Annotated in this window: 51 protein-coding genes (1 of these 51 running past the window's edge); 18 read left to right on the top strand and 33 right to left on the bottom strand. The window is 68.0% G+C overall.

Annotation, left to right across the window (positions count from 1 at the left end):
• The 4 genes from purF to folC form a co-directional block, all read right to left on the bottom strand.
• Window positions 1-862, bottom strand: partial view of an amidophosphoribosyltransferase gene (gene purF / locus L3V18_RS14550; RefSeq protein ID WP_237053645.1) — the 5' portion only. The gene continues 608 nt to the left of window position 1, outside the view; the window shows 862 of its 1,470 coding nt (coding positions 1-862); it begins with the start codon at window positions 860-862; its stop codon lies beyond the left edge, outside the window.
• 300 nt (window positions 863-1,162) lie between these two features.
• On the bottom strand, window positions 1,163-2,050 hold the full coding sequence (locus tag L3V18_RS14545; RefSeq protein WP_237053646.1) for a CvpA family protein: 888 nt from the start codon (window positions 2,048-2,050) through the stop codon (window positions 1,163-1,165).
• Window positions 2,051-2,084: 34 nt separating this feature from the next.
• On the bottom strand, window positions 2,085-3,065 hold the full coding sequence (locus L3V18_RS14540; protein WP_237053647.1) for an SPOR domain-containing protein: 981 nt from the start codon (window positions 3,063-3,065) through the stop codon (window positions 2,085-2,087).
• 140 nt (window positions 3,066-3,205) lie between these two features.
• Complete coding sequence (folC, locus tag L3V18_RS14535; RefSeq protein ID WP_343226306.1) at window positions 3,206-4,477, bottom strand: bifunctional tetrahydrofolate synthase/dihydrofolate synthase; 1,272 nt, start codon at window positions 4,475-4,477, stop codon at window positions 3,206-3,208.
• A 223-nt stretch (window positions 4,478-4,700) separates the two neighbouring features.
• Here folC and L3V18_RS14530 point away from each other — a divergent pair, with 223 nt between their 5' ends.
• Entirely contained in the window at window positions 4,701-4,925 is a 225-nt protein-coding gene (locus tag L3V18_RS14530; protein ID WP_237053648.1) for a DUF6289 family protein, read from the top strand.
• A 75-nt stretch (window positions 4,926-5,000) separates the two neighbouring features.
• Here the strand turns inward: L3V18_RS14530 and L3V18_RS14525 are convergent, their stop codons facing one another.
• Both L3V18_RS14525 and serA read right to left on the bottom strand, forming a co-directional pair.
• Complete coding sequence (locus L3V18_RS14525; RefSeq protein WP_237053649.1) at window positions 5,001-5,648, bottom strand: histidine phosphatase family protein; 648 nt, start codon at window positions 5,646-5,648, stop codon at window positions 5,001-5,003.
• 16 nt (window positions 5,649-5,664) lie between these two features.
• Window positions 5,665-7,230, bottom strand: a complete 1,566-nt coding sequence (serA, locus tag L3V18_RS14520) for a phosphoglycerate dehydrogenase (RefSeq protein ID WP_237053650.1) — start codon at window positions 7,228-7,230, stop codon at window positions 5,665-5,667.
• 297 nt (window positions 7,231-7,527) lie between these two features.
• Here serA and L3V18_RS14515 point away from each other — a divergent pair, with 297 nt between their 5' ends.
• Together L3V18_RS14515 and L3V18_RS19510 are read left to right on the top strand one after the other, a co-directional pair.
• A complete protein-coding gene (locus L3V18_RS14515) occupies window positions 7,528-7,941 on the top strand; it encodes a DUF3224 domain-containing protein (protein WP_237053651.1) in 414 nt (137 codons plus the stop codon).
• 233 nt (window positions 7,942-8,174) lie between these two features.
• Window positions 8,175-8,735 (top strand): DUF6289 family protein, encoded by a 561-nt coding sequence (locus L3V18_RS19510; protein ID WP_425493464.1) that lies wholly within the window; start codon window positions 8,175-8,177, stop codon window positions 8,733-8,735.
• Here the strand turns inward: L3V18_RS19510 and L3V18_RS14510 are convergent.
• From L3V18_RS14510 to L3V18_RS14500, 3 genes are all read right to left on the bottom strand, one after another.
• Window positions 8,657-10,747, bottom strand: coding sequence for a S46 family peptidase (locus tag L3V18_RS14510; RefSeq protein ID WP_237053718.1), 2,091 nt, complete (start codon window positions 10,745-10,747; stop codon window positions 8,657-8,659). The two genes, L3V18_RS19510 and L3V18_RS14510, sit on opposite strands and share 79 nt — an antisense overlap.
• A 156-nt stretch (window positions 10,748-10,903) precedes the next feature.
• The gene (locus L3V18_RS14505) at window positions 10,904-11,296 is read right to left on the bottom strand and encodes a MerC domain-containing protein (RefSeq protein WP_237053652.1); all 393 of its coding nucleotides are present in this window, start codon (window positions 11,294-11,296) and stop codon (window positions 10,904-10,906) included.
• Window positions 11,297-11,430: 134 nt separating this feature from the next.
• Complete coding sequence (locus L3V18_RS14500) at window positions 11,431-13,596, bottom strand: S46 family peptidase (RefSeq protein WP_425493472.1); 2,166 nt, start codon at window positions 13,594-13,596, stop codon at window positions 11,431-11,433.
• 195 nt (window positions 13,597-13,791) lie between these two features.
• Between L3V18_RS14500 and tdh the strand changes: the two genes are divergently transcribed.
• The gene (gene tdh / locus L3V18_RS14495; RefSeq protein WP_237053654.1) at window positions 13,792-14,829 is read left to right on the top strand and encodes an L-threonine 3-dehydrogenase; all 1,038 of its coding nucleotides are present in this window, start codon (window positions 13,792-13,794) and stop codon (window positions 14,827-14,829) included.
• A gap of 156 nt (window positions 14,830-14,985) precedes the next feature.
• Here tdh and L3V18_RS14490 read toward each other — a convergent pair whose 3' ends face one another.
• A complete protein-coding gene (locus L3V18_RS14490) occupies window positions 14,986-15,669 on the bottom strand; it encodes a hypothetical protein (RefSeq protein WP_237053719.1) in 684 nt (227 codons plus the stop codon).
• A gap of 189 nt (window positions 15,670-15,858) precedes the next feature.
• Between L3V18_RS14490 and kbl the strand changes: the two genes are divergently transcribed.
• On the top strand, window positions 15,859-17,076 hold the full coding sequence (gene kbl / locus L3V18_RS14485; RefSeq protein WP_237053720.1) for a glycine C-acetyltransferase: 1,218 nt from the start codon (window positions 15,859-15,861) through the stop codon (window positions 17,074-17,076).
• A gap of 191 nt (window positions 17,077-17,267) precedes the next feature.
• Here kbl and L3V18_RS14480 read toward each other — a convergent pair whose 3' ends face one another.
• The 4 genes from L3V18_RS14480 to L3V18_RS14465 all read right to left on the bottom strand — a co-directional run bounded on the left by L3V18_RS14480 (window position 17,268) and on the right by L3V18_RS14465 (window position 21,434).
• Entirely contained in the window at window positions 17,268-18,011 is a 744-nt protein-coding gene (locus tag L3V18_RS14480) for a pseudouridine synthase (protein ID WP_237053723.1), read from the bottom strand.
• Between the two features lie 56 nt (window positions 18,012-18,067).
• Window positions 18,068-18,583 carry a hypothetical protein gene (locus tag L3V18_RS14475; protein ID WP_237053721.1) on the bottom strand — a complete coding sequence of 172 codons (516 nt, stop codon included), beginning with the start codon at window positions 18,581-18,583 and terminating at the stop codon, window positions 18,068-18,070.
• A gap of 271 nt (window positions 18,584-18,854) precedes the next feature.
• Entirely contained in the window at window positions 18,855-19,943 is a 1,089-nt protein-coding gene (locus tag L3V18_RS14470) for an OmpA family protein (RefSeq protein WP_237053722.1), read from the bottom strand.
• 375 nt (window positions 19,944-20,318) lie between these two features.
• Window positions 20,319-21,434 (bottom strand): OmpA family protein, encoded by a 1,116-nt coding sequence (locus tag L3V18_RS14465; RefSeq protein ID WP_425493541.1) that lies wholly within the window; start codon window positions 21,432-21,434, stop codon window positions 20,319-20,321.
• Window positions 21,435-21,835: 401 nt separating this feature from the next.
• Here L3V18_RS14465 and L3V18_RS14460 point away from each other — a divergent pair, with 401 nt between their 5' ends.
• Window positions 21,836-22,651: a DODA-type extradiol aromatic ring-opening family dioxygenase gene (locus L3V18_RS14460; protein WP_237054245.1), complete on the top strand. Its 816-nt coding sequence runs from the start codon at window positions 21,836-21,838 to the stop codon at window positions 22,649-22,651.
• Between the two features lie 15 nt (window positions 22,652-22,666).
• On the opposite strand, the gene L3V18_RS14455 is transcribed toward L3V18_RS14460, so the two are convergent.
• Window positions 22,667-23,593 carry a LysR family transcriptional regulator gene (locus tag L3V18_RS14455; protein ID WP_237054246.1) on the bottom strand — a complete coding sequence of 309 codons (927 nt, stop codon included), beginning with the start codon at window positions 23,591-23,593 and terminating at the stop codon, window positions 22,667-22,669.
• Between the two features lie 95 nt (window positions 23,594-23,688).
• Between L3V18_RS14455 and L3V18_RS14450 the strand changes: the two genes are divergently transcribed.
• From L3V18_RS14450 to L3V18_RS14410, 9 genes are all read left to right on the top strand, one after another.
• Window positions 23,689-24,912: an MFS transporter gene (locus tag L3V18_RS14450; protein WP_237054247.1), complete on the top strand. Its 1,224-nt coding sequence runs from the start codon at window positions 23,689-23,691 to the stop codon at window positions 24,910-24,912.
• A gap of 69 nt (window positions 24,913-24,981) precedes the next feature.
• On the top strand, window positions 24,982-26,250 hold the full coding sequence (locus L3V18_RS14445) for an SGNH/GDSL hydrolase family protein (RefSeq protein ID WP_237054248.1): 1,269 nt from the start codon (window positions 24,982-24,984) through the stop codon (window positions 26,248-26,250).
• 47 nt (window positions 26,251-26,297) lie between these two features.
• Window positions 26,298-27,323, top strand: coding sequence for an aldo/keto reductase (locus tag L3V18_RS14440; RefSeq protein WP_237054249.1), 1,026 nt, complete (start codon window positions 26,298-26,300; stop codon window positions 27,321-27,323).
• A gap of 64 nt (window positions 27,324-27,387) precedes the next feature.
• Complete coding sequence (locus tag L3V18_RS14435) at window positions 27,388-28,407, top strand: zinc-binding alcohol dehydrogenase family protein (RefSeq protein ID WP_237054250.1); 1,020 nt, start codon at window positions 27,388-27,390, stop codon at window positions 28,405-28,407.
• Window positions 28,408-28,488: 81 nt separating this feature from the next.
• Window positions 28,489-28,863, top strand: coding sequence for a MerR family transcriptional regulator (locus tag L3V18_RS14430; protein ID WP_237054251.1), 375 nt, complete (start codon window positions 28,489-28,491; stop codon window positions 28,861-28,863).
• 186 nt (window positions 28,864-29,049) lie between these two features.
• Window positions 29,050-29,445, top strand: coding sequence for a carboxymuconolactone decarboxylase family protein (locus tag L3V18_RS14425; RefSeq protein ID WP_237054252.1), 396 nt, complete (start codon window positions 29,050-29,052; stop codon window positions 29,443-29,445).
• A 318-nt stretch (window positions 29,446-29,763) separates the two neighbouring features.
• Window positions 29,764-31,809, top strand: coding sequence for an NADPH-dependent 2,4-dienoyl-CoA reductase (locus tag L3V18_RS14420; protein ID WP_237054253.1), 2,046 nt, complete (start codon window positions 29,764-29,766; stop codon window positions 31,807-31,809).
• Window positions 31,810-32,513: 704 nt separating this feature from the next.
• A complete protein-coding gene (locus L3V18_RS14415) occupies window positions 32,514-32,978 on the top strand; it encodes a cell wall hydrolase (protein ID WP_237054254.1) in 465 nt (154 codons plus the stop codon).
• A gap of 120 nt (window positions 32,979-33,098) precedes the next feature.
• Window positions 33,099-33,710 carry a glutathione S-transferase N-terminal domain-containing protein gene (locus L3V18_RS14410; protein WP_237054255.1) on the top strand — a complete coding sequence of 204 codons (612 nt, stop codon included), beginning with the start codon at window positions 33,099-33,101 and terminating at the stop codon, window positions 33,708-33,710.
• A 98-nt stretch (window positions 33,711-33,808) separates the two neighbouring features.
• On the opposite strand, the gene L3V18_RS14405 is transcribed toward L3V18_RS14410, so the two are convergent.
• From L3V18_RS14405 to L3V18_RS14385, 5 genes are all read right to left on the bottom strand, one after another.
• Window positions 33,809-34,264, bottom strand: coding sequence for a potassium channel family protein (locus L3V18_RS14405; protein WP_237054256.1), 456 nt, complete (start codon window positions 34,262-34,264; stop codon window positions 33,809-33,811).
• A gap of 67 nt (window positions 34,265-34,331) precedes the next feature.
• On the bottom strand, window positions 34,332-35,501 hold the full coding sequence (gene prpC, locus L3V18_RS14400) for a bifunctional 2-methylcitrate synthase/citrate synthase (protein WP_237054257.1): 1,170 nt from the start codon (window positions 35,499-35,501) through the stop codon (window positions 34,332-34,334).
• A 291-nt stretch (window positions 35,502-35,792) separates the two neighbouring features.
• Window positions 35,793-36,680, bottom strand: coding sequence for a methylisocitrate lyase (prpB, locus tag L3V18_RS14395; RefSeq protein ID WP_237054258.1), 888 nt, complete (start codon window positions 36,678-36,680; stop codon window positions 35,793-35,795).
• A gap of 89 nt (window positions 36,681-36,769) precedes the next feature.
• The gene (gene prpE, locus L3V18_RS14390) at window positions 36,770-38,662 is read right to left on the bottom strand and encodes a propionate--CoA ligase (protein ID WP_237054259.1); all 1,893 of its coding nucleotides are present in this window, start codon (window positions 38,660-38,662) and stop codon (window positions 36,770-36,772) included.
• A gap of 101 nt (window positions 38,663-38,763) precedes the next feature.
• Window positions 38,764-39,402, bottom strand: a complete 639-nt coding sequence (locus L3V18_RS14385) for an RluA family pseudouridine synthase (RefSeq protein WP_237054260.1) — start codon at window positions 39,400-39,402, stop codon at window positions 38,764-38,766.
• A 120-nt stretch (window positions 39,403-39,522) separates the two neighbouring features.
• On the opposite strand from L3V18_RS14385, the gene L3V18_RS14380 reads away from it, so the two are divergent.
• Window positions 39,523-40,980, top strand: coding sequence for a glycosyltransferase family 39 protein (locus tag L3V18_RS14380; protein WP_237054261.1), 1,458 nt, complete (start codon window positions 39,523-39,525; stop codon window positions 40,978-40,980).
• Here the strand turns inward: L3V18_RS14380 and L3V18_RS14375 are convergent.
• From L3V18_RS14375 to L3V18_RS14355, 5 genes are all read right to left on the bottom strand, one after another.
• A complete protein-coding gene (locus L3V18_RS14375; protein ID WP_237054262.1) occupies window positions 40,875-41,879 on the bottom strand; it encodes a glycosyltransferase in 1,005 nt (334 codons plus the stop codon). The genes L3V18_RS14380 and L3V18_RS14375 overlap by 106 nt on opposite strands.
• A gap of 97 nt (window positions 41,880-41,976) precedes the next feature.
• Window positions 41,977-42,960 carry a malate dehydrogenase gene (locus tag L3V18_RS14370; RefSeq protein WP_237054263.1) on the bottom strand — a complete coding sequence of 328 codons (984 nt, stop codon included), beginning with the start codon at window positions 42,958-42,960 and terminating at the stop codon, window positions 41,977-41,979.
• A 72-nt stretch (window positions 42,961-43,032) separates the two neighbouring features.
• Window positions 43,033-43,392, bottom strand: coding sequence for a glutaredoxin family protein (locus L3V18_RS14365; RefSeq protein ID WP_237054264.1), 360 nt, complete (start codon window positions 43,390-43,392; stop codon window positions 43,033-43,035).
• 7 nt (window positions 43,393-43,399) lie between these two features.
• Window positions 43,400-44,605, bottom strand: coding sequence for a pyridoxal phosphate-dependent aminotransferase (locus tag L3V18_RS14360; protein ID WP_237054265.1), 1,206 nt, complete (start codon window positions 44,603-44,605; stop codon window positions 43,400-43,402).
• Window positions 44,606-44,843: 238 nt separating this feature from the next.
• Entirely contained in the window at window positions 44,844-45,350 is a 507-nt protein-coding gene (locus L3V18_RS14355) for a peptidylprolyl isomerase (RefSeq protein ID WP_237054266.1), read from the bottom strand.
• Between the two features lie 245 nt (window positions 45,351-45,595).
• Here L3V18_RS14355 and typA point away from each other — a divergent pair, with 245 nt between their 5' ends.
• Complete coding sequence (typA, locus tag L3V18_RS14350; protein WP_237054267.1) at window positions 45,596-47,437, top strand: translational GTPase TypA; 1,842 nt, start codon at window positions 45,596-45,598, stop codon at window positions 47,435-47,437.
• A 314-nt stretch (window positions 47,438-47,751) separates the two neighbouring features.
• Entirely contained in the window at window positions 47,752-49,434 is a 1,683-nt protein-coding gene (locus L3V18_RS14345; protein ID WP_237054268.1) for an amidase, read from the top strand.
• Between the two features lie 66 nt (window positions 49,435-49,500).
• On the opposite strand, the gene L3V18_RS14340 is transcribed toward L3V18_RS14345, so the two are convergent.
• The 8 genes from L3V18_RS14340 to secY form a co-directional block, all read right to left on the bottom strand.
• Window positions 49,501-50,895: a class II 3-deoxy-7-phosphoheptulonate synthase gene (locus L3V18_RS14340; RefSeq protein ID WP_237054269.1), complete on the bottom strand. Its 1,395-nt coding sequence runs from the start codon at window positions 50,893-50,895 to the stop codon at window positions 49,501-49,503.
• 127 nt (window positions 50,896-51,022) lie between these two features.
• Window positions 51,023-51,541: a disulfide bond formation protein B gene (locus tag L3V18_RS14335; RefSeq protein ID WP_237054270.1), complete on the bottom strand. Its 519-nt coding sequence runs from the start codon at window positions 51,539-51,541 to the stop codon at window positions 51,023-51,025.
• Between the two features lie 180 nt (window positions 51,542-51,721).
• The gene (gene rplQ, locus L3V18_RS14330) at window positions 51,722-52,102 is read right to left on the bottom strand and encodes a 50S ribosomal protein L17 (RefSeq protein ID WP_237054271.1); all 381 of its coding nucleotides are present in this window, start codon (window positions 52,100-52,102) and stop codon (window positions 51,722-51,724) included.
• A gap of 292 nt (window positions 52,103-52,394) precedes the next feature.
• Window positions 52,395-53,393: a DNA-directed RNA polymerase subunit alpha gene (locus L3V18_RS14325; RefSeq protein ID WP_237054272.1), complete on the bottom strand. Its 999-nt coding sequence runs from the start codon at window positions 53,391-53,393 to the stop codon at window positions 52,395-52,397.
• A 52-nt stretch (window positions 53,394-53,445) separates the two neighbouring features.
• Window positions 53,446-54,075: a 30S ribosomal protein S4 gene (rpsD, locus tag L3V18_RS14320; RefSeq protein WP_237054273.1), complete on the bottom strand. Its 630-nt coding sequence runs from the start codon at window positions 54,073-54,075 to the stop codon at window positions 53,446-53,448.
• 14 nt (window positions 54,076-54,089) lie between these two features.
• On the bottom strand, window positions 54,090-54,482 hold the full coding sequence (gene rpsK, locus L3V18_RS14315; protein ID WP_036212595.1) for a 30S ribosomal protein S11: 393 nt from the start codon (window positions 54,480-54,482) through the stop codon (window positions 54,090-54,092).
• 12 nt (window positions 54,483-54,494) lie between these two features.
• Window positions 54,495-54,851 (bottom strand): 30S ribosomal protein S13, encoded by a 357-nt coding sequence (rpsM, locus tag L3V18_RS14310; protein WP_237054274.1) that lies wholly within the window; start codon window positions 54,849-54,851, stop codon window positions 54,495-54,497.
• Between the two features lie 429 nt (window positions 54,852-55,280).
• Window positions 55,281-56,621, bottom strand: coding sequence for a preprotein translocase subunit SecY (gene secY, locus L3V18_RS14305; RefSeq protein ID WP_425493504.1), 1,341 nt, complete (start codon window positions 56,619-56,621; stop codon window positions 55,281-55,283).
• Window positions 56,622-56,804: the final 183 nt, after the last annotated feature.

Below are 56,804 nucleotides of genomic sequence, written 5' to 3'. Positions count from 1 at the left end.
GACGCAGGCGCAGGATCTTCTCGCCCAGGGTCTGGCCCATGCGCATGCGCGCCTTGTGCACCGAGACGTCGTCCATCATCGAATCCGGCCGCGCGAAGTAGACGTACTCGAACAGGCACGGCGTATGCGGCAGTTCCTCGGAACAGGCCTGGGCGAACAGCTGGCCGTCCTCGGTCACGACCACGCCCTCGCCCGGACGCACGTCGCGCACGCGCTCGAAACCGGTCAGGTCGAGCGCGACCGACTCGCTGGCGACCGCGTACTCGTCGCGGCCGTCCTTGCTGCGCCGGCCGAGCACCAGCGGGCGGATGCCGTGCGGATCGCGGAACGCGACCAGGCCGAGCCCGAGCACCGCCGCGACCACCGCGTAGCCGCCGACGCAGCGCCGGTGCACGCCCTCGATCGCCTTGAACACCGCCGCCGGGCTGAGCGCCTTCTGCATGTCCAGCTCGTGCGCGAACACGTTCAGCAGCACTTCCGAGTCCGACTCGGTATTGACGTTGCGGCGGTCCTGGGCGAACACCTCGTCGCGCAGCGCCTCGGTGTTGATCAGGTTGCCGTTGTGCGCGAGCACGATGCCGAACGGCGAGTTCACGTAGAACGGCTGCGCCTCGTCGGAACCCTCGCTGCCGGCGGTGGGATAGCGGCAGTGCCCGATGCCGATGCGCCCACGCAGCAACTGCATCGAGGCCTGGTCGAACACGTCTCGGACCAGGCCATTGCCCTTGTGCACGCGCAGCCGCGTGCCTTCGGCGGTGGCGATGCCGGCCGCATCCTGGCCGCGGTGCTGCAGCACCGTGAGTCCGTCGTACAACTGGGCCGCGACGTCGTTCTGGCCGACGATACCGATAATGCCGCACATGGCGCGTATGTCCTGCTGGGTGATGAAGGAGGGCCTGGGCGGATCCATCCCGGATTCGCCCGGACGTCGCAAGACGGGCCGGAACCCGAGCTTGCCCGGCAGGATCGGCACTCGCGTGTCCGATCCGCACGCGCCGATCCGCTCCGCGGATCGGTCCGGCCTGCCGCCGTGCGACCGGCATCCGCACCGGCGATGCGGAACGCCGTGCGGGCGACCGGTGCCCATCCATGATGCGCGCAATCCCCAGGGCGCCCCGGGGTCGCGCCACCCGCGATGATCGCGCCGGCCGCGGCCGCTAGTTTACCTGGAGCGTTGCGGTGATGGCCCCGACGATGGACCATCCACCGCCGCCGGATCGTAGGCCTGTCCGCCCAGGCCGTTGCCGGCGTCGACGTTGGCCGGATCCACCGCGGGTGCCGGCGCGTTGCCGGCCCGCGGTGGCGACCCGTCAGGACGCGGCATCAGATCCTCCAGGCTCTGCAGGCCATCCAGGCCCTGCAGGTCCGGCAGGTTCTGCAGGTCCGGCAACGGCAGCGGCAGCGCCTGTCCGGCAGGAGCAGCGCCATGGTCCGCCGACCGACCGCCCAGCGAGCGCAACAGTTCGTTCGGATCCTGGCCGAGCATGCCGCCGCCATCGACCAGCGGCCCCAGCGCGCGGCTCTGCTGACGCAGCCTGTCGCCGGACAACGGACCTGCGCTGTCGAAGCTGACCTGCTGTGCGATCGCCGCCGGCAGCAGGTCACGCAGCCAGCGCGCGCCCGGCTCGAACAACGGGATGGTCTGCGACCGGTGCCACTGGGCATCGCCCGGCAACGAAGTGAAGCCCATCAGCAGCACCAGCGCGCATGCGAACAGCGCGCCGCGCAGCACGCCGAACGCCAGTCCGAGGCCACGGTCCAGGCTCGACAGGCCGACCGATTCGAGCAGCCGCCGGATGAACCAGCTCAGCAGTTTCACCGACACCAGCACGGTGCCGAAGCACAGCACGTAGCCGCCGACGACGTAGCCCATGCTCGGGTTCGCGGTCTCGGCCAGCATCACCGCGGCATCGTCGCCGAAGCCATAGGCGACCGCGCCGGCCAGCACCCACGACACCAGCGACAGCATCACGCCGACGAAACCGCGCATCAGCCCGAGCAGGGCCGATATCGCCACGATCGCCAGCAGTACCCAATCGATCGCCGTCATTGTCCAGCTCCTTCTGACGTCGGGAGAATCCTTCTCACGGATGCGGCCGCACGATCCCGGCAATGCCCAGCCGGGCGGCGACCTGTGCCTTCAACTGTTCCGCCTCACCACGACTGGCAACCGGTCCGACCCGCACGCGGCTGAGCGTGCCCTTGTCGGTGTTGACCTGTTCGATGAACGCGGTGAAGCCGGCCGCGCGCGCGCGATCGCGCAGCTTGCCGGCCTCTTCCGCATGGCTGAACGCACCCAGTTGCACCGCGAAGCCCACCGCGGCGGCAACCGGCGCAGCGGGCCGAGTTGCGGGCGCCGCCGCCGGAGCCTGCTGCCCGGGTCGTTCTTCCCGGGCTGTCGCGGTCCCGCGCGGGGCAGCCGGTTCGGCTGCGGGAGCGGGAGCCGGTTCGGGAGGCGGCTCGGGCGCCGCCGGTCCGGCGGCCAGCGGCGACCCGGCCGGAGTGGCGGCATCGGCATTCAGTGCGATCACCCGCGGCACGACTCCGCCGTGGACACCGCCAGCGCGCACCCGTGCGGCCTCGGCATCGGCCTGGGTCGCGAACGGCCCGATCCGCACGCGGTACAGGGCGCGACCATCATCGCCGGCCACCGTTTCCTGGTAGCCGGGCAGACGCGCGCCTTTCAGCGCGACGATGACCATCTCGGCGTCGCGCGAACTGGAATAGGTACCGAAGCTCACCGCGTAGTCGCCGCCGGCGGTGGTGGCGGGCATCATCGCGTCGCCACCGGCCTCGGTCGAATCGCCGGCCTCGACGGTCGGCAGTCGCCCGTCGCCGCTCTCCGGGTCCATGCCGACGACGCCGCCAGCCGGCGCGTCGCCAGGCGCGACCAGCGGCAGCTCGCGGGTTTCGAATTCGCCCTGCGGCGCTTCGGGCGCATCGAGCGGGATGTCGGCCACTCCGCTTTCGGGAGCCGGGCCCTTGATCAGCATCGGCAGGAAGATCACGGCGAGCGCGACCAGGACGATCGCGCCGATCATGCGCTGTTTCAGGGCAGGTTCCACTAGGCAGGTCCAGGAGGCTGTTCGGAGTCCCGCAGGCCAGGACGATTCGCGACGCGATTATACCCCTGCCCGCCTGGACGCCTGTTCCCGGGGTGGGTCACGGTTCAGTCGCGGCTGTCGCGGACATCCTGCTGAGGACTTCAGCGCAACACCTGCAACGCCGCCGCCACGGTGTGGAAAGAGCCGAACACCAGGATCCGGTCGCCGGCCTGCGCCCCGGCCAGGGCCGCGGCCAGCGCAGTGGCAACGTCGGCATTGCGCCGGCCGGCCGCCGCCGCGGTGCCGGCCAGGCGCACCGCCAGCGCATCGACACCGCTGCCGCGCGCCCCGGCATCCTCCAGCCCTGCCAGGAACCAGTCGTGGATCTCCTCGGCCAGGGCGGTGACCACCCCGGCCGCATCCTTGTCGTCCAGCGCCGCGTACACCGCGCGGGTCCGTCCAGCCGCCGGTTGCGCGCGCAGCCATTCCGCCAGCGCCCGCGCCGCCTGCGGGTTGTGGCCGACGTCGACCAGCACGCTCACGCCATCCCGCTCGAAGCGCTGCAGCCGTCCGGCCACCACCGCAGTGGCCATGCCGGTGGCGATCGCCGACGCCGGCAGCGGCTTCGGTGGCGCCGGCAGTGCCCGCAACGCGGCGATCGCGACCGCGGCATTGCGCAACTGCACCGGTGCGGCCAGCGCCGGCATCGGCAGTTCCAGTTCGTAGCCGACCTCGCGCCAGCGCCAGTGCCCGCCCTCGGGCGGCGGCGGCTCGAAAAAGAAGTCGCAGCCGATCCGCAGCGCCGAAGCGCCGATCGCATAGGCATGGCGCAGCACGCTCGACGGCGGGTCGTCGTCGCCGAGCACCAGCGGTCGCCAGCCACGCGCGACGCCCGCCTTCTCGCGCCCGATCGCCTCGCGGTCCTCGCCGAGCCAGTCCTGGTGGTCGACATCGACGGTGGTGATCACCGCCACGTCCGGGTCGACGACGTTGGTCGCGTCCAGGCGCCCGCCGAGGCCGACCTCGAGGATCGCGAGGTCGAGGCCGGCGCGCTCGAACAACCACAGCGCGGCCAGTGTCCCGTGTTCGAAATAGGTCAGCGGGGTCGCACCGCGCGCCGCCTCGACCGCCTCGAAGGCTTCGACGAGCGCGTCATCGACGGCATCGCTGCCGTCGATCCGCACGCGCTCGTTGTAGGCAAGCAGATGCGGGGAGGTGTAGGCGCCGCTTCGCCAGCCGGCACTGCGTGCGATCGCCTCGATGAAGGCCACCGTCGAGCCCTTGCCGTTGGTGCCGGCGACGGTGATCACCTGCTTGGCGGGCCGTCCCAGGCCCATCCTCGCTGCAACCTCGCGCACGCGCTCCAGCCCCATGTCGATGGCCCTGGGGTGCTGCTTCTCGATGCGGGCAAGCCAGTCGGCGAGCGTGGCCACGCGGGACTCCTGCGCAGACGCCGCGGACGCGCGGCGAACGGGTGGATGACGATCACGGCCCGGATGCGCGTGACCGCACGATTCGGGCATGTGGAGCACCAATTATCGCGGAACTCACCTCGTCTTTACGCATGTCCCGGCCTCCGCGCCAAGAATCGGCCGGTCGGTTCGCCGACATCCCAACGAAGACCGCATACAGACACCAAGGAGAAGCAGGATGCGCATGCAACCGCGTAGCAAGTGGATCATCGGCCTGGGCCTGGCCGCCGCCATCGTCGCAGGCGTCGCCATCGCCAAGCCGCGCAATGGCGAGCTGGGCGTCTATCTGGACGACAACGGCAACGTCGTCGGCACCTACCAGGTCAGCTGCGACGGCGTCTTCAGCTACACCGGCACCCGCACCTCCCACCCGGTCGCCAACGGCCAGCTGTTCTGCAATTTGCCCTGAGCCGGACCGCCGTGAACCGGACGGCCGCCATGGGCTTCATGGCGGCCGTTTCGCATCGGGAACGGTGAACCGCTCTTACAGCGCCCGGTGCACCGCTTCGCCGAACAGCGCGGTGTGGTGGCCGCAGTCGTTGAGGCGGACCACGTCGAGGGTCTCGACCCGGTCGCCCTCGAGCAGGTTCAGCGTGGTCGGCGCCTGCCGGAACGTCCACAGCCGGCGGAACGGAATCCCGAGCAGATGACAGAGAATCACCCGGTTGACCGCGTCGTGGGCGACCACCAGCAGGGTCTCGTCGCTGGCGAGTCCCTCGCCGGCGCGCTGCAGCGCCGGCCAGGCACGGTCGAACACCTGCTGCAGCGATTCGCCGCCCTCGCCCGGCATCAGCACGGTCTCCGGCGCCTCGCGCCAGGCGCGCAGGCGCTCGGGATCCCGCTCGCGGATCTCGCTGGCGAGCAGGCCCTCCCATTCGCCGTGGCCGATCTCCATCAATCCCGCATCGGTGGCCAGCAGGCCGGCGCGATCACCGAGCGCGAGTTCGGCGGTGGTGCGGGCGCGCGACAACGGCGACGCCACCGCGCGGGCGATCGGCACCGCGTGCAGGCGTTCGCCCAGCGCACGCGCCTGTGCTTCACCGATCGGCGACAGCGGAATGTCTTCCTGGCCCTGGTAGCGGCCCTCGGCGTTCCACGGCGTCTCGCCGTGGCGGGCTAACAGTACTCGCATCGATCGGCTCCCGTGCTCAGACCTGGTGGAGGGACAGGACGCCGGGAACCGCGCGCAACTCCGCCAGCTCGGCGTCGGTGACCGCGCGGTCGACGGTGATCGCCGCACGCGCCTGGCCGTCGCCGGCCGCACCGAGCGCGAAGTTGACGATGTTGACGCCGGCCGCGCCCAGCTTCGAGCCGACCGTGCCGATCATGCCGGGACGGTCCTCGTTGCGCATCAGCAGAACCGGCGCGAGCGGGTCGAATTCGATCTCGACCCCGTCCAGGCGCACGACCCGGGGCCCCCGGTGCAGGGTCGCCTCGACCTCGCGGGCGCGCTCGCCGTTCTCGATCCGCACCCGCAGCAGGCGGTCGAAGCCGTCGCCGTCGCCGCCGACAGTCTCGGCCACCGTCAGGCCACGCGCCGCGGCTTCGTGCAGTGCGTTGACCGGGGTGACCCTGCCCGACGCGGTGCCCATCAGCGCCGCCACCAGCAAACGGGTCAGCGGTCGCGTATCCAGGCCTTCGGTGCGACCGGCGTAGGTCACGTGCAGCCGGGTCGGTGCCGGCACCAGGCGTGCGGCGAGACGGCCCAGCGCGGACATCAGCGGCATCCACGGCCCGACCTCGCGCGCGGCCTCGGCGGTCAGCGGCGGCAGGTTGACGCAGCCGGCGACCGCGCCGGTGGCGGTGAAGTCGATGATCTGGCGCGCCAGGATCGTGCTGACCGCCTGTTGCGCCTCGCTGGTCGACGCGCCCAGGTGCGGTGTCAGGATCAGCCGCGGGTGGCCGCGCAACGGCGAATCGGCCTGCAGCGGTTCGGTGGCGAAGGTGTCCAGCGCGGCGCCGGCCAGATGGCCCTCGTCGAGCAACCGGATCAGCGCGGCCTCGTCGACCAGGCCGCCGCGGGCGGCATTGATCAGGTAGGCGCCCCTCTTCATCGCACGCATCCGCGCTTCCGACAGCAGGTTGGTGGTCTCCTTGGTGCGCGGGATGTGCAGGGTGACGATGTCGGCCCACGCCAGCAGCTCGTCCAGCCCCTTCAACGGCACGCTGCCCTTGGCGGCGGCACCGGCGGGCAGGAACGGGTCGTGCGCGGCGACCTCCATGCCGATGCCGGCGGCCTTGCGCGCGACGGTTCCGCCGATCCGGCCCAGGCCGATCACGCCCAGCTTCTTGCCCTCCAGCTCAAAGCCGGTGAGGCCGGCCTTCGGCCACTCGCCAGCCTTCATTCCGGCGTCGGCGCGCGGAATGTGGCGGGCCAGCGCGAACAGCAGCGAGATCGCATGCTCGGCGGCCGCCAGGGTGTTGCCGTCGGGCGCGTTCATCACCGCGATGCCACGTGCGGTGGCGGCGTCGACGTCGATGGTGTCGACACCGGCGCCGGCGCGGCCGATCACCTTCAGCTTCTCCGCCTTCGCCAGTGCCGCGACCGGAATCTTGGTCGCCGAGCGGACCAGTACCGCATCGAAACCGGCCAGTTTGTCGGCCAGGGCTTCGGGATCCTTGATCGGTTCGGGGGCGATTTCGACCTCCCATCCCGCATCGCGGAACAGGTTGAGGCCGTCTTCGTGGATGCCATCGCAGGCCAGGACTTTCATTGCATGCTCCAGTGGGTGGAAGGACCCGCGGAACGCATGCAGCCGGCACGCTCGATGGAAGAGACCGCCCGGTCGGGGAGCGGCTGGACCTGTGGCAGGGCCTGCAGGTCGGTCGATACGGCCGAGGCTCGGAGCCTGGACGTACCTTCGGTCGGGAAACGGGGCCGGCTGGCATGGGAATCCGCGATGCCGACGAGGCTAGCAGATTGGTGCTGCGACGCAACAGTTGCGTTGGAAACCGCCGCCGGCCGGGCGAAGATGCCATCCCCAACTGGACAACCGATCGGAGCGCATGGCGTGAACAGGCAGATCAAGGGCGAATTCGAGGTCAGCGCGACACCGCAGGGCATGCTCGAACTCGGCGGCGACATCGCGGTGCGCCATGTGCGCTTCGACAAGCGTTTCCATGGCCCGCTGGACGCGACCGGCGTGGTCCAGATGCTCGCCGTCGGCACTGCGGTCGAAGGTTCGGCCGCCTATGTCGCGATCGAGCGGATCGAAGGCTCGCTCGAAGGCCGCCCGGGCAGCTTCGTAACCCAGCACAGCGGCACGATGGACCGCGGCGCGCCAACCCTGACGCTGACCGTGGTACCCGATTCCGGCGACGGCCAACTGGCCGGCCTGCGCGGCCGCATCGCGATCGACATCGTCGACGGCAGGCATTTCTACACGTTCGACTACTCGCTGCCGGCGTCCTCGGACGCTTCGTGAATGCGGTAGTGCCGCCACGCCAGCGACATGACCCGGGCCATCGCACGGCTCCTTCGCCCTGAAGCCACGATCAAAGGCTTCCGCCTTCGGCGGGTTCCTTTTGTCTCGGCAAAAGGAACCAAAACCGTCCGCTCCTGACGCCCGCCGGGACGGCTGCGTCGCTCCGACAGCCTGTGTCGACTGTAGACCCGGAGGGCGGCGCGCATGGATACGCGCCGTTTTTCGACCGAGCCATGGATGGCGAATCGAAAAATCCCGGAGCTTTATCCGTTTGCGATGGAGGTGTGTCGGGGAAGGCCCTTGATTCTTGCCTTGAGGCGACGTCCAACACCGATGGTTGGCGGTCGAACACTTCCGCTTCCAGCGCATGGCGCCTTTCTTGGCGAGAATCACCGGGGAGCATCCGCGCCCCTTTCCAAGCGCCCGGCCACACGCCCGCTACCGAACGCACGGTTCGAACGAACGGTATTGGCAACGGTCACAGAACCGGGCCCGGGCAGTTCTACTATTACTTCGACGACGCAGGGCAGTTGGTCGGCTACAGCACGATCCGCTGCGACGGCAACCGCGAGAGCTGGGGCAAGGCCACGCGCAACTACTCCGACGGATACTTCATCTGCGACCCCGGGGTCCGATCCCGGGGCGAACGGATTTCCGCTGCCGCGAACGGGCCGGCAGTGCCGGCCCGTTCGCGTATCCGGCGACATGAGGAGCTTCAGTCCTTCTCCGGCACGCCCAGCTCAGCCAGCACCTGCGGTGCCGGGAACACCTCCTGCATGATCCAGCGCATGTAACGCTGATCGACGCCGATCACCCGCGTCATCGCCGGATCGAACACCCAGTTCGAGCTGACGCTTTCCCAGTTCATGTCGAACACCAGTCCGACCAAGCGGCCATGCGCGTCCATCGCCGGCGAACCGGAATTGCCGCCGGTGATGTCGAGATCGGCCATGAAGTTGACCGGCACGGTGCCCAGCTCCCGGTCGGTCAGGCCGCCGTAATTCTTGGCCGCGACCGCATCGAGCAGCGCCTGCGGCGCGTCGAACGGCGCCTCGCCGGTGGCCTTGGCAGCGACCTCCTCCAGCCGGGTGAACGGCGCCTGCACGCTGCCGTCGGCCTTGGTATAGCTCATCACGTTGCCGAAGGTGATCCGCAGCGAGGAATTGGCGTCCGGATAGACGAATCCACCCTTGCTCTTCCTGTAGTCGGCAACCGCCTGCAGGTACAGCGGGCGTGCCAGCAGCGCGTCACCGGCTCGTGCCTTGCCCTCCTCCTCCAGCGCGAGCAGGGTCGGCATGATCGCGACCGCGAACCGGATCGCCGGATCGCGGCTCTTCTCGAACGCGGCACGGTCGGACTTCATCAGGTTGAGGCGGATCTCGGTGACGCCCAGGTCGGTCCTGGCCAGCGTGTCGAGTGCCTTGTCGATGGCCGCCTGATCGTTGCCGCCGAGCCACTCGTCGACCACCGCCACGCGTTGCGTCTGCGGCAGCTTCAGGTACTCGCGCAGCCAGTAGGCCTGCAGCTCGCGGTCCATCTTCGGGTCGTAGCGGCGCTCCATCTGCTGCAAACCGCCCTCGAACGCCGGCAGGTCGCGCTCCTGGTAGCCAGGCTCGCGCTCGGCATCGGGCTTCGCGCGCTCGATCGACAGACGGTAGAGCTGGACCGCGGCGCCGATCGCGCCGGTATGGCGCAGCTGGCCGAACACCAGGTCGCGCTCGCGATGGGCACGCGCCTGCTCGTCGAGCTCCACCAGTCGCGCGTGGGCCTCCAGTGCCGCCCTGCCCGCCTCGCCCCGTCCGCGCAGCCACTCCAGCACCGCCGTTTCCTCGGCATGCTTGGTCGCGGTGGCATCGATGCGGCGGAAGCCTTCAAGCTGGCCATCGTAGTTCTTCATCGCGTTCTGCCAGCCGCGCACGGTGCTGGCGTACTTCACCGCGATTTCCGGGTCCTGCTTGCCGGCGGCCTCGACCAGCGCGACCAGGTTCCGGTAGTGCCGGCCGACGGTCGGATAGGTCCAGTTTGCGGTTTCGTCGAACTCCTCGGCGAGCGCATAACGTGCGGTACGCCCCGGGTAACCGGCCACCATCACGAAGTCGCCGGCCTCGAGCGGGCGATCGGCGATCTTCAGCCAGTGCTTCGGCTGGTATGGAACATTGTCCTCGGCGTAGGCGGCGGGCTTGCCGTCCTTGCCGACGTAGGCGCGGTAGAACGAAAAGTCGCCGGTGTGGCGCGGCCACATCCAGTTGTCGACCTCGCCCCCATAGTTGCCGACACTGCCCGGCGGCGCGTAGACCAGGCGCACGTCGCGGATCTCGAGGTTGCGGAACAGGCGATACGTGTTGCCGCCGGCGAAGCTGTAGAGACGGCAGCGGTAGCCGTCCTCGGCCTCGCAGTCGGCGACCAGCTGCTTCTCGACGGTTTCCAGCGCGCGGGTACGGCCGAGCGCGTCCGGAGCGGCTTCGATCGCGGTTTTCACCTGCGCGGTGACATCACGGATCGAATCCAGCGCATAGATCCGCGCGTTCGGCCCGGCGGAGACTTCCTCGCCGCGCGTCGCCGCATTGAAACCGTCCTGCATCAGGTTGCTTTCCGGCGTCGAGTTGAGCTGGATCGCCCCATACGCGCAGTGATGGTTGGTCACCACCAGGCCCTGCGGGGACACGAAACTCGCGGTGCAGCCACCCAGCGACACCACCGCGCCCATCGGGTCGCCGGTCAGGTCGGCCAGCTGCTCGGGGTCGAGCTTCAGTCCTGCCTTGCGCAGCGGCTTGGCGATCTCCGGCAACTGCTGCGGCACCCACATGCCTTCGCCCGCACGGGCCTCTCCGGCGGCTGCGCAGGCAACGAACAGTGTCGCGGCCATCGCTAGAGTCGAATAACGCATCTGATGCATCTCCCTACGAAGTCGATCGGCGAGTCTAGCTCGGTGATGGTCGATCCGGGCGCGGGCCCGGCTCTTTCAGGCGCCGGCATCGATGTCGATCCGATGACGCCGGCACCAGTTCCAGAGGTGCGCGCTTGCCAGCGACATGCTGCCGGCCACGGTGAAGGACGTCTCCCGGTTCTCGTCGGTCCAGCCGAGTGCGCCGGCCAGCAATGCGGCCAGCCCGGCCATCGCCAATCCCCACAACGCCCATGGCAACGGCCGCAACCGGTGCGACCGCCAGAATCCGGCGGCGGCAAGCGGGGCCGCGAGCACGACGAGCAGCAGATGCACCCACGCCGCCTTGGACCAGATCGCGAGCATCGGCAAAAAGGCCGCCAGCACCGGCAACGCGATGCAATGCAGCAGGCACAGCCCCGACAGGCCGATCGCCGAAGCATCGAGCAGGTAGAGCCCGGCAGACTTCATCGCGCACCATCCGCTTTGGAATTGTTACATTATAACAATTCGGAAACGGACCCGACGTGCCGATGCTGGCGCGTTTCCCGCCCGCACCACCGGGCGCTGGCCATCGCCCGGCAGGCCGGGAGATGGCCGCGCGCCTATTCGGCCGGCAGCCGCATCTCCTCCAGCAGGTGGGGGGCCGGATAGACCTTGGACATCAGCCAGCGCAGGTAGCGCATGTCGACGTGGATCGCGCGCTTGTAGCGCGGGTCGTACATCCAGCTTGCGCTGACGGCCTCCCAGTTGCTGTCGAAGTTCAGGCCGATCAGCCTTCCCTCGGCGTCCAGCACCGGCGAACCGGAGTTGCCGCCGGTGGTGTCCAGGTTGGTCATGAAGTTGACGGTCTGGGTGTCCAGGCTCGGCTCGGCGGTGCTGCCGAAATCGCCCCGGGCGATCGCCTCGAGCAGCGGCCGCGGCGCGTCGAACGGCTCCTCGCCGGTGTGTTTCTCGACGATGCCCTGCACCGTGGTCAACGGCCGATAGCGAACGCCGTCGCGTGGATCGAGCGTGCTGATCCGGCCGTAGCTGACCCGCAGCGTCGAATTCGCATCCGGGTACACCGCCTGGCCATTGGCTTCGCGGAAGCCGGTCAAGGCACGCATGTAGGCCGGACGCAGGCGCAGCAGCTCGCCCTCGTGGGTCTTGAACGCGTCCTCCAGGCGCAGCAGTGCCGGCATCAGCCGCGCGGCGGCCCGCAGCAATGGATCCTGCGATGCGGCCAGTGCATCGCGATCGGCCTGCATCGCCGCGACACGGACCTCCTCGTCGCCCAACGCGGTGCCGGCATACAGCGCGCCGACCGATGCACGCACCTGCTCCGGGGAGGTGCCGAACACCGCGTCGAACTCGGGCAGGTGCTGGTCGGCCGGCAACGTCAGATACTGCAGGACGAGATCGGTCAGCAGCGCCTGCTCGACCGACGGCGCGTACCGGCGCTGCACCTGGCGCAACTGGCCCTCGATCAACGCCTCATCGCGCTGCTGATAGCCGGACTCGCGTTCGGCGCCGGGCTTGTCCCGCTCGAGCGCGAGCCGTTGCACCGTCACCGCCGCACGCAGCAGCTGCGTCTGGCGCAGGATCTGCGCCACCAGCTGATCGCGGTCGCGGGTCGCGGCGACCTCGTCGAGCACCGCCTGTGCCGCGGCGATGTCGGCGCGGATGGCATCGGCGTCCGCCCGGCCGTCGAGCCAGGCCAGCATCGCCGTCTCGTCGGCACGGCGGACGGAGACCGCATCGCTGCGCCGCAGGCCGTCGAGCTCGCCTTGCGCGCGCTTGAGGCCGTTGAGCAGACCGCGCAGCTGCGAGGCGTAGCGCACCCGCGCCTCGGCGTCGCTGGCGCCCGCGCGTTCGATCACCTCGATCATCCGCCGGTACAGCGCGATGCGCGACGGCAGCTGCCATTCGACCTGACCTGCGAATTCCGACGCCATCCTGTGCCGGAAGGTGATCCCCGGGTAGCCGGCCAGCATCGCGTAGTCGCCCTGCTTCACGTTGCGGGTCGACATCTGCAGATGCGCCGGCGGCTTGAACGGCACGTTGCCGGGCGAATGATCGGCCGGGCGGCCGTCCGGGCCGACGTAGGCGCGCAACAGGGTGAAGTCGCCGCTGTGGCGCGGCCACATGAAATTGTCGACCTCCCCGCCATAGTTGCCGATGCTGCCCGGCGGCGCGTAGACCAGACGGATGTCGCGCAGTTCGAGCTGTCGGACGAGGTAGAAATCGCTGCCGTAGTACATGTTGGCGATGCTGCAGCGCTGCGCCGGCGCCTGCTCGCACTCGGCCACCGCCGTCTTGCCGGCGGCGTCGACGGCATCGAAGTAGGCGCGCCCGCGCTTGCCGCCAGCGGCAGCGAGGACCCTGTCGGTGATGCGCTCGAAACCGGTCGTCACCAGCACCCGGTAGTCGGGATTGGCGGGCAGCTCGGCAGCGCGATCGGCGGCGACGAAGCCGTCCGCGATCAGATCGCGCCCGGACGTGCTGTTGTATTGAATGACTCCGAATGCGACATGATGATTGGTCAGCACCAGACCGTCCGCGGACACGAACGCGCCGCTGCCGCCTCCAACCTTGACTACGGCGTTCATCGGCGGCTGCGCCAGCTCGCTCAGCGCTTCGGGCCGGCCTTCGAAGCCGGCCGCTTTCATCTGCCCGGCGATATCGGGCAGCTGCGACGGCATCCACATGCCCTCGTCCGCGCAAGCGGGCGTCGCGCCGGCGGCGATCAGGGCATATGCGAGGGCGGGCAGCAGCAGACGGTGGCGCATGGTCGGTCCGTTCATCCGGCGGGAAGTCCGGGACGATAGGCGAACTCCGCAACCGGCGGCAAACCGGTACTTCCCAATGGCCACGAACGGCAAGACGCCCGCCACGGCGCGGCTGCATGGCCGGCACTCCCCCGCAGGAGCGGCGCGGGGCCGGGCGTATAATTGCCGCCCTCTCCCACCGCCCCGGCGACACCCATGACGCAAACGATGAAGGCACTGGTCAAACGCGAAGCCGGCAAAGGCATCTGGCTGGAAGAGGTGCCGGTACCGTCGCCGGGCCCGAACGAGGTCCTGGTCAAACTGGAGAAGACCGCGATCTGCGGCACCGACCTGCACATCTACCTGTGGGACGAGTGGAGCCAGCGCACGATCAAGCCGGGACTGGTGATCGGCCACGAGTTCGTCGGCCGCGTCGTCGAGATCGGACCGGGCGTGACCGGCTACCGGATCGGCCAGCGTGTCTCCGCCGAGGGCCACATCGTCTGCGGCCACTGCCGCAACTGCCGCGCCGGCCGCCAGCACCTGTGCCCGAACACGATCGGCATCGGCGTGAACCGCAATGGCGCGTTCGCCGAGTACATCGTGATGCCGGCCAGCAACCTGTGGCCGATCCCGGACCAGATCCCCAGCGAACTGGCCGCGTTCTTCGATCCGTACGGCAACGCCGCCCATTGCGCGCTGGAATTCGACGTCGTCGGCGAGGACGTGCTGATCACCGGCGCAGGGCCGATCGGCATCATCGCCGCCGGCATCTGCAAGTACATCGGCGCACGCAACGTGGTGGTCACCGACGTCAACGACTACCGGCTCAAGCTCGCCGCCGACATGGGGGCGACCCGCGTCGTCAACGTCGCCAACACCTCGCTGAAGGAGGTGATGGCCGACCTGCACATGGAGGGCTTCGACGTCGGCCTGGAGATGAGCGGCAACCCGCGCGCGTTCAACGACATGCTCGACTGCATGTACCACGGCGGCAAGATCGCGATGCTTGGCATCATGCCCAAGGGCGCCGGCGCCGACTGGGACAAGATCATCTTCAAGGGCCTCACCATCCACGGCATCTACGGCCGCAAGATGTACGAGACCTGGTACAAGATGACGCAGCTCGTGCTGTCGGGCTTCCCGCTCGGCAAGGTGCTGACCCACCAGTTGCCGATCGACGAGTTCCAGCAAGGCTTCGACCTGATGGAATCGGGCAAGGCCGGCAAGGTGGTGCTGAGCTGGGTGAGCTGACGCGCCAGCGGATTGCCCGGCAACCGCCGCATCGGCCGGCGGCCCAATCCTGCCTGCAAGCCCCCCGTAGGAGCGGCGTGAGCCGCGATGACGCTTTCCCGTGAAAGTCCGATCGCGGCTCACGCCGCTCCTACGGCCCCATCTGCCCGAGCACGATCACTTGAGCACGATACGCAGCCGTTCGCGCCACCAATGCCAGGCGAGCACCGCGAACATCGCGGTCAGCCACAACCCCAAGGCCCATTCCAGCCGGTTCTCCCATCGGTCGCGGGCCAGCTGATCGGCCACCGACGCGGTGACCGTCACGCTCGCGAGCCCCACCGCCAGCATGCCCAGCGCGACAATCCGCAGCGGTGCGAACGCGGGCGCATCCTGCCACTGCCGCGACATCCTTCGCAGCACCGACATCAGCGCGAGAAAGCTCGCGCCGAAATAGACCGTGATCCCGTAGCGGCGCAACAGACCATAGGTCTCGCCTTCGCTGCCCAGGAACGCCGCGTACAAGCCCAGGAACGCTCCTGCGGTCAGCCCCAGCCATGGCAAGGCCCGCGCGGGCACGCCGGTGCCACGTTGCAGCCACTGTGCCGCGCACCACCAGACCGCGACCTGCACGGTCGCGCACGGCAGCATCGCCAGGCGGAACAGCAGATTGCCCAGCCCATGGCGCGCCGCACGACTGATCGACACGCAGCCATCGAGATAGGGATTGCAAGCCGCGACCAGTTCGCCCTGGACCGACAGCCACCACGCAAGATGGGCCGCCAACAGCGGCAGCAGTGCGCAGAGCAGCGGCAGCGGCCATGCCGGCAGGCCGGTCGGAGCGGACGTCGGCTTGGGCACCTCCATACCGCCCGATGTTAGAACCCTCCGGTGCCGGGACACCAGCGCGCGGTCACCCTCACCTTGAGGCCGCGACCGCCACGCGATCCCGTCGGCGGCCGGCGATAGAATGGTCCGCTGACGATCCACGCCCGATCCGCGCCGCCGCTGGCCGCGCGCCGCACTCTCCCAGCCACGCCGGAGCCGAACATGCCCAACGACGCCGTCCACGACTCGCCGACCGCCCGCTACGCCGAGGAACTCGACTCGATCCGCGAGCAGGGCCTGTTCAAGGCCGAGCGGATCATCACCAGTCCGCAGTCGGCCGAGATCACCCTCGCCGACGGACGCACGGTGCTGAATTTCTGCGCGAACAATTATCTCGGCCTGGCCGACCATCCGGACATCATCCAGGTGGCGAAGGATGCGCTCGACAGCCACGGCTTCGGGATGGCCTCGGTCCGCTTCATCTGCGGCACCCAGGATCTGCACAAGCAGCTGGAGCAGACCATCGCCGACTTCTTCGGCACCGAGGACACGATCCTTTATGCCGCATGCTTCGACGCCAACGGCGGCCTGTTCGAACCGTTGCTGGGGCCCGAGGACGCGATCATCTCCGACGCCCTCAACCATGCTTCAATCATCGACGGCGTGCGTTTGTGCAAGGCGCAACGCTTCCGCTACGCGAACTGCGACATGGCCGACCTGGAGGCACAGCTGCAGGCTGCCGACGCAGCCGGCTGCAGGACCCGGCTGATCACCACCGACGGCGTGTTCTCGATGGACGGCTTCATCGCTCCGCTCGACGAGATCACGGCGCTGGCGGAGAAGTACGGCGCGCTGGTCCACATCGACGAATGCCACGCGACAGGCTTCCTGGGTGCGCACGGCAAGGGCTCGGCCGAGGTCAAGGGCGTGCTGGAGAAGATCGACATCATCACCGGTACGCTCGGCAAGGCGATGGGCGGCGCGCTCGGCGGCTTCACCACGGCCAGGCGCGAGGTGATCGAGATGCTGCGCCAGCGCTCGCGTCCGTACCTGTTCTCCAACTCGCTGCCGCCGCACGTGGTCGCCGCCGGCATCAAGGCGTTCGAGATGCTCTCCAGCGCCGGCGAACTGCGCGAGCGGCTGCAGGAAAACACCGCCTACTTCCGCGAACGGATGGCGGCTGCCGGCTTCGACCTGAAGCCGGGCGTGCACCCGATCGTGCCGGTGATGCTCTACGACGCCCCCCTGGCGCAGAAGTTCGCCGAGCGGCTGCTGGAGGAAGGGATCTACGCGATCGGCTTCTTCTACCCGGTGGTACCGAAGGGCCAGGCGCGCATCCGCACCCAGATGAGCGCCGCGCACACCCGCGAACATCTGGACCGGGCGATCGATGCGTTCACCCGCATCGGCCACGAGCTGGGTGTGCTCGAAGCCGGCTGAGACATGCAGCCACCAGGGCCGCGGATCGCGCGGCTCGGTCAAAGGTCTGCACAGATCCATCCCGGACTTGCTCGGACGCCGCAAGGTCGAGCCAAGCTCGACCTTGCTTCCGCTGGATCAAGCACTTGCATGCTCGATCCGCGGGACGCGCCATCCCTGGCGCGCGGAACCTCTGAATGAACAAGAGGCCCTTAACGGGTGGGCCGCGCCAGCGCCTCGGTTTCCTCGCGGCTCAGCTCGCGCCATCCTCCCTTGCCGAGGTCGCCGATCGCCAGCTCGCCTATCGCGACCCGGACCAGGCGCAGCACCGGCAGCTGGAACGCCGCGAGCAGGCGGCGGATCTGCCGGTTGCGGCCTTCGTCGAGCACGACCTCGAGCCAGGCATTGCGGCTGCCCAACCGCAATACCCGCACGGAGCGCGCAGCCAGGTGCTCGCCGCTGTCGTCGATGCCCGCGACCAGCGCCTCCAGCACGGCGGCATCGGGCTGGCCGCCGACCTGGACGTGGTAGGTCTTGTCCGGGCCACTGGCCGGATCGGTGATCCGCGACGCCCAACCGGTGTCGTTGCTGAACAGCAGCAGACCTTCGCTGGCCTTGTCCAACCGCCCTACCGGCGCGACCCACGGCAGCTGCGCGCCATCGAAGCAGCGATAGACCGTGTCGCGGCCCTGCTCGTCGCGCACCGTGGTGACCTGGCCGCGCGGCTTGTTGAGCATCAGGTAGACCGGGGCTGGCGACTGCAGGTCATGCCCGTCCACGCAGATCCGGTGGCGATCGCGCACGACCGGGAATTCCGGATCGCGAACGACGCGGCCGTCCACGCTGATCCGCCCGGCCAGCACCCAGCGCGCCGCCTCGGTACGCGAACAGACGCCTTGCTTGGACAGGATGCGGGCCAGTCCGTGGCGGACCGGCGGGCCGCTCACCCGGCCCATCGCGACAGCGGCCGCTTTCGCGGCCGCCCTCGGGTCAACACGCATGCGGACATGGACTACTCGCCGCTGCCCTCGGTCTGCGGACCGTCCGCCTGGACCGCCGGCGCCGGTGCGGCGGCCGCCGGCGCGCCCTTGGCAACGCGCACGCCGCGCGACTTCATCCAGGCGTCGAATTCCTCGGCGGTCATCCGCTTGCCGTTCTGGTTCATGTCGAAACGCCACGGGCCGTTGTCGAACTCGGTCCGCGGTACGTATGCGGCCGGCGCCTGCGCATCGATCGCGGCAGGTTCCGTCGCCGGCATCGCCTTGGCGAGGCTCTGGCAGTTCTCGAGCTTGAGCCGGAACACGACCTGATCGATCGACTGCGCCTCGTTGAAGGCGTGCGCGAGCACACCGGTCGGCGCGCCCAGCTGATGACTGGGAACGGTCAGCTCGCCGGACACCGGCGCCACGATCGTCGGCCGGATCGGCATCGGCCTGGGCACGGCCATTGCGCTGCAGTCGCCGGCCTGCTGGGCCTGGACCACCCCGGCCAGAAGCATGAGTGGGAGGGCAAGGACGGCGCGCTGCATGGAGATCTCCTGGTATCGATGCGCCCGTCGCTGTGGATACGCGCGGGCGTGCTCGGAGTGTAGGCGCGTGCCGCGACGGCGACAACCGCGGAATGCGGGTTTGCGACCTGCGGCAGCGGCGCACATGACCGCCCGCACACACCAGCCGCATGCTCGGCCGCACGTATCGGCCACACGCGTCGGTGAGCGGGCCGCCACCAAAAAGAAACCCGGCGCGAGGCCGGGCTTCCTTCGAGTCCGGGGACGGGTTTCACAACCCGTCCGGCGGTGCTCAGTTCTGCACGTTCAGCTCGGTGCGACGGTTGACCTCCGACTTGCAGCCCGGCAGGGTCTGCGCAGTCGCTTCCAGCGGACGGCTCTCGCCGTAGCCGATCGGGCCGGTCAGGCGCGAAGCGTCGATGCCGTTGCTGGTCAGGTAGTCGTACACCGCGGTCGCGCGACGCTCCGACAGCTTCTGGTTGTACGCATCCGAACCGCACAGGTCGGTGTGACCGGCCACTTCGACGCGCAGCTCCGGATAGCGCTTCAGGATCTCGGTCGCCTCCGACAGGATCGCCACCGCGTCCGGACGCAGCGTCGACTTGTCGAAGTCGAAGTTCACGCCCTTCAGGTCGATCGTCACCGGCACCGGGCAGCCGTCCGGACCGATGGTCTGGCCGGCCTGCGAACCCGGGCACTTGTCGTCGCAGTTGTTGACGCCGTCGCCGTCGTCGTCCAGGTCCGCACAGCTCGGCTGCGGCGCCGGCGCCGGGGCCGGAGCTGCGACAGCGCGCTCGCCCAGCGGGATCACCACGCCGACCGAGGCCAGCACGTCGCCGAACCAGTCGGCGTCGATGTCGCCATTGACGCTCTGGTCGTCGAAGTCGGCGCGATAGGCCAGCTCCGCACGCATCTTGGCACGGCTGCCGACGTCGCCCTGGATGCCCAGGCCGAGCTTGGCGGCGAGGTTGCCGTCTTCGCGCTCACCCGGCGAGTTCGGGTTCGGGAACGCGTCGAACTCTTCCTCGGCGCGCTGGTAGCCCATGCCCAGCAATGCATACGGGTTCCAGTTGCGGCCTTCCTGGATGAAGTGGCGGCGCAGGTCGAACGAGATGCCGTACTGGCTCCAGTTCAGGTTCTGGTTCGCGTCGACGTTCGGGTTCTGGTAGTTCAGCTCGCCATCCAGCGACCAGTTCGGGCTGAGGAACTTGCCCAGGCCGACAGCGACGAACGGCGCATCGCGGGTGCCGCGCTCGTTGTCCTGCAGGTTGAAGCCGGTGGAACCGGTCAGGTACCAGCGGTCGTCGTAATCCTGCGCGCCAGCAGCCTGCGAGAACGCCAGGCCGGCGAGCAGAGCGGTGCTCAACAAGCGGATCTTCATACACTCACTCCTTAGGGTAGATCGGTCTTGGACAGGGTCTAGGGATTGGATCGGCTCAGGATCGGATCAATCCGATCAGTATTCCGCACGGCACGTTGCAACTCAGGGACACGCTCGCCGAGCTCCTGCCCGCACCGCGGTCACTGCGACCGGATCATACACTGTCAACGAGTTTGTTAAAACATCTTAACGACGCGTTGCAGACACCGTGGCCAAGCGTTTGATCTGCTTGCCGTCTGTCGGCCACGCGGCGGCCGGCGATGACGGGGACCACGCCGCCGGGAGGATTTCCCCGGCCGAAGAAAAAGGAAACCCGGCGCGAGGCCGGGCTTCCTTCGAGTCCGTAGCCGGGTCCTGCGACCCGGCCGGTACGGCTCAGTTCTGCACGTTCAGCTCGGTGCGACGGTTGACCTCCGACTTGCAGCCCGGCAGGGTCTGCGGGGTCGACTCCAGCGGACGGCTCTCGCCGAAACCGATCGGGCCGGTCAGGCGCGAGGCGTCGATGCCGTTGCTGGTCAGGTAGTCGTACACCGCGGTCGCGCGACGCTCCGACAGCTTCTGGTTGTACGCATCCGAACCGCACAGGTCGGTGTGACCGGCCACTTCGACGCGCAGCTCCGGATAGCGCCTCAGGATCTCGGTCGCCTCCGACAGGATCGCCACCGCGTCCGGACGCAGCGTCGACTTGTCGAAGTCGAAGTTCACGCCCTTCAGGTCGATCGTCACCGGCACCGGACAGCCGTCCGGACCGATGGTCTGGCCGGCCTGCGAACCCGGGCACTTGTCGTCGCAGTTGTTGACGCCGTCGCCGTCGTCGTCCAGGTCCGCACAGCTCGGCTGCGGCGCCGGCGCCGGAGCCACCGGGGCGGTGGGCTCCGGACCCAGCGGGATCACCACGCCGACCGAAGCCAGCACGTCGCCGAACCAGTCTTCGCCGTCGTTCCTCTCCGGCGGCGGATCATCGTTCAGCAGCTGGGCGCGGGTGTCGTCGATCGCGACCGCGCGATAGGCCAGCTCGGCGCGCATCTTCACGCGGCCCATGTCGCCCTGGATACCGCCACCGAGCTTCAGCGCGGCTGCGCCTTCTTCCTCCTCGAACGGGGAGTCCGGGTTCGGGAAGTTGTCGGTCTCGATCTCCTCGCGCTGGTAGCCCAGACCCATCAGCAGGTAGGGATTCCAGTTGCGGCCTTCCTGGATGAAGTGGCGGCGCGCGTCGAACGAGATGCCGTACTGGCTCCAGTTGAGGTTCTGGTTCTCGTCCCAGTTCGGGTTCTGGTAGTTCAGCTCGCCGTCGATCGACCAGTTCGGAGTGATGAACTTGCCCAGGCCCAGGCTCACGAAGGGCGCATTGCGGGTTTCGCGATCGCTGTCCTGGAGGTTGAAACCAGCGGCACCGGTGATGTACCAGCGGTCGTCGAAGTCCTGCGCGTTGGCTGCCTGGGCCAGGCCCAGGCCACCCAGCAGGGCGGCGCAGAGGAGTTTCTTATTCATCTGTTGCTCCTTGGTTCTATATAAATGTGGAAACACGCGTCTGCGAGGATCCATACCGTCTGGACGGTCACCCGTGTTCGGACGCCATCGGGGCGCAGAGTAGGCGCGTCTTCGTGAAAGCGGTGTTAACGCGTATCTAACATTGGCGGCCGCGAATGGCCGAGGCTTAACAGGGGTTCAGGCAGGCGTCCGGGCACTCTGGAGCCACGTGCCAACGTTCGAACACGCGCACCGAACCCGCGGATACGTGCCGTGACGTCATTGGCGTGCGGATACCGTTCATCGGGACCGTGAGGCACAGGCGTGTGCCGCACGAGGCGATCGCGGGCATTGCAGGGATGGAACGGACCGGAGCCGGCAGCGGACTTGGCGAAGAGGCGGGACGACCGCACGCTGCTTCCATGGATACCGCTGAACCGCTGCCACCCCAGATGCCGACTCCGCTGCCTACACTGTTCCTCTCGCACGGCTCGCCGCTGCTGGCGGTGGAGGACTCGGCGGCCGGCCGTTTCCTCGACAGGCTCGGAGAAATGCTGCCGCGACCGTCGGCAATCGTGGTTGCGTCGGCACATTTCATGTCGGCCACGCCGCTGGTCGGTGGCGATCCGCAGCCGCGGACGGTCCACGACTTCGGCGGTTTCCCGGAATCGCTGTATGCGATCGCCTATCCCGCTCCCGGGGACCCGACGCTCGCCGCGCGGATCGTGGAGCGGACAGCCGACGCGGGTATCGGGGTGCGTCTGCGTGCTTCGCACGGGCTCGACCATGGCGTCTGGGTTCCACTGCGGCGGATGTTTCCGGATGCCGACATCCCGGTCGTTCCGCTGTCGGTGATGCCGCATGCCGACGCCGCGACGCATCTCGCGCTCGGCCAGGCGCTGGCGCCGCTGCGGGAACAGGGGGTGCTGGTGATCGGTTCCGGCGGTTTCGTCCACAACCTCGGCGATCTGGACTTCTCCAATGCCGCCGCACCGGTACCTGGGTGGGCTCGCGAGTTCGGCGACTGGATGCGGGAGAGGATCACCGCGCGCGACTGGACCGCCCTGCTCGACTGGCAGGCATCGGCGCCGAACGCACGCCGCGCGCACCCGACCGTCGAGCACCTGATGCCCTTGTTCGTCGCGATCGGCGCGGCCGGCGCCTCACCGCTGCCGCAAGCGCTGCACCGCTCGCATGAATATGGTTCGCTGGCGCTGGATGCCTACGCATTCGCCTGAGCGCCTGCCCGCGCTCTAGGCGAGACAGGGAGCGTCGCGTTCCCACGGCGGTTCCCGGCCGAGACGGTCGACCAGAAAGTCGACGAAGGCACGCACCCGCGGCGGCACCAGACGGCGCTGCGGCATCACCGCATAGATGCCGCTGCCGTCGTTGCCGAACTGCGGCAGCACCCGGACCAGGCGCCCGGCACACAGATCCTCGTGCACGTGCCAGGTCGAATGCAGGGCGATGCCGAGCCCGGCAACCGCGGCATCGCGCAGCGCCTCGCCGAAGTTGGATTCGAAGCGACCGCGCACGCGCACCGTGATCTCGCCTCCGCCCGCATCGCCGAGCCGCCAGACGTCCTGGCGCCCCTGGCGGCCGACCAGCAACAGGCAGTCGTGTCCGGCCAGTTCGGCCGGCGTGCGCGGCGTCCCGTGTCGTTGCAGGTATTCCGGCGACGCGCACAGCAGGCGGACGTTGTCGGCCAGCCGGCGGGCGACCAGTTGCGAGTCCTCCAGCTGACCGATCCGGATCGCCAGGTCGAAGCCCGCGCTGACCAGGTCGACGACCTCGTCGGTCAGATTGAGGCTGAGGGTCACCCGCGGATGCAGGGCCATGAACTCGGCCAGCAACGGCGAAAGGTACTGGCGGCCGAACGAGGCCGACGCGGTGACCCGCAACATGCCGGCGACCTCGGTACCACCCTGGCGCAGGTTGCTGGTCAGGGAGTCGAGCTCGTCGACCAGCGCGCGGCCGCGCTCGGCCAGCGCCAGGCCCTCGGGCGTCGGATGCAGCCGGCGGGTCGTGCGATGGAGCAGGCGCACGCCGAGCTCGCTTTCCAGCCGTTTCAGCCGCTGGCTGGCGACCGCAACCGACAGGTCCAGGCTGCGCGCGGCCGCGCTGATCGAGCCCAGATCGAGCACCCTCAGGAACAGCTGGATGTCGTCGACGCGGTCCATATTCAATTGAATCTTGAAAGTAATTATGGATTTTGGCCATTTCTGAAGAATATTCAACGGCCTAGGCTGGCGGCTCTTTTCAGGATCCGCCCGCGATGCCCGTCTCTCCCACCCCCACCACCCGCCTGCCGATCGCGCTGTACGCGCTGACCGCGGGCTCGTTCGGCATCGGCTGCGCCGAATTCGTGATCATGGGCCTGCTGCTACAGGTCGCCGCCGACCTGCAGGTATCTATCGCGGCCGCCGGACTGCTGGTGTCCGGCTACGCGCTGGGGGTGTTCGTCGGCGCGCCGGTGCTGACCCTGCTGACCCGGCGGATGCCGCGCAAGGCGGTGCTGCTGGCGCTGATGGTGATCTACACGGTCGGCAACGCCGCCTGCGCGCTGGCGCCCGACTACGCGAGCCTGATGGCCGCGCGGGTGCTGACGTCGCTGACCCACGGCACCTTCTTCGGCGTCGGCGCGGTGGTCGCGACGGGGCTGGTGCCGGCCGAGCGCCGGGCCTCGGCGATCTCGATCATGTTCGCCGGCCTGACTCTGGCGACCCTGCTGGGGATGCCCGCGGGCGCCTGGCTGGGCCTGCACCTGGGCTGGCGCTCGACATTCTGGGCGATGGTCGCGATCGGTCTGGTTTCGTTGGCGGTGATCGCGCTGTGGGTGCCCCGCAGCCGCGGCGAGGCGGCCGCCGTGCCGCTGCGCGAGGAGCTGGCGACGATGGCACGGCCGCAGGTCCTGATCGGGCTGGCGATGACGATGCTCGGCTTCGCCGGCGTATTCACCGTGATCACCTACATCCAGCCGATGCTGACGGGGTTGGCCGGCATGTCGGAAGCCGCCGTTTCGCCGGTGTTGCTGGTGTTCGGCGGCGGCATGGTCGTCGGCAACCTGCTCGGCGGGCGCTGGACCGACCGTCGCCCCACTCCCGCCCTGCTCGGCAGTCTGCTGCTGCTCGCCGTAGTGCTCGGCGCGATGAGCTTCGCGCTGCGCTCGCCGGTCGCGATGGTCGCCTTCACCGGCCTGCTCGGGATCGCCGCGTTCGCGACCGTGTCGCCGTTGCAGTTGCGGGTGCTGCGCTTCGCCGAGGGCGCGGGGCAGAACCTGGCGTCGAGTTTCAACATCGCCGCTTTCAACCTCGGCAACGCCGCCGGCGCCTGGCTCGGCGGGATGGTCATCGAGCACGGTCCAGGGCTGGCCGCGGTGACCTGGGTCGCGGCGCTGGTCACCCTCGCCGGGCTGGCGATGGCGATCTGGAGCGTGCGGCTGGAGGCGGGCCGCGACCGCGCCGCGCTGCCGACCGGCTGCATGCCGGAGCAGGCCTGAAACGTGCCCGCGCCGCGTCCACGCCTCTCTCTGAATTCAAACCCCACTTCGAACGGAGATCGATTCGACATGTCCACGCCCTCTTCCTCCTGGCGCAGGCGGTTCGCCGCACCGCTCGCCGCCCTGCTGCTCGCGATCGCCCTGCCGCTGCAGGCGGCCGAACCGGTCGCGCCGACCTGGACCGCGACCTGGACCGCCAGCCCGCAGCCACGCTGGGACGGCGAGTTCGCGCTGCCGACGAACCTCCCGTTCCAGTTCTGGGACCAGACCGTGCGCCAGGTCGCGCGGGTCAGCATCGGCGGCGAGCGCGTCCGCGTGCTGCTGTCCAACCGCTATGGCGATCGCCCGCTGCGGATCGGCGCCGCGCACGTGGCGCTGGCCGGTACCGGCGGCACCGTCGTCGCCGGCAGCGATCGCACGTTGACGTTCGGCGGTGCGGAGGAGGTCGTCATTCCGCCCGGCGCGCCGATGCTCAGCGATCCGGTCGAGCTCGACGTCGCCGCGCTGTCGCGGGTCTCGGTCAGCCTGTACCTGCCGGAACCGACGCCGCCGTCGACCTTCCACTGGGACGCGCGCCAGACCGCCCACGTCGGTGCCGGTGACCAGACCGGTGCGGCGGCGATGAAAACCGACACGACGTTGACCACCCGGGTGTTCCTGTCCGCGATCCTGGTCGAGACCCCTGCGGAAACCCGGACCGTGGTCGCGTTCGGCGACTCGATCACCGACGGCAACATGGCCAGCATCGATGCCGACACGCGCTGGCCCGACGTGCTGGCCGGCCGCCTCGCCGATCGCGGCATCGCCGTGCTCAACGCCGGCATCTCCGGCGCCCGCGTGCTCGGCGACCGGATGGGCGGGAACGCGCTGGCCCGCTTCGACCACGACGTGCTCGCCCAGCCCGGCGTCGACAGCGTGGTCGTGCTGATGGGAATCAACGACATCGCCTGGCACGGCACACCGCTCGCGGTCGACGACGCCCCGGTCACGGCAGAGGCGCTGATCGCCGGCTACCGCCAGTTGATCGCCCGCGCCCGTGCACGCGGCGTGCGCATCGTCGGTGCGACCCTGACGCCGTTCGAGGGCGCCCTGGATGCGACACCGATGCGCGGCTATTACGACAGCGACAAGGAGCGCATCCGCCAGCAGGTCAACGCCTGGATCCGCGACGGCGGCGAATTCGATGCGGTGATCGACTTCGACGCGATCCTGCGCGACCCGTCGCGGCCGACACGGATGCGGCCCGCCTACGACTCCGGCGATCACCTGCACCCGGGCGATGCCGGCTACCGCGCGATGGCCGAAGCGATCGACATTGGCGCCCTGCTCGGCGATTGACAGGCCCGCGCGCGCATACCCCCGACACTCTCAACGAGGATCATTCGATGGAATACCGTTTTCTCGGCCGCTCGGGCTTCAAGGTCCCGGCACTGAGCTTCGGCACAGGTACCTTCGGCGGCAAGGGCGAGCTGTTCGCCGCGTGGGGCGACACCGACGCGAAACAGGCGCGCCGCCTGGTCGACATCTGCCTGGACGCCGGCCTGAACATGTTCGACAGCGCCGACGTCTATTCCGGCGGCGAGGCCGAGCGCATCCTCGGCGAGGCGATCAAGGGCCGCCGCGACCAGGCGCTGGTGTCGACCAAGGCCACCTTCCGCTTCGACGACGGCCCGAACAGCGCCGGTTCCTCGCGCTTCCACCTGATCAACGCCGTCGACGCGGCGTTGAAGCGACTGGGCACCGACTACGTCGACCTGTTCCAGTTGCACGGCTTCGACGCGATGACGCCGGTCGAAGAGACGCTGTCCACGCTCGACGACCTGGTCCGCGCCGGCAAGATCCGCTACCTGGGCGTGTCCAACTTCTCCGGCTGGCACCTGATGAAGTCGCTCGCCGCGGCCGAACGCCATGGCTGGAGCCGCTACGTCGCCAACCAGACCTACTATTCGCTGATCGGCCGCGACTACGAATGGGAGCTGATGCCGCTGGGCCTGGACCAGGGCGTCGGCGCGGTGGTGTGGAGCCCGCTGGGCTGGGGCCGCCTGACCGGCAGAATCCGCCGCGGCCAGCCGCGACCGGAGGTCAGCCGGCTGCCGGGCAGTGCCGATTACGGTCCACCGGTCGATGAGGAGTACCTGTACCGGGTCGTCGATGCGCTCGACGAGATCGCCGCCGAAACCGGCAGGAGCGTGCCGCAGGTCGCGCTGAACTGGCTGCTGCAGCGGCCGACCGTGTCGACGGTGGTGATCGGCGCGCGCAACGAGGAGCAGCTGAAACAGAACCTCGGCGCGGTCGGCTGGAACCTGAGCCCGGAGCAGGTCGCCCGCCTGGACGCCGCCAGTGCGGTGACCCTGCCGTACCCGTACTGGCACCAGCGCGGCTTCGCCGAGCGCAATCCGGCGCCGGTCTGACGCACCTCAACTCCCTTGCCGCGCCGGCATTCCGGCGCCCCCGCCATCCAAGGACATGCTTCCGATGAAAGCCGTCGCCCTCACCCGCTATCTTCCCATCGACGACCCCGCCTCGCTGCAGGACTTCGACCTGCCCGAGCCGCCGGCGCCGGCCGGCCACGACATCCTGGTCCGGGTGTCGGCGGTGTCGGTCAATCCGGTCGATACCAAGGTCCGTTCACCGAAGGACAAGGTCGAGGAGACACCGCGCATCCTCGGCTACGACGCCTGCGGCATCGTCGAGGCGGTCGGCGACGCGGTCTCGCGCTTCAAGCCCGGCGACCGCGTCTACTACGCCGGCGACTTCAGCCGCCCGGGCAGCAATGCCGAGCTGCAACTGGTCGATTCGCGGGTGACCGGCCACGCGCCGCGCACGCTCGACGACGGCCAGGCCGCGGCGCTGCCGCTGGTTGCGATAACCGCCTGGGAGCTGCTGTTCCAGCGCATGCCCTACGACAGCGGGAACGGTGGCGCCGGCAAGTCGCTGCTGGTGATCGCCGGCGCTGGCGGAGTCGGCTCGATCGCGATCCAGCTCGCGCGCCGCGCCGGCTTCACCGTGATCGCGACCGCGTCGCGCGAAGACTCCGCCCAGTGGTGCAGGGCGATGGGCGCGCACCATGTCGTCAATCATCGCGAACCGCTGGCGCCGCAGCTGAAGACGCTGGGTTTCGACACGGTCGACGCGGCGATCAACCTCGCCGACACCGTCGCGTACTGGGACGTGCTCGGCGGACTGCTCGCGCCGCAGGGCCATGTCGGGCTGATCGTGGAGCCGAGCGCACCGCTGCATATCGGCGATCCTTACAAGATGAAGTGCATCGGCATCCACTGGGAGATGATGTTCGCGCGCCCGGTGCTGAAGACGCCCGACATCGACGAACAGGGCCGGATCCTCGATCGGATCGCCGCCCTGGTCGATGCGGGCGAACTGAAAAGCATCCAACGCGATGCGCTGAAGCCGATCGACGCCGCCAACCTGCGCGAGGCGCATCGCCGGCTCGAGTCGGGCGCGACGACCGGCAAGCTGGTACTGAGCGGCTGGTAAGCCGTTTTCGCAGGGCCAGGGGCACAAGGGCGACAGCGCTGCTACATTCCGCACCTGGGCACGGCGGCAGGAGAACATGCGGTGAACGTCAAGGAGTTTTCCAGCCGGGTGGGCATCAGTCCGCACACCGTCCGCTACTACGAAAAGATCGGACTGTTGCGCGATGTCCACCGCCTTGCCAATGGTCACCGCGATTTCTCCGAGAAAGACATCGCGTGGATCGGCTTCGTGCAGAGGCTGAAGGACACCGGGATGCCACTGGAGCAGATCCACCTCTACGCCGACCTCAGGGGCGAAGGAGCATCGACCCTGAAGGAACGGCACGACCTGCTCGAACGCCATGCCGCTGCGCTGGAGCAAAGCGTCGCCGAACAGTACCGCCACCTGGACAGACTCCGCGAGAAGATCGCGCTCTATCGGGCGGCGATGGACGGGCATGAAACGCACTTGACTTAGAGTCGACTCCAACCCGCAAGCTCCCGTCGAACATATCGGCAGGAGCAAGGTCCCGTGAAAGTCCCAGGCACACCCCCTCACTCCCGCAACAGGAGGCGCTTCCTGCGCACCGCCGGGCTGCTCGGCGCAGCAGCCTGCGGTCAATACGCGCCCGCCGGCCGTACTTCAATCCATCGGGAGACAGACATGGGTATCGACAACGACGAGCGCTTCGAGCGCGGCTGGGAAAAGCTCCGGGAAATCGATGGCGAGGCGGGCGAACGGGTCATCGAGTCCCTGAAGGACATCGCGCCGGACCTTGGCCGTTACACCATCGAGTTTCCATTCGGGGATGTCTACAGCCGCCCCGGACTGGACCTGAAGTCGCGGGAGATCGCCACCGTCGCCGCACTGACCGCCCTGGGCAATGCAGCGCCGCAGCTGAAGGTGCACATCCACGGTGCGCTGAACGTGGGGTGCACATCACAGGAGATCGTCGAGGTCATCATCCAGATGGCGGTCTATGCGGGCTTCCCGGCCGCGTTGAACGGAGCTTCCGCAGCTCGGGAAGTCTTCGTCGAGCGCGGACTCATCGAAGCGTAGGAATCCAGCGCGACCCGAATGTCGGCAGCCGTACGGGCGGGACGCCGGATACTGCCGGAGGCCGCGCGGTGGCAACGGGTTGCGCCTCCAGCCTCACCATCCACACCTTCGTCCCCGGCGTCATCGTGGATGGATCGCCGGATGGCGCGTTGATCGCCCGCGAGCGGACGTCACTGGAACCCGGGACCGGCCCGGCATGGCTTGCGTGGACGCAGCGGTGCCGCCCCTGGCCTGGCTGGGCGATCGGGTCGAACCGGAAGAGTTGAAGCCGACGCCTTTTCCCGGCATCGTGCGGCTTCCGTACGCCAGCGTATCGCCATGCCAGCCGCCAGTCCGACGCCCCATCCGCTCTATCCCCGCCTGTTCGAACCGCTGGACCTGGGCTTCTGCACGCTGCCCAACCGCGTCCTGATGGGGTCGATGCATACCGGGCTGGAGGACAAGGCGGCCGACTTTCCGAAGCTGGCGGCATATTTCGCCGAGCGCGCCGCCGGCGGAGTCGGACTGATCGTCACCGGCGGTTTCTCCCCGAACATCGTCGGCTGGCTCAAACCGTTCGGGGGCACCCTGCGCTGGCCGTGGGAAGCGGGCAAGCACCGTCGGGTCACGCGTGCGGTGCACGAGCACGGCAGCCGCATCTGCCTGCAGATCCTGCATGCGGGACGCTACGGCTATCACCCGTTGCAGGTCGCGCCGTCGAAGATCAAGGCGCCGATCAATCCGTTCACCCCGCGCGCGCTGTCCGCACGCGGCGTCGAGCGCCAGATCGCCGCGTTCGTGCGCACCGCACGGCTCGCCCGCGACGGCGGATACGACGGCGTCGAGGTGATGGGCTCTGAAGGCTACCTGCTGAACCAGTTCACCGCGCCACGCACCAACAGGCGCGATGACGCCTGGGGCGGCGATGTTGCCAAGCGCATGCGCTTCGCGGTCGAGATCGTGCGCCGGATCCGCGAAGCCTGCGGACCGGATTTCATCATCATCTACCGGCTGTCGATGCTGGACCTGGTCGACAAGGGCCTGGCCTGGGACGAGGTCGTGCACCAGGCGCAGGCGATCGAGGCCGCCGGCGCGACCCTGATCAACACGGGCATCGGCTGGCACGAGGCGCGCATCCCGACCATCGCGACATCGGTGCCGCGCGCGGCCTTCACCGGCGTCACCGCGCGCCTGAAACCGCATGTATCACTGCCGCTGGTCGCGACCAACCGGATCAACATGCCCGACGTCGCCGAAGGCGTACTCGCCCGCGGCGAAGCCGACATGGTGTCGATGGCCCGGCCGCTGCTGGCCGACCCGGCCTGGGTGAGCAAGGCGCGCGACAGCCGCGCCGACGACATCAACACCTGCATCGCCTGCAACCAGGCCTGCCTCGATCACGTGTTCGAGAACAAACGGGCAAGCTGCCTGGTCAACCCGCGCGCCTGCGCCGAAACCGAGCTGAACTACCCCGCCACGACCGCGCCGCTTCGCATCGCCGTGGTCGGCGCAGGGCCGGCCGGTCTGGCCTGCGCGACGGTCGCCGCCGAACGCGGCCACTCGGTGACGCTGTTCGATGCCGCCGACGAGATCGGCGGCCAGTTCAATCTCGCCAAGCGAATCCCGGGCAAGGAGGAGTTCCACGAGACGCTGCGCTACTTCCGCCGTCGGGTCGAGCAGACCGGCGTCGAGCTGCGCCTGCGGACCCGTGCCGATGCCGATGCGCTGGCCGGATTCGACACGGTGGTGCTGGCGACCGGCATCAGGCCGCGCACGGTCGACTTCCCCGGCGCGGACCACCCCAGGGTCGTCAGCTATCTCGACGTCCTGACGGGGCGCGTGATGCCCGGGGACCGGGTCGCGGTCATCGGCGCCGGCGGGATCGGTTTCGACGTCGCCGAATTCCTCGTCCACCAGGGCGAATCCCCCAGCCTCAACGCCAAGGCGTGGCGTGCCGAATGGGGCGTCGACATCGGCTATCTCGGCAACCGCGGCGGCCTGACCGATGCACGCCCGGAGTCCGCCGCGCGCGAGGTATGGCTGCTGCAGCGCAGTCCAGGCCGGCCCGGCAAGCGGCTGGGCAAGACCACCGGCTGGATTCATCGTGCGACGCTGAAAGCGCGGCATGTACAGATGCTCGGCGGAGTCGAATACCTTGGCGTCGACGATGAAGGCCTGCGCATCCGGGTCGAGGGCGGCGATGAGCAGTTGCTGCCGGTCGACCACGTCGTGATTTGTGCCGGCCAGGAGCCGCACAAGCCACTGGCGGCGGAACTGGAGAGTCTCGGCATCGTCGCGCATGTGATCGGCGGCGCCGACGTGGCGGCCGAGCTCGACGCCAAGCGCGCGATCGCCCAGGGCAGCCGGCTCGCCGCGACGCTATAGGCGCAGCCTGCGATTCCCGGCTGCGCACGGGACGCACCAAAGTTTGCTGCGCAAACCATGGCCCCACCGTTGCGCCCTCATACCCCGTTCGCAGCCTGACTCATGGGGCGAGCCCTATCCACACCGTAAGCGCGGCGTGAGCGCCGCGAGAGGTGTTCATGGGACAGCTTCATCGCGGCTTGCGCCGCTCCTGCGGGAGCGTTGTTGCCGCACCCCCGGATTCGAGACGCTCCCCCTCGCTCACGACGCCGACGCTCCTGCGAAGGCTTCGACAGCCAACTCCCTTGCGCTTCCAGATTCGCGCCCTGAACGCCCAGTCAGCAGCCCCACGCGTTCACCTGTCACATAAAATACTTTAAAAAACATACACATATACGGGTCAAACACGAATTCCCGCCCCACTCCGGCGTCCCCGTCAAGCCCCCCGCGTTCACGCAACGTTTATCAAGGCGCCGCTACCTTGCGCCAACTTTTGCAGCCGCCCCTCTTGCGGCCACCCACATCGGCCCCGCGTTCTGCGGCCCGATGATCGGGGGCAAAGCGCGCCACAGAGCCGCCGCCCTTAGTAATGCGATTTCCGCACCCTGCCCGGCCGTCCGTATCGCCGAGCTCGGAAACAACGCCATGTCGGTCAGTACCCGCTGTCAGCGCCCCGCGAGGGGTGGATGCCGGAGTGCGGTCGACGCAACGAAGTTGGAGTTCACATGAAACTGGCATGGATCCTCTGGCTGGCATCGGTACTGCCGCCAAACGCCGCCGACTCGCTCTGCCTGAGCGCCACGTTGTACCTGGAAGCCCGCGACCAGTCCGTCCGCGGCCAGCAGGCCGTCGCCGAGGTCGCCCTGCGCCGCCGCGACAGCGGCCTGTGGGGCGACAGCGTCTGCGAGGTGGTCACCGCCCGCAAGCAGTTCGCGCCGACGATCGTTTCGCCGAACACGCGCCTGAGCAATGTCGATGCCTGGGGCGAGGCCGTGACGGTGGCGCTGGAGGCCGAACGCAACTGGGCGCTGCCGGCCGGCGAGCGCAAGGAAGTCGTGCCCGGCGCGAGCCACTTCCTCGCCCACAAGATCGCCAGCCCGAGCTGGCGCAACGCCTACCAGGTCGCGCAGATCGGCGACCACACCTTCCTCAAGGTGCAGTCGCTGAAGCCGCGCGGGCCGAAGTCGTAGCGCGCGCCGTCGCCGGAGTGACGCAGCGTTTCATCGGTGGCGTTGAGGGTGACAGGACGGGTCGGCGATAGTTGCCGGCCCGTTTTCGTTTCGCCCTTCCATCCATCCCCGGAGCGCACGATGAAACTGTATACCAAGCCAGGAGCCTGTTCGACCGCCGACCACATCGCCCTGCAGTGGACCGGCAAGCCGTTCGACGTCGAGATCCTCGACAAGGACACGATGAAGGCGCCGGCCTATCTGGCGATCAATCCTGCCGGCGCGGTGCCGGCGATCGTCGATGGCGATTTCGTGCTGACCCAGAACGCGGCGATCATGGGCTACATCGCCGACAGCCATCCCGAGGCGGGCCTCGCCGGCGACGGCAGCGCCCGCCAGCGCGCCGAAGCCTCCCGCTGGCTGGCCTTCGTCAACTCCGATCTGCATCCGGCATTCAAGCCGCTGTTCGCGCCGGGACTGTTCAGCGCCGATCACGGCGATCACGCAGCGCTGCGCGAAGCCGCACACAGGCGTCTGCGCGGGCTGTTCGAGAGCGCGGACCGCCAGTTGCAGGGTCGCGACTGGCTGGCCGGCTTCCGCAGCTTCGCCGACCCCTACTTCTACATCACCCTGCGCTGGGCGGACGGGCTGAAGCTCGATCTGTCCGGGCTCGACAACCTGGCCGCGTTCAAGCGGCGGATGGAGGCCGATCCGGGCGTGCGCGCGGCACTCGAGGCCGAAGGCCTGTCCTGAGCCGCACGCCGTCCCTGACGGCGGGCATGTGCGGCGACCGGGACAGGAACCCGGAAGAACGCCCGGCGTTCTCCGGGGCCGCACACGGCCGTCTCGTCTCAGCGATCGCGGGCCTTCCAGTACTGGGCCATCTCCAGATAGGTGAACGACGCCGACCAGGTGATCAGCATCAGTCCGACCAGTGCCTCGGTGCCGGCCAGCAGCCGGATCGAACCCACCGGCACCATGTCGCCGAAGCCCACCGTCGTATAGACCATCGCCGAGAAGTACACGGTGTCGAACAGGTTGTCGTGATGCATGCCATGAACCTCGCCGACGCCGGCCAGGTTCAACAGCAGGTAGTACGCCGCCCCGAACACCCAGATCTCGAAGACGTGCAGGGCCAGCAGCCACAGGTTGACGGCGACCAGACGGCGTCTTCCCGCCCGCTCGGCATGGCGTCGGTTGTGCGAGACGATCCGGCTGAGCACCTCGTAATGCGACAGGATCACGATGCCCACCGCGGCGACGGTGACGCAGAGGATCACGACGTTGGCGGACCAGTCCTCGTACATCGCGCGCTCCCGGGACACATGGCGAAAGGGCCCGGGAATCCCGGGCCCCTGCATGATCCGCGCTGTCTCAGCGCTTGTCGATCGCGACGTACGCGCGGTCCTCCGGACCGGTGTAGTTCGCGCTCGGCCGGATGATCTTGCCGTCCTCGCGCTGCTCGATCACGTGCGCGCTCCATCCGGTGGTGCGGGCGATCACGAACAGCGGAGTGAACATCGGCGTGGGAATGCCCATCATGTGGTAGGCCGACGCACTGTACCAGTCGAGGTTCGGGAACATCTTCTTGGTATCCATCATCAGGTTCTCGATGCGCTCGGACACGTCGAACAGGGTCCGGTTGCCGCCGCCCTCGCACAGCTTGCGGCTGATCTCCTTGATGATAGGGTTGCGCGGGTCTCCGATCGTGTAGACCGGATGGCCGAAGCCGATGATGATCTCCTTGCGCTCCATCCGCGCGCGGATGTCGGCTTCGGCCTCGTCGGCGCTGCGGTAGCGGCTGATGATGTCCATCGCCACTTCGTTGGCGCCGCCGTGCTTGGGCCCGCGCAACGCGCCGATCGCGCCGGTGATGCACGAATGCAGGTCCGAACCGGTACCGGCGATCACCCGCGCGGTGAACGTCGAGGCATTGAACTCGTGCTCGGCGTAGAGGATCAGCGACCTGTCCAGCGAATCGGCGTGCAGCGCGCTCGGCGGTTCGCCGTGCAGCAGGTGCAGGAAGTGCGCGGCGACCGAGTCGTCGTCGGTTTCCACGTCGATGCGGCGGCCGTTGCGGGTGAAGTGCCACCAGTACAGCAGCATCGAACCGAAGCTGGCGATCAGCTTGTCGGCGATGTCGCGCGCTTCCGATGCCGGATGTCCGTCGCGCTCGGGCAGGACCGTACCCAGCACCGAACAACCGGTGCGAAGCACATCCATCGGGTGCGCATTGGCCGGCACCAGTTCCAGCGCCTCGGCGACGATCGCCGGCAGGCCACGCAGGCGCCTGAGCTTGGCCTTGTACGCGTTGAGCTGGGAAACGGTCGGCAGCACGCCGTGCACCAGCAGGTGCGCGACCTCCTCGAAGCTCGACTTGGTCGCGAGGTCGTGGATGTCGTAGCCGCGGTAGTGCAGATCGTTGCCGCTGCGGCCAACCGTGCACAGCGCGGTGTTGCCGGCGGCGGTGCCGCTGAGGGCGACGGACTTCTTCGGCCTGGGAGTCGCCGCCGGGGCGGTGTCGGTTGTCGCGGCCTTCGTCATCGTGGTTCTCCTGCTTGGCGATGCCTGGTGGATGGCCTGCGGGCCGACGGACGGTGGTCCGCTCGAGTCGCCGGCTGGCCGGTGTGGATCGGCCCGGGCGTTGTCACCGGATGACAGCGCTCAGGCCTGGGTGCGACCGGCTGGTCGCGCCGGCTGCGGCAACACGGGGCGTGGCTGCCGCAGCGCGGGGGCGGACGGACGCGCCGGCGGAGATCGAGGCAGGGGGCCCGCAGCGCGGGAATCCGTTCGCTCCGTCGGCCGACCATCGCGCCCGGGATCCGGGTGCCCGGTTCAGGACCTGCCGTCGGCGAACAGCGCGTCGAGCTTGTCTTCGTACGCGTGATAGCCGAGGAAGTCGTACAGTTCGGCGCGCGTCTGCAGCGTGTCGACGATGTTCTTCTGCGTGCCTTCGCGGCGCACGGTCTCGTAGAAGTTCAGTGCCGCCTTGTTCATCGCGCGATAGGCGCCGCAGCAGTACAGGGCGATGTCGACCCCCGCGTCTCGCAGTTCGTCGGTGGTGAAGAAGGGCGTGGAACCGAACTCGGTCAGGTTGGCGAGGACCGGCACCTTCACCGCGGCCTTGAACCTGCGGTAGTCGTCGAGCGTATTCATCGCCTCGGGGAAGATCATGTCGGCGCCCGCTTCGACGTACGCCACCGCGCGCTCGATCGCGCTGTCGATGCCTTCGCTCGCGGCGGCGTCGGTGCGCGCCATGATCACGAAGCCATCGTCGGTGCGCGCATCGACCGCGGCCTTGACCCGGTCGACCATCTCGGCTTTCGGCACCACTTCCTTGCCCGGCCGGTGTCCGCAGCGCTTCTGTCCGACCTGATCCTCCATGTGCACGGCGGCGACACCGACGTTGATGAACGAACGGACCGTACGGGCGATGTTGAAGGCGCCGCCCCAGCCGGTATCGATGTCGACCAGCAACGGCATGTCGGTGGCGTCGACGATGCGGCGCGCGTCGGTCAGCACATCCTCCATCGTGCTGATTCCAAGATCGGGCATGCCCAGCGAATTGGCGGCGACGCCGCCGCCGGACAGGTACAACGCGCGATAGCCGACGCGCTTGGCCATGAGGCCGGCGTAGGCGGTGATCGCCCCCATCACCTGCAGCGGGGACTCTTCGGAGACGGCGGCGCGGAAACGCGCGCCCCTGGAATTTGCGTTGCTCATGGCCTCTCCTCGTGGGTCCGCCATTCTATCCGACCCGGCCGGCCGCTGATCCGGCTGCCGATCCCACGGCAGTGGCCGGGCGGCTCCACTCAGCCGCCGGAGTCGGCGCCGCGTTCCAGCGCCCGCCGCACTTCCTCCAGCGCCGCAGGGTCGTCGAGGGTCGACAGGTCGCCAGGGTCGCGCTGCTCGGCCAGCGCCTGCAGCGAGCGGCGCAGCAGCTTGCCGGAACGGGTCTTGGGCAGTGCGTTGACCACGTAGACCCGCGCAGGGCGGGCGACCGCCCCGAGCTGCTCGACCACCCGCGCGCGCATCGCCTCTGCCTCGGTGGCGGCATCGGCATCGGCCTGCTTGAGGGTGGCGAACACCACCGGCACCTGCCCCTTCAGCGCGTCCTTCACGCCGATCACCGCGGCCTCGGCGACGCCGGGGTGGGTCGAGCAGGACTCCTCGATCTCGCGGGTGCCGAGCCGGTGCCCGGCCACGTTGATCACGTCGTCGGTGCGACCGAGGATGAAGGTGTAACCGTCCTCGTCGCGGATCGCCCAGTCCAGCGAGCTGTACAGCAGCTCCCGGAAGTGGCTGAAATAGCTCTGCATGAAGCGCGCGTCGTCGCCCCAGACCGTGGTCAGGCAGCCCGGCGGCAACGGCGGCTCGATCACCAGCACGCCCTTCTCGCCCGCGGCGACGTCGGCGCCGGTGACGTCGTCGATCACCCGCAGCCGATAGCCCGGCACCGGCAGGCCCGGCGATCCGAACTTGACCGGCTTCATGTCCAGTCCCGGCATCAGCGACAGCACCGGCCAGCCGGTCTCGGTCTGCCAGTAATTGTCGATGATGGTCTTGCCGATGCCGTCGGTGATCCAGTGCGCGGTCGGTTCGTCCAGCGGTTCGCCGGCGAGGAACAGCCACTGCAGCTTCGACAGGTCGTGCTTCCTCAGCCAGGACGCGTCCTGCTTCTTCAGCACGCGGATGCCGGTCGGCGAAGAGAACATCGTGCGCACGCCGTACTTCTCGCAGATCGCCCACCAGATGCCCGGGTCGGGACTGGTCGGCAGGCCCTCGTAGAGGATCGACGTCGCGCCGGCGATCAGCGGGCCGTAGACGTTGTAGGAATGGCCGACCGCCCAGCCGACGTCGGAGGTGGAGAACATCACCTGCCCGGCCCCGATGTCGTAGATCGACCACATCGACAACGCCAGCGCCACCGCATAACCGCCGACGTCGCGCTGCACGCCCTTGGGCTTGCCAGTGGTACCGGAGGTGTAGAGCAGGTAGCTGGGTTCGTTGGACTCCAGCCATTCGACCTCGACCTCCGCACCTTGGTGCCTTGCATGCAGATCGGCGTATTCGACATCGCGGCCCGATACGCGTGCCGCATCCGGATCGAGCCCGCGGCTGACGATCAGCACGTGCGGCGGCGGATGCTTCGACTTCGTGCAGGCGGCATCGACCAGCGGCTTGTACGGGATCACCTTGCCGCCGCGCATCCCGGCGTCGGCGCAGATCAGCAGCTTCGGCCGCGCATCGTCGATGCGCAGGGCCAGGTTGTGCGAGGCGAAGCCGCCGAACACCACCGAGTGCACCGCGCCGATGCGCGCGCAGGCCAGCATCGCGAACACCGCCTCAGCCATGTTCGGCATGTAGATCACAACCCGGTCGCCGCGGCCGACGTCGAGCGATTTCAGCACCGCGGCGAAGACATTGACCTCGTCGAACAGCTCGCGGTAACTGATTTCGCGGGTGATCCCGGTTTCGGTCGAGATCGCCACCAAGGCGAGCTGGTCGCCGCGCGCGTCCAGATGCCGGTCGATGGCGTTGTGGCAGAGGTTGGTGGTGCCGCCGGAGAACCAGCGCCGGAACGGCGGGTCGCGATAGTCGAGGATCCGCTGCGGCGACGTCTTCCAGTCGATGGCCCCGGCCTGCTCCGCCCAGAAACCTTCCGGGTCGTCGATCGAGCGCTGGTAGAGGTCCTCGTAACGCATGGCGGCCGCCCTGGGGATTCGGTACCCCAAGCCTAGGCCCGCGCCGGGGCGGCTTCATTCGGACTTTGGTCGAGCCCACGACGCCGGCATGCGAATGCGTCTCAGAATGGAGGCGGGCTTTCGAAGGACGCCGCCCTGCCGTCCGCGGGGTGGGCGAACGACAGCCGGCTGGCATGCAGGCATACGCGTCCGGCCGGCGCCGCGCCGTACAGCGTGTCGCCGACGATCGGGTGGCCGATGCTGGCCAGGTGCAGGCGCAGCTGATGGCTGCGCCCGGTGACCGGCTCCAGTTCGAGCCTGCTGACATCGGGCCCGCCTGCTCCAAAGCCATACGCGAGCAGACGCCATCGCGTGAGTGCCGGCTTTCCGATCTCGAAGTCGACCTTCTGCTTCGGCCGGTTCGGCCAGTCGCAGATCAGCGGCAGAGCGATCTCCCCCGCCGTCCCGTCGACGCGGCCCTGGACAATCGCGACATAGCGCTTGCACACCTGGCGCCGTTCGAACTGCATCGCCAGCGCACGCTGCATGTCCTTGCCGCGCGCGAACAGCATGAGGCCGCTGGTGACCTGGTCGAGTCGATGCACGGTCAGGGCGTCCGGATACGCCTCCTGCAACCGCGAAACCACGCAATCGCGATTCTCAGGCAATCGCCCGGGTACCGACAGCAGACCGGGGGGTTTCTGGACGATCAGCAGGTGTTCGTCATGGAAGATGACGAACAGCCCGGCAGATTCGATCATCGCCGGCACGCGGATATCCCCACTCGCGGCCGGCAACCCGCCCGACAACACGTTCCCTCACCCGGCAGCACGCTGTATCGTCGCGCCCAGCTGTCCTCCCCCGAGCAAACGGACGTTCGCATGATCGCCTCCACAGGAACCCCCGCCACCTTCCGCGCCAGCCTCAGATCCATGAAGGAATCGGGATACCTCAAGGACTGGGGCATCGCAGTGCTGGTCATCGTGGCGATCAAGCTGGCCTGGCTCGTCATCGATCATACCCTGCGCCTGTACATGGGCGACTCGATGGTGTTCCTGGCTGCCAGCGAACGGCTCCTTTCGCCCGGCGCCAGATCCTGGCTCTACGCATGGACGCTTCATTTCACCTCGTTCCAGCTCGGAGCACCTGGCCCGGTACTTGTAGCCCACGTGATCTGGTCGATCATGAGCTGCGTCGGTCTCTACGGCTTCCTTCGCCACGCACTGAAGCTTCGGCAGTGGCTGTGCGTGCTGGCAGCCGGGCTGCTGGCCACCGAGCCGGTGCAGATCTTCATGGAACGCATGGTCCTGGCCGAGACCTTCGGCCTGCTGGCGCTGGTCTGCACCCTGCTCGTGCTGTCCCGATACCTGGTCACCGGACGCCTTGGCTGGTACTGGCTGGGCGTGCTCGGCGGGCTGGCCGCAGGCGCGATCCGGCCCAACTTCATTCCACTGACCCTCGGCATGGCGATCGTCGCACCGGCCATACTGGCCGCTGCGCAGATCCGCAACGGCTCTTCCCGCGGCCCCGTCTGGCGCCATGCATTCATCTCGCTGCTTGTCCTGGTGCTGTCCCATGCCGGCTACACCTGGCTGTACGGGAAGTCCGTCGGGCAACCTCCGGGATACGTCGCCCATACCGGCATGATGCGGATCGGACTGGTCGCACCGCTGATCAAACCCGAGCACTTCGAAGGCACGGGCGTCAGCGGCCGTCTCCTCGACGAGGTCGAGCGCGACCTGGACGACCATTGGCAAAGGGGCCATCACATCTGGGGGTCGGATGGTCTGTGGCCGAAGCTGCAACAGGCCAGCGAGAATCCCGAGATGGTCGCCAGGACCATCACCCGCCGGGCGATGCTCGACGACCCGCTCGGCCTGATCCGGGTCAACCTCGAAACCATGAATGGCTACTTCGACGACAAACGCGTCTACTGGAGAATGCTCGACGACGAAGGCCAGATAGCCCCGAGCGCACCGGAGATCCGCGACATCAAGCGAAAGCTCGACTGGGATGTCCAAGGTCTAGCGCGTTCGCCCTCGCCGGCACGCACCTGGTTTTCCCGCTCGACGCAGTGGCTGACCTTCTGCCTGTTTGCCCTGGCGCCGCTATCGCTACTGGCCCTCGCTGCGGGCTGGAACCGGCAGACGCGCGATCAGAGTCTACTGCTCGCACTGACCGGGCTGGGCATGGTCGCCGGACACCTGCTGTTCGCCCACATCGTTTCGTTCCGCTATCTGCACGCGTTCCCGTGGTTCGTATTCGCGAACCTGGCGGTCATCCTTTCCTGGATCACCGGCCCAGGAACCCGGAGTTCACGGCACGGTGCCGGTACCTGAAGGTAGGCCATCGTCTTGAGTTCGCGACGCCCTCGCGCGACCGCGTCGATGACGATTCCGATCAGTGCCGACATGCTCGCCAGCACCACCAGGGAAACCGCCAGGATCAGGGTCGGGAACCTCGGAACCAGGCCGGTGTCGAGGTAGGTGACGGCCAGTGGTATGCACAGCGCCAGAGCCACTACCGAAAGGACCGCGGCGATCGTTCCGTAGAACGCCATCGGCCGCTCCGACGAGAACAGCCGGAGCATCGTCCGCAGGATCCGGGCACCGTCCGACCAGGTATTGAGCTTGCTGACCGAGCCTTCGGGCCGGTCCACGTACGGCGTATCGACCTCGGCCACCGGCATGCGCAGCTCAAGCGCGTGGACGGTCAGTTCGGTTTCGATCTCGAAACCGCTCGAATGCGCTGGGAAGCTCTTCACGAACCGGCGCGAGAACGCCCGATAACCCGACAGGATGTCCCGGCAAGGGTGTCCGAAGAGCCTGGACAGAAACGTCGTCAGCAACCGGTTGCCGAACGCATGGCCGGGTCGATAGCCGACCCCGCCGCTGCTCTCGCGCACCCCCACCACCATGTCGTTGCCGGCCACGACCTCGGCCACCAGCGCCGGCGCGCTGGCCGCGTGATAGGTTGCGTCGCCATCGACGAGGACGTAGACATCCGCCTCGACATCGCTGAACTGGCGCCTGACGACATTGCCCTTGCCGCGCCTGCCGACACGATGGACGACGGCGCCCGCCTGCCCGGCTTGCTCGACCGTCGCATCGGTCGAGTTGTTGTCGAAAACATGGATCTCGGCCGTCGGCAGCGCTGACTTCATGCCAACGACAACCTGCGCAACGGTCGCCTCTTCATTGAAGCAGGGAACCAGAACCGCTACCCGCAACCCGTCCATCGTCACTCAACTCCCCAGCCGACCCGGCCGCCAGAATCCAAAGAGCCACCCGCAAACGCGGACGGCCCCTTGATTGACCTGCCCGACAAGCAATGTCTCAGAGCAGATGGGCGACGCCGGCGCGCTCCTCTTCCAGCTCGGCGAGGGTCTTGTCCATCGCCGCACGGCTGAAGTCGTCGACCGGGAGATCGGTGACGCGAACGTACTCGCCGTTCGCGCAGGTTACCGGCACGCCGTAGATCACACCTTCCGGAATGCCGTAACTGCCGTCGGACGGCACCCCCATCGTCACCCACTTGCCGTCGGTGCCGAGCACCCAGTCGTGGATGTGGTCGATCGCGGCGTTGGCGGCCGAAGCAGCCGACGACAGGCCACGCGCCTCGATGATCGCCGCGCCGCGCTTGCCGACCTTCGGGATGAAGTCGTTGGCGTTCCAGTCGGCGTCGTTGATCCTGTCCTTCAGCGACTCGCCGCCCACGGTGGCGAAGCGGTAGTCCGGGTACATGGTCGGGCTGTGGTTGCCCCAGACGACCATCTTCTCGATGTCGCCGACGGCGACGCCAGCCTTCGCGGCGAGCTGGCTCAGCGCGCGATTGTGATCGAGACGCAGCATCGCGGTGAAATTCTTCGCCGGCAGGTCCGGCGCCGACTTCATCGCGATGTAGGCATTGGTGTTGGCCGGGTTGCCGACGACCAACACCTTGACATCACGGCTGGCGACCTTGTTCAGCGCCGCGCCCTGGGCGGTGAAGATCTTGGCGTTCTCCAGCAGCAGATCCTTGCGCTCCATGCCCGGGCCGCGCGGACGCGCGCCGACCAGCAGGGCGATGTCGGCGTCCTTGAAGGCGACCTCGGCGTCGTCGGTGCCAACCATGCCGGCCAACAGCGGGAACGCGCAGTCCTCCAGCTCCATCATCACGCCCTTCAGCGCGGCCTGGGCCTTTTCCATCGGCAGTTCGAGCAACTGCAGGATCACCGGCTGGTCCTTGCCAAGCATCTCGCCGGAGGCGATGCGGAACAACAGCGAGTAGCCGATCTGGCCGGCAGCACCGGTGACGGCAACGCGGACGGGGGTTTTCATCGGTAGTTCCTTGCGTTTGACTGGGGGTGGGGCATGGGTTGGAGTGCGTCGGTCATGCGGGCCGCACCGACGTCAGAACACGTCGGAGTAGCCCAGCGGTTCGAGCTTCTGCTGCAGGACGGCGGTGTCGTATCCATAGACGACGTCCTGGCCGACCACCGTGGTCGGCACGCCGCGCGCGCCCAGCGCCTGCATCGCACGCTGGCCGGCAGCGGTCTCGACATCGATCACGCGGTAGCGCACGTCGGACAGCTCGAACGCTTTCTGTTGTTTGCGGCAGTAACCGCACCACTCGGCGGCGAGCATCACGATGCGGTCGTCGCCGGTGGCGTTGCGCGGATCGTCCGGGTGCAGGGCGGCTGGCTCGCGGGGCCAGAGCTTCCACGCCCCGACCAGGATCGCGACGACGACGAGCACACGGACGGTGGACATCGGCGGCTCAGGCAAGCTCGGCGAAGAACTCGCGGATGCGCTCCATGCCCGGCGCCAGCTGCGGCGTCGGACAGGTGTAGCTGATGCGCATCGCGCGCGGCTCGCCGAACGCCGAACCCGGCACGCAGGCCACGCCCTTCGCTTCGAGCAGCACGCTGCAGAAGTCGACGTCGTTCTCGATCTTCCTGCCGGTCGGGCCGTGGGTCTTGCCGAAGCTGCAGCTGACATCGGGGAACACGTAGAACGCACCCTGCGGCCGCGGACAGACCACGCCCGGGATGCCCGTCATCACTTCCATGACCTGGTCGCGCTTGGCCTGGAATTCGGCGCACTTGGCCTCGGGCACGTCCTGCGGACCCGACAGCGCGGCGATCGCAGCGGCCGTGGTGATCTCCGGAATGTTGGTGATGTGGTTGGAGTTCAGCGTCACCACCGCCTTGGCGACCGACTCCGGCCCTGCCATGAAGCCGACCCGCCAGCCCGGCATGCCATAGGTCTTCGACAGCGAATCGACGAAGATCACCCGCTCCTTCAGCTCCGGCTTCGAATGCACGAAGTTGTGGTAGCCGACGCCGTCGAACACCATCCGGTTGTAGATGTCGTCGGTGATCACCCAGGTGTCGGGGTACTTCACCAGCACCTCGGCCAGGGCGTCGATCTCCTCGCGGGTGTAGACCATGCCGGTCGGGTTCGACGGATTGTTGAACAGGAACACACGCGGCTTTTTCGCCAGCGCGGCTTCCAGCTGCGCCGGAGTCAGCTTGTAGTCCTGCTCCGGCGGGCACGGCAGCAGCTCGATCCTGGCGTTGACGATCTCGGCGATGTCGAGGTAGCTGGTCCAGTACGGCGTCGGGAACGCGATCGTGTCGCCCTCGTCGAGCAACGCCTCGGCCAAGTTGTAGAGCACGTGCTTGGCGCCGACGCCGCTCGCGCAATTGACCCGACCGTAGCCGGTCAGCCCCAGTTTCCCCATGTGCTCGATGAACGCGTCGAGCATCGCGTCGGCGCCACGGTTGCTGCCGTACTGGCCGCTGTCGTGGGACAGCGCATTGCGTGCGGCCTCGTAGACGTGCTCGCCGGGCAGGAAGTTCGGAACGCCGATCGAGAAGCTGATGATGTCGCGGCCTTCGGCTTTCAGGCGCTTGGCCTTCTCGGCAATCTGCATGATCGCACTGGGCTTGGCGCGGCCGATACGGCTGGCGAGCTGGGGCATCGCGGGGAACCTCTCAGGTAGGTTGTGACGGTGGGGAGGCGGGCCGCCGGACGGCCCGGACAAAGCCCCCTGATGGTAACACGCAAGCCCCCCCACCCCATCCTTGGGCCGCGGTTCGTACGCGGATGCCTCGCCCTCCGGCACGAACGCGCGGGCGTCGCCTGCGGACACGAAAAACCCCGGACCGGCAGGGCCCGGGGGCGACATGGATGCGGCACCGCGCGGCAGCGCGGCGAGCTCACGCGCGGGCGTTCGCGTCCAGGGTCTGGTTCCAGTCGGCGACCCGATCGGCCTTGGCGGCAAGCACCGGCTCGACGTCGCCTTCGATCTTCACGGTGCGGATCTCGTCGCCCTGCTGGATCTTGTCGACGACCTCGATGCCTTCAACCACCTTGCCGAACACGGTGTGCTTGCCGTCCAGCCACGGGCACGGCACGTGGGTGATGAAGAACTGGCTGCCGTTGGTGCCCGGCCCTGCATTGGCCATCGACAGCACGCCGCGTTCGTGGGTCAGGCCGTTGCCGGTCTCGTCCTCGAAACGGTAGCCTGGGCCGCCGGTGCCGGTTCCCAGCGGGCAGCCGCCCTGGATCATGAAGTCGGCGATGACACGGTGGAAGTTGAGGCCGTCGTAGAAGCCGCGCCGGGCCAGGTTCACGAAACTGGCGACGGTCAACGGCGCCTTGTCGGCGGCGAGCTCGACGCGGATCGGGCCGCGGTCGGTATCGAAGGTGGCGATCAGGGACATTGGATACGGCTCCTGGTGTGAGGCTGGTACGTCGCGAACGACGCCGGGGGAAGGCTCCAGAGTCCGCCATCCCGGGTCGACGGCACATGAACGCCGGCACCGGGGGCAGGATGCTGAATGCGGACCGCCTAGAATAGCGCAGCCGGGGCCGGAAACCGCACGCCCGCGTGTCTGGAGACCGTTTGCCGGATATAATGACCGGCTTCCCTCCGCGAGCCTGACGCCTTCGCCGGCGTCCTTTCCGCATGTCCGCATCCAACTCCGTCGAACGCCTGCGCAACATCGCCATCGTCGCCCACGTCGACCATGGCAAGACCACCCTCGTCGACTGCCTGCTGAAGCAGTCCGGCACCCTTTCCGAGCGCACCGTCCTCGCCGAGCGCGTGATGGACAGCAACGACCAGGAGAAGGAACGTGGCATCACGATCCTAGCCAAGAACACCGCCATCACCTGGAACGGCAACCGGATCAACATCGTCGACACACCAGGCCACGCCGACTTCGGCGGCGAGGTCGAGCGCGTGCTGTCGATGGTCGATACCGTGCTGATCCTGGTCGACGCGATGGACGGCCCGATGCCGCAGACGCGCTTCGTGACCCAGAAGGCGTTCGCGATGGGCTTCAAGCCGATCGTCGTGGTCAACAAGATCGATCGCCCCGGCGCACGCCCGGACTGGGTGATCGACCAGGTGTTCGACCTGTTCGACAAGCTCGGCGCGACCAACGAGCAGCTCGACTTCCCGATCGTCTACACCTCGGCGCTGAATGGCTACGCCAGCCTCGACGACAGCGTCCGCTCGGGCGACATGACCCCTCTGTACGAGGCGATCATGCAGCACGCGCCGATGCCGGAGGTGGACCCGGACGGTCCGTTCCAGATGCGCATCAGCCAGCTGGACTACAACAACTTCGTCGGCGTGATCGGCATCGGCCGCATCCAGCGCGGCACCCTGAGGAAGAACATGCCGGTCGCCGTGATCGATCGCGAGGGCAGGAAGCGCCAGGGCAAGGTGCTGCAGGTGCTGGGCTTCATGGGCCTGGAGCGGATCGAGCAGGACAGCGCGCAGGCCGGCGACATCGTCGCCATTTCCGGCATCCAGGAACTGACCATCTCCGATACCGTCTGCGCCCTCGACACCCCGGAGGCGCTGCCGCCGCTGACCGTCGACGAGCCGACGATTTCGATGACCTTCCAGGTCAACAACTCGCCGTTCGCGGGCAACCGCGACCTGTCGGGCGGCAAGTTCCTGACCAGCCGCCAGATCAAGGACCGCCTAGAACGCGAGACCGTCCACAACGTGGCGCTCAAGGTCGAGCAGCTGGAGGACGCGGACAAGTTCCTCGTCTCCGGCCGAGGCGAACTGCACCTGTCGGTGCTGATCGAGAACATGCGCCGCGAGGGCTTCGAGCTGGCGGTGTCGCGCCCTGAAGTGATCATCAAGGAGATCGACGGCCAGCTGATGGAGCCGATCGAGCAGCTCGTGGTGGACGTGGAGGAGATCCACCAGGGCGGCGTGATGGAGAAGCTGGGCGTCCGCAAGGGCCAGCTGAAGAACATGGAGCCCGACGGCAAGGGCCGCGTGCGCCTCGAGTACATGATCCCGGCACGTGGGTTGATCGGCTTCCAGAACGAGTTCAAGACCCTGACCCAGGGTTCGGGCCTGCTGTTCCATGTGTTCGACCATTACGGCCCGAAGGAACAGGGCGCGATCGCCAAGCGGATCAACGGCGTGATGATCGCCAATGCCGCCGGCACCACCCCCGCCTACTCGCTGGGACCGTTGCAGGAGCGCGGCAAGCTGTTCGCTGCCGAAGGCGACTCGGTGTACGAAGGCCAGCTGGTCGGCATCCACTCCAAGGACAACGACCTGACCGTCAACGCGATCAAGCCCAAGCCGCTGACCAACATGCGCGCCTCGGGCAAGGACGACGCCATCGCGCTGAGCCCGGCGATCAAGTTCTCGCTGGAACAGGCCCTGGATTTCATCGAGGACGACGAGCTGGTGGAGATCACGCCAAAGGAGATCCGCCTGCGCAAGAAATTCCTGACCGAAAGCGACCGCAAGCGGGCATCGCGCGCAGCCTGAGCGCCACGCCCCGCGATACCCGAAAATGGCAGCGCGAGCGATCTCCCGCTGCCATTTTCTTGTCCGCCGTTCCCGCTGACAGAGGCCGCGCTGGTCGCGGGGGTCGTCCTGGAGCCGACGCCGGCCACGACTCGATTGCCGCATCCGTGATCCATGCGCGCGGGGATCTCGGGGCGGGCAGCGGCATCATGCCGACCGGGCACACCGCACAGCCCGCCACCACAACCGTTGGCGCCACCCGCGAATCCGTCCACAGTATCGGCCACCGGCGATCGCCTATGCTCGGAGCAGCCATCTGCGACCGGGGAATCGCCATGCGCCAGTGCCTGCTACTGGCTGCGCTGCTCATCGGCCCGACCGCCTGCCAGCGGGCCGTGGACAACGACAGTCCGCCATCCGTCGACCAGACCACCGCTGCGGCCGCGATCACCGCGACCAGCGGCGGCGCGGATTTTGCCTTTGCCGAAGTCGGCATCGCCGAGCTCCAGGCGCACATGGCGCATGGCAAGCTCAGCAGCGTCTCGCTGACCCGGGCCTACCTGGATCGGATCGCCGCCATCGACGACGCCGGTCCCCGCCTCGACGCGGTGATCGAACTCAACCCGAAAGCACTGGAGGAAGCGGCGGTGCTCGATGCCGAGCGCGCGGCCAGCCGCGTGCGCAGCCCGCTGCACGGCATCCCGATCCTGCTCAAGGACAACATCGACGCGATGCCGATGGTCACCTCTGCAGGCTCGATGGCGCTGGCCGGATACCGGCCGTCTGGCGATGCCTTCGTGGTGGCGCGCCTGCGCGAAGCCGGTGCGGTGATCCTCGGCAAGACCAACCTCAGCGAATGGGCGAACTTCCGCTCCACCCGTTCGAGTTCGGGCTGGAGCGCACGCGGCGGGCAGACCCGCAATCCGTACGTTCTGGACCGCTCGCCCTGCGGTTCCAGCTCGGGCACCGGCAGCGCGATCGCCGCCAGCCTTGCCGCGGCCGGCGTCGGTACCGAGACAGACGGCAGCATCATCTGCCCGTCGGCGGTGGCCGGCCTGGTCGGCATCAAACCGACCGTCGGTCTGATCAGCCGCAGCGGCATCGTGCCGATCTCCAGCAGCCAGGACACCGCTGGCCCGATGGCCCGGACGGTGGCCGACGCCGCGGTGCTGCTGTCGTCGATGGTCGGTCGCGACGAGCGCGACGTGCGCACCATCGAAAGCACCGGACGCGCGATCTTCGACTACCACGCACGGCTGGATGCCGGCAGCTTGCGCGGCGCACGGATCGGCGTGCTGCGCGATGCGCTCGGATTCCACGACGGCGTCGACGCGGTATTCGAACGCAACCTGGAGGCGATGCGCGAGGCCGGCGCCGAACTGGTCGACGTCGCCATCGCCACCGACGGCCAATGGCGCGATGCCGAGTTCGAGGTGCTGCTGCACGAGTTCCGCCACGGCATCGAGCACTACCTGCGCAATGGCGATGCACCGGTGAAGACGCTCGCGGGACTGATCGACTACAACCGCAGGCATGCCGACGTCGAGATGCGATGGTTCGGGCAGGAGCTGTTCGAACAGGCCCGGCAGCGCGGGCCGCTGGATGGCGAGGTCTACGTCCAGGCGCGGATGGATGCGCGTCGGCTCGCCGGCACCGAAGGGATAGACGCCACCGTCGCCGCACACGAACTCGATGCCATCGTCGCCCCGGCGGTATCACCGGCCTGGCCGATCGACCTGGTCAACGGCGATCACTTTCTCGGCGCGGGCTACGGAGTGGCCGCGGTCGCCGGCACGCCCAGCATCACCGTGCCGATGGGCGACGTGCACGGCCTGCCGGTCGGCATCGTGCTCATGGGGCCGGCGTGGAGCGAAGCGAGACTGATCGCGCTCGCCCATGCATTCGAGCAGAAGACCCGTGCCCGCATTCCGCCGCGCTTCCTGCCGACGCTGCCGCTGGACACCGCCGCCGCAGACGCCGGCCGCGAGCCAACACCCGAAAACGGCTCCGGCGGCTGATCGCCGCCGGCTGGGCCGAACAGTCGACGCGCATCCCTCCAGAACAGGACGGGGCCCGCTCCGGATTCAGGCGCTCGTCGGCGCGCCCAGCTGGGCCTGCTTGCGTACGATCAACATTGCCACTTCAAGCGCCTGCTCATAGTTCAGGCGCGGGTCGACGGTGGACTTGTACGCACGCTCCAGATCGCTCTCGGTCAGCTCGCGGGCACCGCCGAGGCACTCGGTCACGTCTTCGCCAGTGAGCTCGAGGTGGACGCCACCCAGCCGCGTGCCGGCCGCGGCATGCAGCTCGAACGCCTGCTCCAGCTCGCTGCGGATGTTGCGGAAGCGACGGGTCTTGTACCCGTTCGTCGTGCTCTCGGTATTGCCATGCATCGGATCGCAGACCCACAGCACCCGGCGCCCGTCGCGACGCGCCGCATCGAGCAGCGGCGGCAGCTTCTCGGCGATCCCGGTCGCGCCCATCCGGTGGATGAAGGTCAGCCGGCCCGGCTCGTCCTCGGGATTGAGCAGATCGATCGTCCTCAGCAGCTGGTCCGCAGTCACCGATGGTCCGACCTTCAACGCGATCGGGTTGCGGATGCCGCGGAAGTACTCGGCGTGGGCGCCGTCGACCGCTGCGGTACGCATGCCGACCCACGGAAAATGCGTGCTCAGGTTGAACCAGCCCCAGTGCCTCGGCACCTGCCGGGTCATCGATTCCTCGTACGGCAGCAGCAGCGCCTCGTGCGAGGTGTAGAAATCGACGCGGTTGAGGTTGTGCACCTCGCTGCCGGACAGTGTTTCCATGAAGCGCACCGCGTCGCCGATCGCGTTGACCATGCGGCGATATTCGTCGGCCAGCGGCGAATGGCCGACCCAGCTCAGGTTCCAGTACTCGGGATGGTGCAGGTCGGCAAAACCGCCGTCGATCAGTGCGCGGACGAAGTTCATCGTCATCGCCGAACGCGCGTGGCCCTTGATCATGCGGCGCGGATCGGGACGGCGCGCCGCCTCGGTGAATGCCGGCGCGTTGACCATGTCGCCACGGTAGCTCGGCAGACTGACGCCGTCGACGGTCTCGGTGTCGGCCGAGCGCGGCTTCGCGTACTGCCCGGCGAAACGGCCGACGCGGACCACCGGCTTGCGCATCCCATGGACGAGCACGAGGCTCATCTGCAGCAGCACCTTCAGCCGGTTGGAGATCACGTCGGACGAACAGGCGTCGAAGGTCTCCGCGCAATCGCCGCCCTGCAGCAGGAAGCGCTTGCCCTCCTGCGCCTCGGCGAGCTGCTGCTTGAGCGCGAGGATCTCCCACGAGGTCACCAGCGGCGGCAACGCCCGCAACTCGTCAAGCACGCCCTCCAGCTCGGCCGCGTCCGGATAGGTCGGCAGCTGCAGCGCTGTGCGGCTGCGCCAGGAATCCGGGGCCCAGTCCATAGGGAGTTTCACGGCTTGGATGTTGCGTTCGGTGCTCGACATGACAGCTGTGCTTGTTGCATCGCGGCAAGCCATCATCCGCCGATCGTGTCGGCGCTGCAACGGTTTCCTCGGCAACCGAGCCGCTCGTTCAGTCGCGGCATTCCGCGGCGGGCACGGTCCGCGGCGCTCAACTGCGACGGAACGCCGCGTAGCAGGCCCATCCGGTCAACAGCACGAACCAGACCAGACTCCAGGTCGGCATCGACAGCCCGAGGAACGTCCAGTCGACGTTGGCGCACTCGCCCGAACCGGTCATCACCTTGCGGATCACGCCGGAGATGGGCATCGCTTCGAGCATGTAGTCCAGTCCCGGCCCGCAGGCCGGCACCTGGTCCGGCGGCAGATGCTGCAGGCGGACGTGATTACCGGCGATCAGGAGCCCGACAATGCCCGCCAGCATGGCCAGCACGCCGTAGATGCGGCGGCCGAGCGCACCCGCCGGCGCGTGCAGCCCGCCGAGCAGGAACACCACGCCCAGCGCCGCGAACGCGATCCGCTGGAAGATGCACAGCGGACAGGGCTCGAGTGGATCGACCTCGCGCAACTGCGTGTAGAGGGCGAAGCCGATCAGCCCGGCGCAGGCCAGGAAGCCCAGCAGGAAGCGGCTGCGGAACGATGCGACGGCGAGGCGTGTTGATCGGTTCATGCGCGGCAGCTTACGGACTCTTTGCCGCTCTGCCCATAGCCCGGACGTCGTGGGCACCAGCCCTCTTGCCGGCCGGGCCCGGGATTATCCACCGTCACAAACGCACAAGCCCCGGCGACCGGGGCTTGTGGAGCGTCTTTGCGAACCTGGGGCGGCGGAACTCCCCCCCGGCCGACTCATTTACTCGACGGCTTCGGCGACCTGCGGCCGGTCGACCAGCTCGACGTAGGCCATCGGCGCATTGTCGCCCGCGCGGAAGCCGCACTTGAGGATGCGCAGGTAGCCGCCCGGACGCTCGCGGTAGCGCGGGCCCAGCTCGACGAACAGGGTGCCGACCGCTTCCTTGTCGCGCAGGCGCGCGAACGCGAGGCGGCGGTTGGCGACGCCGTCGGTCTTGGCGAGGGTGATCAGCGGCTCGGCGACCCGGCGCAGCTCCTTGGCCTTCGGCAGGGTGGTACGGATCAGTCCGTGCTTGAAGAGGGACGCGGCCATGTTGCGGAACATCGCGTCGCGATGGGCGCTGGTGCGGCTGAACTTGCGTCCTGATTTCTGGTGGCGCATGACGTTTGCTTCCTAGATGAATGTTGGATCGTTGGACTTCGTTGTCGCCATCCAGGCGCTGGAGCAATGGACTGCGGGTGGTCCGTACCGGCCTGTCTCCCTGGCCGGCGTGCCGCGGGCTTGCTGCCCGTCGGCTGGAGCATTGGCTGGTGAGAGTAGCTTGGCCAGCCGTGCCCTAGATGTTGCCGATGCCATCCTTGGCGAGGCGTCGCGGGCTCCGCAGAGCCCTGCCCGTCCATCCGTGGACGGGCGTTCGGTAGCGCGCGAGCCAGTGGCTCGCAAACGCGCTATCTCACCCCATCATTCCGTGCGAAGCGATGCCGGCGGGCGGCCAGTTCTCGAGCTTCATGCCGAGCGACAGGCCGCGCTGGGCGAGGACCTCCTTGATCTCGGTCAGCGACTTCTTGCCGAGGTTCGGGGTCTTCAGCAGCTCGACCTCGGTCTTCTGGATCAGGTCGCCGACGTAGTAGATGCTCTCCGCCTTCAGGCAGTTGGCCGAACGCACGGTCAGCTCGAGGTCGTCGATCGGGCGCAGCAGGATCGGATCCACGCCGCCGGTCGGCTGCTTGGCCTGACCACGGTCGCGCTGGGTGAAGTCGCCGAACACCGAAAGCTGGTCGGTCAGGATGTCGGCGGCGGTGCGCACGGCTTCCTCTGCGTCGATCGTACCGTTGGTCTCGATGTCCAGCACCAGCTTGTCCAGATCGGTGCGCTGCTCGACGCGGGCAGCCTCGACAGCGTAGGCCACGCGACGGACAGGGCTGAAGCTGGCATCCAGCATCAGGCGGCCGATCGCACGGGTGTCCTCGTCCGGACGGCGACGGGCGGCGGCCGGCTGGTAACCGTAGCCGCGCTCGATCTTCAGGCGCATGTTGACCGCGGTGTCCTTGGTCAGGTGCGCGATCACATGGTCGGCATTGATGATCTCGACGTTGTGGTCGGCCTTGATGTCGCCGGCCGTCACGACACCAGGGCCCTGCTTGCTCAGGACCAGGGTCGCGGTTTCGCCGGTATGCATGCGGATGGCGACGTCCTTGAGGTTCAGCAGCACCTCGAGCACGTCCTCCTGCAGGCCTTCCACGGTGGTGTACTCGTGCAGCACGCCGTCGATCTCGACCTCGGTGATGGCGAAGCCGGGGATCGAGGACAGCAGCACGCGACGCAACGCGTTGCCGAGGGTGTGACCATAGCCGCGTTCCAGCGGCTCGATCACGACCTTGGCACGGTTGCCGTTGAGTCGTTCGATCTGGGGACCGCGCGGGCGCAGTACCTGATTGGCGGTAACCGTCATGTTTGGGTGTCTCCTGCGAGCCTCCGCGGGGGTCGGAGGCACGTGAAATGGATTACTTCGAGTACAGCTCGACGATCAGCGCTTCGTTGATGTCGGACGGCAGATCGGCACGATCAGGAACCGCCTTGAACACGCCACTGAACTTCTTGCTGTCGACCTCGACCCACGACGGGAGAAGGTCCATCTGCTGCGCCACGGTCAGCGACTCCTGGACGCGGAGCTGCTTCTGGGCGCGCTCGGACAGCGCGATCGCGTCGCCGGCCTTGACCTGATACGAAGGCAGATTGACCGACTTGCCGTTGACGGTGACACCGCGGTGCGAAACCAGCTGGCGCGCGGCCGGACGGGTCACAGCGAAGCCCATGCGATAGACGACATTGTCGAGACGGGTCTCGAGAAGCTGCAGAAGGTTCTCGCCGGTGTTGCCCTTCTTGGTCGAGGCCTTCTTGTAGTAGTTGCGGAACTGGCGCTCCAGCAGGCCGTAGATACGCTTGACCTTCTGCTTCTCGCGCAGCTGGTTGGCGTAGTCCGACAGCTTGCCGCGGCGGGCGTTGGGACCGTGCTGGCCGGGCTTCTGCTCCAGCTTGCACTTGGAGTCGAGTGCGCGAGCCGGCGACTTCAGACCGAGGTCGGCGCCTTCACGACGCGAGAGCTTGCACTTGGGACCGATATAACGAGCCATGTTCTTTCAGCTCCTCAGACGCGACGCTTCTTCGGCGGACGGCACCCGTTGTGCGGGATCGGCGTCACGTCGATGATGTTGATGATCTTGTAACCGACGTTGTTCAGCGAACGCACGGCGGACTCACGACCCGGGCCGGGGCCCTTGATGCGGACCTCCAGCGACTTCACGCCGTAGTCGAGCGCGGCGCGGCCGGCCTTCTCGGCGGCGACCTGCGCCGCGAACGGGGTCGACTTGCGCGAACCGCGGAAACCCGCGCCGCCCGAAGTCGCCCACGACAGCGCATTGCCCTGGCGGTCGGTGATCGTGATGATGGTGTTGTTGAACGAAGCGTGGACGTGGGCGATGCCGTCGGTGACGACCCGCTTGATCTTCTTCTTCGTCTTGGCTTGTGCCGGCTTGGCCATGGTCTGGGTTCCTTACTTCTTGATGGCCTTGCGCGGGCCCTTGCGGGTACGCGCGTTGGTACGGGTGCGCTGGCCGCGCAGCGGCAGGCCACGACGATGACGGAGGCCGCGGTAGCAGCCCAGGTCCATCAGACGCTTCAGCGACATGCCGATCTCACGGCGAAGGTCGCCCTCGACCACGTACTTGCCGATCTCGGCGCGCAGGCGCTCGACTTCCGGCTCGGACAGGTCCCGGATCTTGGTCGTCTTCTCGACCCCGGCTGCGTCGCAGACCTGGACCGAACGGGTACGACCGATGCCGTAGATACTCTGGATACCGACCCAGACATGCTTCTGGGGAGGCAGGTTGACGCCCGCAATACGCGCCATAACGCGATCTCCAACTGGTTTGGCGGCCGGACAGCGGCGCTGCCCGGCGGAGTGAATCGGAAATTATACCAAGATTCCGGCTTTCCAGGAAGTCCCGCGCCCGTACGGCGGCGCTGGACCCGGCATGGGGAGTGTGCCCATGCTCCGGCGACGGACCCCGGCTGTACCGGACCTGGCGCTGTTTCCGCCCTGCCCGGCCCCGCGCACTACTCTGGTGCGCGTATGGCCTGGATCCACTCGCGCCCGGAACCGCCACGCGAGTCGCCCATCAATGTGCCCGGACGGGAATCCGGGTCGGCGCGGTGCCCGAAGGCTGCCGCCTTGGCGCGGGGCCATCGACCCCGCCGGTACCGCGATTCGCCGCAAGCCTACATCAGGCTCACGCGGCGGCTCGAACCGGACGGCGGACCGACCGGTTCGCGTTCAGGCTCAGGAGCGGCCCGGGAGGCCGCCGCGGGAACCCTTCAGGTTGGCCTTCTTCAGCAGGCTCTCGTACTGGTGCGACATCAGATGCGCCTGGATCTGCGCGATGAAGTCCATCACCACCACGACCACGATCAACAGCGAGGTGCCGCCGAAGTAGAACGAGGTGTTCAGCTCCTTGCGCATGACTTCCGGCAACAGGCAGACCAGCACCAGGTAGGCGGCGCCGGCCGCCGTCAGGCGGGTCAGCACGCCGTCGACGTACTCCGCCGTCGCCTTGCCGGGACGGATACCCGGGATCAGCGCACCCGACTTCTTCAGGTTGTCGGCGGTTTCCTGCGAGTTGAAGACCAGAGCCGTATAGAAGAACGCGAAACCCGCGATCATTCCGCCATACAGGATCATGTGCAGTGGCTCGCCCGGATTCAGCCACTGGCTGAGCTGGAGCAGCCACGACGACGAGCTGCCCTGGCTGAACCAGTTGGCCGCGGTCGCCGGGAACATCACGATGCTCGACGCGAAGATCGCCGGGATCACGCCTGCCATGTTCAGCTTCAGCGGCAGGAACGACGACTGGTTCATGTACGCATTGCGGCCGCCCTGGCGTCGGGCGTAGTTCACGGTGATCCGGCGCTGTCCACGCTCGACGAACACCACGAAATAGGTGAAGCCGAGCACGATCGCGGTGATCAGGATCGCGTTGATCGCGTTCATGTCGCCGTTGTTGATCTGCTGGAACATCCCGATCACCGCCGACGGCAGGCCCGCGACGATACCCGCGAAGATGATCAGCGAAATGCCGTTGCCGACGCCGCGCTCGGTGATCTGTTCGCCGAGCCACATCAGGAACATCGTGCCGGCGGTCAATGCGACCACGGCGGTCAGGATGAAGCCGGGGCCCGGGTTGTAGACCACCTCGATGCCCTGGCTGGCACCGCCGGCCTGCAGCGCCGTCGCGATGCCCCAGGCCTGGAAGATCGCCAGCGGGATGGCGCCCATCCGCGACCACTGGTTGATCTTGCGCCTGCCTGACTCGCCTTCCTTCTGGATGGCCTTCAGGCTCGGCACCATGTTGACCAGCAGCTGGATGATGATCGACGAGGAGATGTACGGCATCACGTTCAGCGCGAACAGGCTGAAACGCGACAGGGCTCCACCGGAGAACATGTTGAACATGTCGACGATGGTGCCTTCCTGGCTCTCCATCAGCTGGAGCATGGCGTCCGGATTGACGCCGGGCACCGGGATGTAGCATCCGATGCGGTAGACGATCAGCGCGCCGATGACGAACAGCAGGCGCTGACGAAGCTCGGTGAACTTGCCGAGTCCGCCGCCCATGCCGGCCATTGCACTACCACTGCGTGACATCAAGTGCTCCCATTCGCACGATTATCGAACCTCTCCGGAGAGAGCTGGGCCGCCATCCCTGGCGCAACATCGCCGACTTCGGATCGTCCGGCCCGGCCGTCCCGACCGGGCGTCTCTGCGGTGACGGCGCGGCATGCCGCGCCGCCCCGGTGGTACTCGGCC

It is taken from the genome of Marilutibacter chinensis (genome assembly GCF_021725675.1).
In the GTDB taxonomy this organism is placed as follows: Bacteria; Pseudomonadota; Gammaproteobacteria; order Xanthomonadales; family Xanthomonadaceae; genus Marilutibacter; species Marilutibacter chinensis.
Note: the sequence above shows the minus strand (reverse complement) of the source record. Positions and strands in the feature narration are given on the sequence as shown.

Excerpts from the sequence above, each read along its gene's own strand:
- L3V18_RS14545 (WP_237053646.1), bottom strand. The coding sequence starts at position 2,050 with ATGACGGCGATCGATTGGGTACTGCTGGCGATCGTGGCGATATCGGCC.
- L3V18_RS14530 (WP_237053648.1), top strand. The coding sequence starts at position 4,701 with ATGCAACCGCGTAGCAAGTGGATCATCGGCCTGGGCCTGGCCGCCGCC.
- L3V18_RS14525 (WP_237053649.1), bottom strand. The coding sequence starts at position 5,648 with ATGCGAGTACTGTTAGCCCGCCACGGCGAGACGCCGTGGAACGCCGAG.
- serA (WP_237053650.1), bottom strand. The coding sequence starts at position 7,230 with ATGAAAGTCCTGGCCTGCGATGGCATCCACGAAGACGGCCTCAACCTG.
- L3V18_RS19510 (WP_425493464.1), top strand. The coding sequence starts at position 8,175 with ATGGATGGCGAATCGAAAAATCCCGGAGCTTTATCCGTTTGCGATGGA.
- L3V18_RS14510 (WP_237053718.1), bottom strand. The coding sequence starts at position 10,747 with ATGTGGGTGCCGCAGCAGTTGCCGGAGATCGCCAAGCCGCTGCGCAAG.
- L3V18_RS14505 (WP_237053652.1), bottom strand. The coding sequence starts at position 11,296 with ATGAAGTCTGCCGGGCTCTACCTGCTCGATGCTTCGGCGATCGGCCTG.
- L3V18_RS14500 (WP_425493472.1), bottom strand. The coding sequence starts at position 13,596 with ATGCGCCACCGTCTGCTGCTGCCCGCCCTCGCATATGCCCTGATCGCC.
- tdh (WP_237053654.1), top strand. The coding sequence starts at position 13,792 with ATGACGCAAACGATGAAGGCACTGGTCAAACGCGAAGCCGGCAAAGGC.
- kbl (WP_237053720.1), top strand. The coding sequence starts at position 15,859 with ATGCCCAACGACGCCGTCCACGACTCGCCGACCGCCCGCTACGCCGAG.
- L3V18_RS14480 (WP_237053723.1), bottom strand. The coding sequence starts at position 18,011 with ATGGGCCGGGTGAGCGGCCCGCCGGTCCGCCACGGACTGGCCCGCATC.
- L3V18_RS14475 (WP_237053721.1), bottom strand. The coding sequence starts at position 18,583 with ATGCAGCGCGCCGTCCTTGCCCTCCCACTCATGCTTCTGGCCGGGGTG.
- L3V18_RS14470 (WP_237053722.1), bottom strand. The coding sequence starts at position 19,943 with ATGAAGATCCGCTTGTTGAGCACCGCTCTGCTCGCCGGCCTGGCGTTC.
- L3V18_RS14465 (WP_425493541.1), bottom strand. The coding sequence starts at position 21,434 with ATGAATAAGAAACTCCTCTGCGCCGCCCTGCTGGGTGGCCTGGGCCTG.
- L3V18_RS14460 (WP_237054245.1), top strand. The coding sequence starts at position 21,836 with ATGGATACCGCTGAACCGCTGCCACCCCAGATGCCGACTCCGCTGCCT.
- L3V18_RS14455 (WP_237054246.1), bottom strand. The coding sequence starts at position 23,593 with ATGGACCGCGTCGACGACATCCAGCTGTTCCTGAGGGTGCTCGATCTG.
- L3V18_RS14450 (WP_237054247.1), top strand. The coding sequence starts at position 23,689 with ATGCCCGTCTCTCCCACCCCCACCACCCGCCTGCCGATCGCGCTGTAC.
- L3V18_RS14445 (WP_237054248.1), top strand. The coding sequence starts at position 24,982 with ATGTCCACGCCCTCTTCCTCCTGGCGCAGGCGGTTCGCCGCACCGCTC.
- L3V18_RS14440 (WP_237054249.1), top strand. The coding sequence starts at position 26,298 with ATGGAATACCGTTTTCTCGGCCGCTCGGGCTTCAAGGTCCCGGCACTG.
- L3V18_RS14435 (WP_237054250.1), top strand. The coding sequence starts at position 27,388 with ATGAAAGCCGTCGCCCTCACCCGCTATCTTCCCATCGACGACCCCGCC.
- L3V18_RS14425 (WP_237054252.1), top strand. The coding sequence starts at position 29,050 with ATGGGTATCGACAACGACGAGCGCTTCGAGCGCGGCTGGGAAAAGCTC.
- L3V18_RS14420 (WP_237054253.1), top strand. The coding sequence starts at position 29,764 with ATGCCAGCCGCCAGTCCGACGCCCCATCCGCTCTATCCCCGCCTGTTC.
- L3V18_RS14415 (WP_237054254.1), top strand. The coding sequence starts at position 32,514 with ATGAAACTGGCATGGATCCTCTGGCTGGCATCGGTACTGCCGCCAAAC.
- L3V18_RS14410 (WP_237054255.1), top strand. The coding sequence starts at position 33,099 with ATGAAACTGTATACCAAGCCAGGAGCCTGTTCGACCGCCGACCACATC.
- L3V18_RS14405 (WP_237054256.1), bottom strand. The coding sequence starts at position 34,264 with ATGTACGAGGACTGGTCCGCCAACGTCGTGATCCTCTGCGTCACCGTC.
- prpC (WP_237054257.1), bottom strand. The coding sequence starts at position 35,501 with ATGACGAAGGCCGCGACAACCGACACCGCCCCGGCGGCGACTCCCAGG.
- prpB (WP_237054258.1), bottom strand. The coding sequence starts at position 36,680 with ATGAGCAACGCAAATTCCAGGGGCGCGCGTTTCCGCGCCGCCGTCTCC.
- prpE (WP_237054259.1), bottom strand. The coding sequence starts at position 38,662 with ATGCGTTACGAGGACCTCTACCAGCGCTCGATCGACGACCCGGAAGGT.
- L3V18_RS14385 (WP_237054260.1), bottom strand. The coding sequence starts at position 39,402 with ATGATCGAATCTGCCGGGCTGTTCGTCATCTTCCATGACGAACACCTG.
- L3V18_RS14380 (WP_237054261.1), top strand. The coding sequence starts at position 39,523 with ATGATCGCCTCCACAGGAACCCCCGCCACCTTCCGCGCCAGCCTCAGA.
- L3V18_RS14375 (WP_237054262.1), bottom strand. The coding sequence starts at position 41,879 with ATGGACGGGTTGCGGGTAGCGGTTCTGGTTCCCTGCTTCAATGAAGAG.
- L3V18_RS14370 (WP_237054263.1), bottom strand. The coding sequence starts at position 42,960 with ATGAAAACCCCCGTCCGCGTTGCCGTCACCGGTGCTGCCGGCCAGATC.
- L3V18_RS14365 (WP_237054264.1), bottom strand. The coding sequence starts at position 43,392 with ATGTCCACCGTCCGTGTGCTCGTCGTCGTCGCGATCCTGGTCGGGGCG.
- L3V18_RS14360 (WP_237054265.1), bottom strand. The coding sequence starts at position 44,605 with ATGCCCCAGCTCGCCAGCCGTATCGGCCGCGCCAAGCCCAGTGCGATC.
- L3V18_RS14355 (WP_237054266.1), bottom strand. The coding sequence starts at position 45,350 with ATGTCCCTGATCGCCACCTTCGATACCGACCGCGGCCCGATCCGCGTC.
- typA (WP_237054267.1), top strand. The coding sequence starts at position 45,596 with ATGTCCGCATCCAACTCCGTCGAACGCCTGCGCAACATCGCCATCGTC.
- L3V18_RS14345 (WP_237054268.1), top strand. The coding sequence starts at position 47,752 with ATGCGCCAGTGCCTGCTACTGGCTGCGCTGCTCATCGGCCCGACCGCC.
- L3V18_RS14340 (WP_237054269.1), bottom strand. The coding sequence starts at position 50,895 with ATGTCGAGCACCGAACGCAACATCCAAGCCGTGAAACTCCCTATGGAC.
- L3V18_RS14335 (WP_237054270.1), bottom strand. The coding sequence starts at position 51,541 with ATGAACCGATCAACACGCCTCGCCGTCGCATCGTTCCGCAGCCGCTTC.
- rplQ (WP_237054271.1), bottom strand. The coding sequence starts at position 52,102 with ATGCGCCACCAGAAATCAGGACGCAAGTTCAGCCGCACCAGCGCCCAT.
- L3V18_RS14325 (WP_237054272.1), bottom strand. The coding sequence starts at position 53,393 with ATGACGGTTACCGCCAATCAGGTACTGCGCCCGCGCGGTCCCCAGATC.
- rpsD (WP_237054273.1), bottom strand. The coding sequence starts at position 54,075 with ATGGCTCGTTATATCGGTCCCAAGTGCAAGCTCTCGCGTCGTGAAGGC.
- rpsK (WP_036212595.1), bottom strand. The coding sequence starts at position 54,482 with ATGGCCAAGCCGGCACAAGCCAAGACGAAGAAGAAGATCAAGCGGGTC.
- rpsM (WP_237054274.1), bottom strand. The coding sequence starts at position 54,851 with ATGGCGCGTATTGCGGGCGTCAACCTGCCTCCCCAGAAGCATGTCTGG.
- secY (WP_425493504.1), bottom strand. The coding sequence starts at position 56,621 with ATGGCCGGCATGGGCGGCGGACTCGGCAAGTTCACCGAGCTTCGTCAG.